Origin of the sequence: Clostridium folliculivorans (genome assembly GCF_024341905.1) — a bacterium.
Taxonomy (GTDB): domain Bacteria; phylum Bacillota; class Clostridia; order Clostridiales; family Clostridiaceae; genus Clostridium_AR; species Clostridium_AR folliculivorans.
The window spans coordinates 288,356-346,026 of record NZ_BQXY01000002.1 but is presented as its reverse complement, the minus strand read 5'-3'; the positions used below and the strand labels follow the sequence as shown (position 1 = coordinate 346,026).

Below are 57,671 nucleotides of genomic sequence, written 5' to 3'. Positions count from 1 at the left end.
AAATATCTGCAGTAGGCCATAGAGTTGTTCATGGCGGTGAAAAATATTCAAGTTCAGTTCTTATAGATGATGAAGTTATGAAGTATTTAGATGAATGTATTAAACTTGCGCCACTTCATAATCCTCCAAACCTAATAGGAATAGAAGCTTGTAAAGATCTAATGCCTAACACTCCAATGGCAGTTGTTTTTGATACAGCTTTCCATCAAACAATGCCAGACAAGGCATTCTTATATGCTTTGCCATATGAGTTATATAAAGAACATAATATAAGAAAATACGGATTCCATGGTACTTCTCATAAATATGTATCTGCTAAGGTTGCAGAAGTTATGGGTAAAGATTTATCCGAATTAAAGATTGTAACTTGTCATTTAGGAAATGGTTCAAGTTTAACTGCCATAAAAAATGGTAAATCAATTGATACATCTATGGGATTCACTCCATTAGAAGGTGTTGCAATGGGTACGAGAACTGGAGATCTTGATCCTGCTGTAGTAACTTTTATAATGGATGAACTTGGCTATACAGTTGAACAAACTAACGAATTATTAAATAAAAAATCTGGAGTCTTGGGTATATCAGGTGTAAGCAGTGATTTTAGAGACATAGAAATAGCTGCTGAAAATGGTAATGCTAGAGCTCAATTAGCTTTAGATATATTCCAATATAGAGTAAGAAAATATATTGGCTCATATGCTGCTGCAATGGGTGGTATTGACGTAGTTGTATTTACTGCTGGTGTAGGAGAAAATGATCCTGTAACAAGACTAAAGGCGTGTGAAGGTTTAGAGTTCATTGGAATAGAAATAGATCCAGTTAAAAACAACGTAAGAGGCAAAATAACTGAAGTAAGCAAAGATGGTTCAAAGGTAAAGGTATTTGTAATACCTACTGATGAAGAAATGATGATTGCTAAAGATACTTTGGAGCTTGTTAGAAAATAAAAAATAAATTTCTTGACTTTTAAAAGTCATGTTTATATAATAAATTGTGTTGTCAGTAAAAATTACTAATTCTGCTATAAGGATGGCTGTGCCATTCTTAGGCATGAAGTGGAGTTGTACATATGATACTACAATTTTCAGATTTAATTAGCAAGAGAGAAAGAGTAAAGGCTTTAGACTTTACATTGGATCTAGGTACCTTTAATTACGAGGGTGAATCGATAAAAGCTGTTGAACCTGTAAAGGTGAAGGGCAAGTTCTCTTTTAATGAAGGGCTGTTAGAGTTAGATGTGGATGTTGAAACAGTTTTAGAACTTTCTTGTTCAAGATGCTTAGAAATCTTCTCATATCCAATACACATTAGTGTTAATGAGAGATTTACAAATAATTTATCAGATGAAGATGATGATCTTATCTTCGTTGATGGTGATACAATAGATATCACAGAAATAATTGTTAACAATATTATATCAGCCTTGCCTATAAAAAGACTTTGCAATGAAAGTTGTAAAGGTCTGTGTCAGCAATGTGGAACGAACCTAAACAAAAAGCAATGTAGCTGTGACAACAACGATATTGACATTAGATTGGCTAAATTGAATGATTTGTTTAGCAAATAAGGAGGTGTAATTATGGGAAATCCTGCTAGAAAAACATACAGAGCAAAGAGAGATTCAAGAAGAGCTCAAACTTTTAAGTTAAGCATACCTGGTATTGTAGAATGTCCTCAATGCCATGAAATGAAATTAGCTCACAGAGTTTGTAAGAGCTGTGGACATTACAAGGGTAAAGAAGTAGTTGCTTCAGAACAATAAAGAAAGTCAATTGACTTTCTTTTCTTTATATGTAATAAAATATTTAGTAAAAGTTTTTAAGCCATATAAAGCTTATTTTTGTTAAAGGCATTTTACTGAGTTTCATCATGAATCAGTTATTTGATTTTAATAAATATGAAACACTTCAATCCGAAATGTATTTTTAAAACTCTCACGGGTTATGGTGAGAGAATTTAAAAATATAAATTTTATTATGAAGTGGTTCATCTATATTATCCTAATGTTGTAAGTGAGATTAAAGTATAAGATTATTATTAATAATGCATGTTAGAGTTAAGAGAATATATATCTTGATTTTGCATTAAATGTGTAAATAATAAAATATTAAGATTCTAAGTTAAATGATAGTTTACAAAGGGGTGATAAAATGAAAATAGCTATTGATGGTATGGGTGGAGATAATTCTCCTTCTGCTATAGTAGAAGGATGTGTAGAGGCTCTAAAAGAGTTTGAAGATATCGAAATCGTAATTACTGGACCTGAAGATAAACTAAAAAGTGAGTTAAGTAAATATCAATATGACAGTTTAAAAGTAAAAATCATAAATGCTACTGAAGTAATTGGTACTAATGAACATCCAGTTATGGCTTTAAGAAAGAAAAAAGATTCTAGTTTGAATAAAGCTTTGAAACTTGTAAAAGATAAAGAATGTGATGCAGTAATTTCAGCTGGGAGTACTGGAGCATTCCTTGCAGGGTGTACTTTAGTAGTAGGCAGAATAAAAGGTATTGAAAGACCTGCATTATCACCTATTATGCCAGGAATGAATGGGCCTTTTGTGGTTGTTGATGCTGGTGCAAATGTTGATTGTAAACCACAATACTTAAAGCAGTTTGCAATTATGGGTAAAGTATATTATGAAAACGTAATTAAGGTATCTAATCCTACAGTTGCATTGGTTAATATCGGTGCAGAAGAAGAGAAGGGTAACGAACTTACAAAGGAAACTTATTCACTTTTGAAAGATTCTAATCTTAATTTTGTAGGAAATATAGAGCCTAGAGATATCTCAAATGGAGATGTAAATGTTGTTGTGTGTGACGGATTTGTAGGAAATACAGTTCTTAAAATGTACGAGGGTGTTGCTTCAAATCTTCTTGGGACTATAAAATCTGAAATCACATCATCAATAATTACTAAAATTGGTGCATTGTTTATACTTCCTGTAATAAAATCCTTAAAAAATAAATTTGATTACAAGGAATATGGAGGAGCTCCATTTTTAGGTGTTGATGGAATCTGCATTAAAGCTCATGGCAGCTCAGATGCAAGAGCTTTTAAGAACGCTATAAAGCAAGCAAGGATGTTTTATGTTAATGATACTCTTGCAAAGCTTAAAGCTGAACTTGAAGTTAATACTAACGATAAAAACTGATATTACTTTTAATATAAAATAATATTTTATTACAAATATGCTTAGAGATATATTGACGATGTTGATTATATATAATATTATCTAAGTAGATTAATTTTGGAGGTGCATTAAATGTTTGAAAGAATAAAAGGAATAATTGCTGATAAGCTTAGTGTGAATGAGGGTGATATTACACTTGAGGCATCATTTATAGAAGATTTAGGTGCAGATTCACTAGATATAGTTGAGCTTATTATGGCTTTAGAAGATGAACTTGAAATGGAAATCCCTGATGATGTAGCAGAAGGCTTTGTTACAGTAGGCGATGTAGTAGAGTATCTTAAAGAACATAGTGAAGAATAATATATCCCGCCTAAAGCGGGATTTTATATTTTAAATTAAGTTTATTCTTGAATGTGTTAATGATGGCATAAGTAATAAATTTAAATTAGGCAGTAAAGGATTAACATACTGAAGAATAAACCTTAAGGAGTTGAAATTTTTTAAATGTACGAGTTTAATATTGAAAAGATTGAAAGCAAACTAAATATTTATTTTGAACATAAACATTTGCTTGAAACTGCATTAACTCATAGTTCATATGCAAATCAGTATAAAGGTGTTGAGTATAACGAAAGACTTGAGTTTTTAGGTGACTCAGTGCTTCAAATCTGCATATCTGAGTACTTGTTCAATTATTGTAAGGATAAATCCGAAGGTGAGCTTACAAAAATGAGAGCTTTAATAGTATGTGAAAATTCTCTTTATGAAGTGGCGAGGATTCTTGAACTTGGTGATCTCATAAGAATGAGTAAAGGTGAAGAATTAACAGGAGGAAGAGAAAGAATATCTATTCAGGCCGACTGCTTAGAGGCTTTGCTAGCTGCTATATATTTAGACAAAGGATTAGAGTATGCTAGGGAGTTTATAATAACAAACTTTAAGGATGTAATCGAAGATGCAATTAACGATAAAATAGTTCTTGATTTTAAAACAAAGCTTCAAGAAAAATTGCAAGAGAATGGTGAAGTTAATATAAATTACGAACTAGTTAAATACGAGGGTCCTCCACATAGAAGGAAATTTTATACTAAAGTAGTTATCGGTGATAGGATAATTGGTGAAGGAGAAGGATTTAGTAAAAAAGAAGCTGAGCAGCAGTCTGCTAAAAAGGCTTTGAATTTTTTGGAGGGCAGCGGTGAGTAAAAGTTATTATATAATTCCAATCTTCGTACCTCATCTAGGATGCCCACATAACTGTGTATTTTGTAATCAAAACAAGATATCTGGTGAAGAAGGAGTAGTGGATAGTCGGTATGTAGAAAATACAGTAGAAGAATATTTGAAAACTATAGATATCACTAATTCAACAGTTGAAATTTCATTTTTTGGTGGCACGTTTACTGCAATTCCTATGCAGAAACAAAAAGAACTTTTGGAAGTTGCATACAAATACAAAAGGTTGAAAAAAATAAATTACATAAGACTATCAACAAGACCAGATTATATAGATAATGATATTTTAAATCATTTAAAAGTATATGATGTTGATATAATAGAGCTCGGAGTTCAATCTCTTGATAAGGAAGTTCTTAGAAAGTCTGCAAGAGGGCATTCAGAAGAAGATGTAAGGAATGCATCAATGCTTATAAAAGAATATGGATTTACTTTAGGTCATCAAATTATGCTTGGGCTTCCTGGCGACACATTTGAAAAAGATTTAGATACTGCAAATAAATCTATTGAAATGAAACCAGATATTTGTAGGATATATCCTGCTTTAGTTATTAAAGATACTCCTATGGAAGAAATGCTTAGAAGAGAAGAATATAAACCTTACACATTAAGCGAAGCAGTAGCAATAGCAAAAAAGATATATAAGCTTTATATAGAAAATCATATCAATGTTATTAGAGTTGGGTTACAACCTACTGAGAACATTAATACAGGTGGAGACATAATCGATGGACCATTCCATCCAGCTTTTAGAGAATTAGTAGAAAGCAGTATCCTAAATGAGCATATTTACAACTTACTTAAAGAAAGTAAAAATGATGTAACTATTAGAATAAATAATAGATATATTTCTAGACTTTATGCTAACAAAAAAGAGTTTTTTAATGAATTAAAAAGTAAGTTGGTTAATGTAAAGATAAATGTATGTATCGATGATTCAGTAAAGGTTGGAGAAATTCAAATTGATTCAAATAAAGAAACTAAAATAGTTTCAATATAAATAACTATTGGTAACGAAGAGACGGTTATAAATAAATTAATATTACTTTGATATATAGAGAATTAAAGGGTTCCTATTTCGAAACTTAATTTATACTTGTTCGAAAATTACGAACATATGAATTTTAGCATGTATAAATTAATAGTTGAGCTAGGAACTCTATACCTTAGAGCAAACTCTAGGGTTTTCTTTTCGTTGCCATTGATATTTTACTTTATTTACTATAAACTAATATAGAATAAGGAGTGAGCAGTATGAAGAAAAGAACAAGAACAACCATTATGAATATAATAATTGCAATAATTATTACATCATTTCTAATAGGATTATTTTATCAATTTGTAGGAAGGTAAGGAGTGGACATATGTTTCTAAAGTCTCTTGAGATTAGGGGATTTAAGTCATTTGCAGATAAAACAGAATTAAAGTTTAAAAGAGGTGTCACAGCTGTAGTTGGACCAAATGGTAGCGGAAAAAGTAATATTTCAGATGCTGTTAGATGGGTTCTAGGTGAACAGAGTATCAAAACTCTAAGAGGTGGTAAAATGGAAGATGTCATTTTTGCCGGTACTCAGTTTAGAAAGCCGGTTGGCTTGGCACAAGTTTCACTTACTTTAGACAATGCAGATGGAGAACTTCCTATTGAATACAATGATGTAACAGTAACTAGAAGAATATATAGATCAGGCGAAGCTGAATATTTAATAAATAATTCTCAATGCCGATTAAAAGATATTACAACTTTGTTTATGGATACAGGTATAGGAAAAGAAGGCTATTCACTTATTGGACAAGGTAAAATAGAAGCTATTTTAAGTGGACGTCCAGAAGAAAGACGAGCTCTATTAGAGGAAGCAGCTGGAATTGTTAAATTTAAAACTAGAAAGCATGAGGCCGAAAGAAAGCTTGATAATACTGAACAAAATTTAATTAGAATAAATGATATCTTATCTACTTATGAAGAAAGAATTGAGCCATTAAGGATAGAAAGTGAAAAGGCTAGGGTTTTCTTAGAACTTTCAAATGAGCTTCGTGAAAAAGAGATTTCTTTGATAGTAAATCATATAGAAAAGATTGATACAAATATTAAAAATCAAGGTGAAAAAGTATCAAATCTCATAAATGAGAATATTAAACTTAAAGAAGAACTTTCTGAAACCAAAAATAAAGCTGTTTCTTTGAGTGATGAGCTTGAAAAACTTGAAAATTTAACAAGAGAAGATAGAGAACTATATTATAAAAACAAAGAGAATTCAAGCGAGCTTCAAAAGCAGATTGATATTCTGAATGAAAGAGTAAAAAATATTGAGTTTAATATTGAAAATAGCAATAAAGAAATAAAGAGTTTATCAGAGAAGATAGTTTCCATTGAAAATGAAAGAAATGAACATGTTAATTATTTAAATAGTAAGATTAATGAACAAGTTTTTATAGATACTGAAAGTAAAAGCTTAGAAAATATTCTTCTTGATTTATCTAACTCATTGAGAATAAAAGAGGATAAGATAAAACTTTTAAGAGAAGATGAATTTGAAAACATACAATTGTCATCTGAACTTAAAAATAATAAGACAATGCTTATGAGTCAAATAAAGGTTTTAGAAGATTCCATTTACAACTTACATAATAACAGTTCAAATCTAGAAAGTTCTTTGAAAATAAATATATCAACCAAACTTATGCTAGAAGAAAAAGTAATATTACTAAAAGATGAAATAGAGAGATTAGAACTTGCAGTAAAAGAAAATAATAAAAATATAGGTGTTCTATTAAGTAGAAATACTAAGAATGATGCAAAGCTTAAAATTTTAAACCAAGAGAAAAGTAAACTTGAAGCTAATAAGACTATGCTTTCAAATCTTGAAAAGCAATACGAAGGTTATAATAGAGCTGTCAAAATATTAATGGAGCATATTGATAAAGGCTACGTAGGAGCTGATGTAAAGAATTGTTCCGTTATAGGGGAGCTCATATCTGTTGAAAAAGAGTTTGAAACTGCAATAGAAATAGCTTTAGGAGGTTCTATATCTAATGTTGTTACTGAAGATGAAAAGAGCGCTCAAAAGCTTATAGAATATCTAAAGGAAAAGAAACTTGGAAGAGCTACTTTTTTGCCATTAACAATAATTAAAGGCACTACGCTTCAGTTAGATAAAAAAATTAAAGAAGTAAACGGATATATTGGAATTGCATCTGAATTATTAGATTTCGACAAAAAGTATGAAAAAGCTATTAATTATGTATTGGGAAGAACAATAGTGAGTAGAGATATGAATAGTGCTTTAAATATAGCGAAAATAAGTGGCTACTCACATAAGATTGTAACTTTGCAAGGGGAAGTAATTAATCCTGGTGGATCTTTAACTGGAGGCAGTGTCTATAATAAACATACAAGCATTATTAGTAGAAAAAGGGAAATAGAAGATATTAGTTCAGAATTAGTTAAAGTTGAAAATTCTATTGAAGAACTTGTTGGTCTAATTTCTGATGGTAGAAATGAAATTAAGATGTTAGATGAAGCAAATTTAAACTTCAAAGATGAAAGCCATTTTAAAAGTATAGAAATAGCTAAACTTGATAGTGAAGTAAAAAATATTGAGAAAGATACATTAAGACTTAGAAACAATATAAAGATTTCGCAAAATGAAAAACTTACAAGTGAGTCAAAGTTAAATGGTTACAAAAGAGAGTTAGAAGAAAGTAATAATAAATCTATACTATTAGAAGAAAATTTAAAGTCTTATAGGGTGCAATTCGATGAACTTTCAAAAGAAATAGAAGACTTAAATGAAAAAACTAACAATCAGAAAGACTTGCTTACTAGCAAAAAAGTTATAAAGGCCAAAGTTGATGAATCAATAAATAATATAAAAAAAGAAGTAGAAAGATTATCAAATCAGGCAACTGAACTTCAAGGCAGAATGAGCTTTTTGGAACAATCAAACAAAGAGAGTTTGACAAGTAAAAGTAAGTGCATCCAAACTATTGATGAAAATAGAAATAATATTCTAGTTTATAATAAGAACATTGAAGAACTTGAGAATAAATTCAAAGAGTATGATATTGAAAAAATAAAAATTAAAGAAACTATAAGAAGTCATGAGAACAAAATTGAAAATCTTTCTTCTGAAATTAATATAAAAGAGGATGAAGTTCATAAATCTGAATTGGTAAAGGCTAAAAATGAAGTTGAAAAAGAAAATCTTTTATTGAAACTCAATGATGAAATGAGTTTAACCTATGCAGAGGCCATAGATTTGGCACTTAAGGATTTTGATGAAGTTTTATACAACAATCAAATAAACAAACTTAAGGCATCAATAAATAGACTTGGAACAGTTAATGTCAGTGCTATAGAAGAATATAAGGACCTTTCAGAAAAATATAAATTTATGTCAACAGAACGAGAAGATTTAGAAAAAGGAAAAACTGAGCTTCTTGCAGTAATTGAAGAAATGACTGCGAAAATGAAGGAAGTTTTCAAGGAGAATTTCGCAATATTAAATGAGAATTTTAATATTACATTTAAGGAACTCTTTAAAGGTGGAAGTGCTGAACTTATATTATCAGATGGTGACGAATTAACTGCTAATATTGATATCAATGTTCAACCTCCAGGTAAAAAACTTCAAAATATAAATCTTATGTCTGGTGGAGAAAAAGTTTTATCAGCAATTGCATTAATGTTTGGAATACTTAAGATGAAACCAACTCCATTCTGTATATTAGATGAGATAGAGGCAGCACTTGATGATGCAAATGTTTATAGATACTCAGAATTCCTTCAAAAGTTTTCTGATAATATACAATTTATAGTTATTACTCATAGAAAAGGAACTATGGAAGCTAGTGATATAATGTATGGAGTAACAATGGAAGAGAGAGGCGTATCAAAGGTTGTATCAGTAGACTTAACAAATTAGGAGGCATTTATGTTTGGTGGATTATTCGAAAAATTAAAATCAGGACTTAGTAAGACTAGGGATAACTTTACAGACAGAATTACTGAGGTTTTAAATTTAGCAGTAACAATTGATGAGGATCTTTATGATGAACTTGAAGAGATACTAATAACATCAGATATTGGTATGGATACAACAGTAGAGATAATAGATAGACTAAAGTCTAGAATTAAAGCTGAGAAAATTAAAGATCCAACAGAAGTTAAGCCCTGCTTAAAAAATGTAATTGCAGATATGCTTAACGAAGGGGTAAAAGAGAAAGAAGCTGACAGTAAACAAAAGGTAATGTTAGTTATTGGAGTAAATGGTGTAGGAAAAACAACATCTATAGGAAAATTAGCGTCTAAATACAAAAATGAAGGAAAAAAAGTGATATTAGCTGCAGCAGACACTTTTAGAGCGGCTGCTAGTGATCAATTAGAAATTTGGAGCGATAGAGCTGGTGTTGATATAGTGAGACACCAAGAAGGGTCTGATCCTGCTGCTGTTGTTTATGATGGGATTCAAGCAACTAAAGCTAGAAATATGGATATTCTTATCTGTGATACTGCTGGAAGACTTCATAATAAGAAAAATTTAATGAACGAATTATCAAAGATTAATAGAATAATTGATAGAGAATTCGAAGAGGCTTCAAAAGAAACTCTTTTGGTTTTAGATGCTACCACAGGTCAAAATGCAGTTATTCAAGCAAAGCAGTTTATGGAAGCGTGCCCTATTGATGGTATAATATTAACAAAATTAGATGGGACTGCAAAGGGTGGAGTGGTTATATCAATAAAGAATTCTTTAAATATACCAGTAAGATATATTGGGGTTGGTGAAGGTGTTGATGACCTTCAGGAATTTGATCCACAAGGGTTCGCGGATGCACTATTTTAAAAAAATATAACTGTTAAGTAAAAATACTTGACAGGTGTATTTTCTTTTGATAATATATTCTTTGTGAGTAAGGTGATTATATGGAAGACAGATTTGAGATTTCTCTGTTATTAGATTATTACATAGAATTATTAACTGAGAAACAAAAAGATATAATGTTCATGTATTATAATGATGATTTTTCATTAGCAGAGATTGCTGAGATAAATAATAGAAGTCGTCAAGCTATTCACGACTTAATTAAAAGATGTGATAAACAACTTATTAATTATGAAGAAAAGCTACAGCTTGTGGAAAAAAGCAAAATAAGAAAATCTAAGAAAAATGACCTAATAAAAAAACTTACTAACGAATATATGTTGTCAAAAGAATTAGTAGAAGATATAGATGAAATGCTAGATGAAATTATTAATTCGTAGGAGGGGTAACATGGCTTTTGAAGGTTTAGCGTCTAAATTACAAGATACGCTTAAAAAGCTTAAGGGTAAAGGTAAACTAACTGAGAAAGATATAAAAGAAGCCATGAGAGAGGTTAAGCTCGCATTACTTGAGGCTGACGTAAATTTTAAAGTTGTTAAAAAATTTATTGCAACTGTAAGTGAAAAATGCGTAGGATCTGAAGTGTTAGAAAGCCTTACACCAGGACAACAAGTTATAAAAATAGTTAATGATGAGCTAACAGCTTTAATGGGAAATACTGAAAGTAAACTGAACTATGCAGACAATGGACCAACAGTTTTTATGATGGCAGGTCTTCAAGGTGCAGGTAAAACAACTATGTGTGGAAAGCTTGCTCTTCACATGAGAAAGAAAAATAAAAAGCCTTTATTAGTTGCTTGTGATATTTATAGACCAGCCGCTATTAAACAATTAGAAGTTGTTGGTAAGCAAATAGATATTCCTGTGTTCTCTATGGGAGATAAGGTACCTGCTGTTGATATAGCTAAGGCAGGAGTAGCTCACGCTAAAGAACATGGATATAATTTAGTTATTATTGATACTGCTGGTAGACTTCATATTGATGAAGAACTTATGCAGGAACTTAAAGATATAAAGACATCAGTAAATCCTAATGAAATCTTACTTGTTGTTGATTCGATGACTGGTCAAGATGCTGTAAATGTTGCTGAAACTTTTAATGCATCATTAGATGTTACTGGAACAATACTTACAAAACTTGATGGTGATACTAGAGGTGGTGCTGCTCTTTCAATCAGAAGCATTACTGAAAAACCTATAAAGTTTGCTGGTATTGGTGAAAAAATGAATGATATTGAAGTATTCCATCCAGATAGAATGGCTTCAAGAATTCTTGGTATGGGTGATGTTTTATCGCTTATAGAAAAAGCTCAGCAAGCAATTGATGAAAAAGAAGCTCAACAACTTAGTGAAAGAATGTTAAGTCAAGAATTTAATTTTGATGATTATCTAAGTGCAATGGAGCAGATGAAAAAGTTAGGACCTATTAATAAACTGCTTGAGATGATGCCAGGAGTAAATACTCAACAACTTGAGGGGTTAGACCTTTCAGACAGCGAAAATCAAATGGGAAGAGTTAAAGCAATCATTCAATCAATGACTGCAAAAGAAAGAAAAAGTCCTAATCTGATTTCAAGTTCTTCTTCAAGAAAGAAGAGAATTGCTGTAGGTTCTGGTACTACAATTCAAGAAATAAATAAGCTTTTAAAAGGCTTTGAAATGATGAAGAAACAAATGAAGCAATTTAAATCAATGCAAAAAAATACTAAAAAAGGTTTGTTTGGTAAAATGCCTTTCTTTAGTTAAAATATATCAATATCCTTAAAAGGAGGTGAAATTAATGGCAGTAAAGATAAGACTAAGAAGAATGGGATCTAAAAAAGCTCCTTTCTACAGAGTAGTAGTAGCTGATTCAAGAAGTCCAAGAGACGGAAGATTCATCGAAGAAATAGGATACTATAACCCAATCGTTCAACCTGAAGCTGAAGTTAAAATTGACGCTGAAAAGGCTGCAAAGTGGTTAAACAACGGTGCTCAACCTACTGATATAGTTAAGAAGCTTTTTGTTAAAGCTGGTATAAACAAGTAAAAGCTTTTAGGAGGTGAATTCTGCTTAGGATTCCCCTAAAGCAGATTGTTTATGAAGACACTAGTAGAAGTTATTGCTAAATCACTTGTTGATAACCCAGACTCAGTTCAGGTTAATGAAGTGGCTGGAGAGCAATCTATAATAATAGAGCTTAAAGTTGCTCCTGAAGATATGGGTAAGGTTATAGGAAAACAGGGTAGAATTGCTAAAGCTATAAGAACAGTTGTTAAAGCTGCGGCAGTAAAAGACAATAAAAGAGTTGTTGTTGAAATTATCTAATAAGAGTTAGGGCTTCCTAGCTCTTTTTCCACATACTCTTAAAATGGTTTGCGAGGTGATTATATGAATGGATTTTTTAACGTAGGTCAAATAGTTAATACTCATGGAGTTAAAGGAGAAGTTAAGGTTTATCCTCTAACTGATGATGTAAATAGATTTGATGATCTAAAAGAAGTTTTAATTGATGATAAAAAGGCTGAAATTGAATGGGTTAAATATCAGAAAGATAGAGTTATAGTGAAAATCAAAGGTATTGATACTATGAATGATGCTGAAAAATTAAAGCAAAAGTATATTAGAGTTACTAGAGAAAATGCCGTTGAACTTCCAGAAGATACATATTTTATATCTGATTTAATTGGGTGTAACGTTTCTGATACAGATGGATTTAATTATGGCGATGTATACGATGTAATACAAACAGGAAGTAATGATGTTTATTGGGTTAAAGGTAATAAAGAGATATTGGTTCCTGTATTAAAAGAAATAGTTCTTGATATAAATATTGGTGATAAGAAGATTATAATAAAACCTTCAGGAGAATGGCAAGATGAAGATTAATATTCTTACCCTATTTCCTGATATGTTTAATGTGTTTGAGCATAGTATAATAGGTAGAGCGAGAAATAGTGGCATTTTAGATATAAACACTACTAATATTAGAGAGTTTTCAGCTAGTAAGCATAAAAAAGTAGATGATTATCCATATGGTGGTGGTGCTGGTATGGTTATGAGTGCTCAGCCTGTAGTAGAATGCATCAAATCTGTAAAGCAGAATAATAATGGGAAAGTAATTTTTTTAGGACCTAGAGGCAAAACCTTCAATCAAGAGGTTGCTAAAGAGATATCTAAGCTAGATGAAGTTATTTTTGTTTGTGGACATTATGAAGGAATAGATGAGAGAGCTTATAAATATTTTGATATGGAATTATCCTTAGGAGACTTTGTGCTTACAGGAGGAGAGATGGCTGCTATACCTATAATAGATAGTATTTGCAGACTAATTCCAGGGGTTTTAAGTAGTGAGGAAAGTTTTGTTGAGGAATCATTTTATAGTGGCTTACTAGAGTATCCTCAGTATACTAGACCAGAAGTTTTTCAAGATGAATCGGTTCCAAGTGTTCTTTTATCAGGTCATCATGAGAACATAAGAAAATGGAGAAGGAAGATGTCGCTTAGGATTACTAAGGAAAGACGTCCTGATTTATTCCAAAATGTAAAACTCACTAAAGAAGATATTAAGCTACTTAAAGAATATGAAAAAAATGTTGATTAAATAAATTACATGTGTTAAAATTACCATTGTGCTAGTACGGGCGGTCCTCTGTCGTATTTACATATGGTAAGAACGTCACATTATTACTAAGGAGGGAATGCACATGAACGAAATATTAAGAGCAATAGAACAAGAACAAATCAGAACTGATTTACCTCAATTTAACGTAGGTGACACTGTTAAGGTTCACGTTAAAGTTAAAGAAGGTACAAGAGAAAGAATCCAAGTTTTCGAAGGTGTTGTAATTAAGAGACAAAATGGTGGATTAAGAGAAACTTTCACTGCTAGAAGAATAGCTTATGGCGTTGGCGTTGAAAGAACTTTCCCACTAAATGCTCCAATCATAGAGAAGATTGAAGTTACAAGAAGAGGTAAAGTAAGAAGAGCTAAGTTATTCTACCTAAGAAATAGAGTAGGTAAGGCAGCTAAGGTTAAGGAATTAATCTAATATTTAATTAAAAGACAGGGGCTATTTTAGCTCCGTTTTTTATTCTTTAAGAAATTATAACATAGATAAATCTTTGAATAATTATATTCTATTATAAGTAAAAGGTATTATGAGTAAAGTTAAAGAATAAAAAAGAAGAATATATTGCCTGCCAGATTTTCCTCACATACCTTCGGAAAGGCAGATGCACAAAAAAATCGCAAATGAAAGTCGCATTAGCGATTTTTTATTATAATTATAAATTCATTTTAACATAGATTGAGCAGTTAATTGTAACATAGTTGATAAATATATAGGTATACTACTTATATGAAACTAAATTGTTATATATATACCTGTAAAATATATATAATTTACATTCATATATTGATATATCTATATACTTATATAAAATTATGAGTATATAAATATATGAATATATGAATGTATAGATAATGCTTTTAAGCATTATCTAAAGATAAAACACTTCAATCCTAAATATATTTTCAAAACTCCTCTAGGTTCTGAGTGAAAAATTTGAAAATATAAATTTAAGTATGAAGTTGTTCATCTATATGATATGTTTTTGAATAAGAAAGGGATGATTTTATGGCGATAAATTGGTTTCCTGGCCATATGGTAAAAACCAAAAGAGAGATTAAAGAAAATTTAAAGTTAGTAGATGCTGTTATTGAAATTAGGGATGCTAGAATTCCTAAATCTAGTGCTAATCCTGACATAGATGAATTATGTAAAGATAAACCTAGATTAATTCTACTTAACAAGAGTGATCTTACTGATAACAAGACTACTAAAGCATGGATTAATGCTTTAAAGAGTGAGTCAATAAGAGCAATCGAAGTTAACTGTCTCAAGGGTGATGGTATAAAAAATATTAAACCTGCATTAATGGAACTACTAAAGGAAAAACATGAGAGGTTAAAAGCTAAAGGATTAGCTAAGATTATAACAAGAGTTATGGTTGTAGGTATTCCTAACGTTGGAAAGTCTACCTTCATCAACAAGATGGCAAGAAACAATATAGCTAAAACCGGAGATAGACCTGGTGTTACTAAAAATAAACAGTGGATTAAAACATCTATTGGTATTGAGCTCCTTGATACTCCTGGAGTACTTTGGCCAAAGTTTGAGGATGAGGAAGTGGCATTAAACTTAGCTTTTACAGGTGCAATTAAAGATGAAATTATGGATACAGAAGAGCTTTCATTAAAATTAGTAGAGAGATTACAGAATACTAATCCTGAATTACTGAAAGCTAGATATAAATTAGAAGCAGTGGCCGAAGAACCAATTGATACTTTAAATATGATTGCGAGAAAAAGAGGATCAATTGTATCTGGTGGCGAGATTAATTACGACAGAATAGCTTCTATTATATTAGATGAATTTAGAGGCGGGAAGATAGGTAATGTATCATTAGAGACTCCTTGGAAAGGCGAAAAAATTGAAGGATAGTATTATTTATTTGAAAGAAAACTTACATAATATTAGTTTTAGTGATGTTAAAGTATTAGCTTCATCAGTACCTATTAAGCTAAGTAATAAAGAAAAGCTATCAGAGATTATTGACATTCTTTCTAGTGATAAAAGAAAGAACGTACTTTCATTAGCTAAAAAAATTGAAACCTCAATTCAAAAGGAAGAAGCAGAGTACATTAGAGTTAGGGCTATGTATATGTTTGATAAACAATTCAGTAATTTTAGATACGTTGCAGGAGTTGATGAGGTTGGCAGAGGACCTCTTGCTGGGCCTATTGTAGGTGCGGCTGTAATTTTAGACTTTAACAACTTAGGAGATATAATCTTAGGTATAAAGGATTCTAAGGTATTAAGCGAGCAAAGACGTGAAGAATTAGATGTCATCATAAGAGAAAAGGCGCTAGCCTATAGTATAACTGTATGTGATAATAAACAAATAGATACATTAGGAATAGCTCATTGTAATAATAAGATTTTCTTGGATGCTTGTAAAACTTTGCCTATAGAGCCCCAATTAGTTCTTTCTGATGGATATCCAGTTAGAAATTTGAACAAACCTAATAAATTTGTAATAAAAGGAGACGCAAAAAGCGCCTCTATTGCATGTGCTTCTATAATTGCTAAAGTTTATAGAGATAGACTGATGAAAGAATATGATTCTATATATCCTGGATATGGTTTTAAGGATAATGTGGGCTACGGGACGCAAAAGCATGTAGACGCAATTCATGCAATAGGAACATGTGAAATTCATAGAATGTCATTTCTCAACAACATACTATCTAAAAAATAATTTTAATATTATATATGATTTATTAATATGATATGATGCATTTTGTAACAGAAGTTCTGTTTACCTAAATGCATCTTTTATTAAATTAGTCTTAATATCTGCATTTCTATGATTTAGATATACTTCTATGACATCAAATCTAGCATTTACATTATATAATCCATATTTGTGAATAAAGTATTTTGCAACTCTTTTTATGCTGAGTACTTTACTGAAAGATACGGCTTCCATTGGACTTCCAAATCCTAAGTCGTATCTTGTTTTTACTTCAATAAAACAGAGTATTTCCTTGTCCCAACCTATTATATCTATTTCTCCATTTCTACAATTGAAATTTTTCTTGATAATATTATATTTTTCACTTAAAAGAAGATTGAAAGCTATATTTTCCCCTGTAGTTCCTATGGATTTATTCAATTTTTTCATATTATTATCCCCTTATTAGCATATTTTTAATATTATTGCCTTTTGAAACAAAAAAATAACTTTTTTGTTATTAAAATTAAAAATGGTCAATAATCATTAAAGAGGTGATTTAGATGGCAACAAAAATAATAAGTGCATCATTTAACGGTATTGATGGTGAAGTTGTATATGTAGAGGTGGATATTAATAAAGGATTACCTTCATTTTCTATAGTTGGACTGCCAGATATGTCAATAAAAGAATCTAAAGAAAGGGTTCGCTCTGCTGTAATCAATAGCGGATATGAATTTCCCCTTGGAAGAGTAGTAGTGAATCTAGCCCCTGCTGATATAAAAAAGATAGGGACTCTTTTAGATTTGCCAATAGCTATTGGCATTCTACTAGAAAGCAATCAAATTACAATAAGTGATCCTAATAAATACATGCTAGTAGGTGAATTATCATTAAATGGTGAAATAAACGCTGTGAATGGATGTTTACCTATTATATTAGAGGGTAAGAATAGAAGAATAGATAATTATATTATACCTCAAGGAAATATTGAAGAAACAACGCTAATAAAGAATGGAAATATATATCCTTTTAAGAATTTAAAGCAGGTTACTGAATTTCTAGTTTACGAGGATCAATTGCCATTAAAACATAATGAAGTGGTTAAGTTTAACAATTCCTATAAAATTGAATATGATTTTAGTGACGTATATGGAAATGAAACGGCAAAAAGAGCTTTAGAAATTTCTGCGGCATCCAATCATAATGTTATGCTATATGGACCAGCTGGTTCTGGAAAAACAATGCTGGCTAAGAGGCTATCATCAATACTCCCGGATTTAAGCTATGAAGAATGCTTAGAGGTTACAAAAATATATAGTGTTTCTGGAAATCTGAAGAATAAAAGTGGTGTTGTTGATATAAGACCATTTAGAAATCCTCATCATACAACACCTAAAAATACCCTTATAGGTGGTGGAAGAGAATTGGCAGTTGGTGAGATTAGTCTTGCACATAAAGGGGTATTATTTTTAGATGAGCTATTAGAATTTGATAGAAGAGTTCTTGAATGTTTAAGAGAGCCCTTAGAAGAAAAACTGATACAGATTTCAAGACTTTCTGGTAAAATAACATACCCAGCCGATTTTATTTTTATCGGAGCAACTAATCAGTGTCCTTGCGCAAAAGGCCTTGATAATAGCGGATTTTCAAGTTGTATTTGTACTGATTTAGAAAAAGTTAAGTATCAAAAAAGATTGTCAAAAGCAATAGCAGATAGGATAGATTTATATGTATCAGTGGTTCAAATTCCATTTAATGAACTAATGAGTAATTCGAGAAGAGAAAGTTCTAAAGATATAAAAGAAAGAGTCATGAAGGCAAGAGGTTTGCAACAAAAAAGATACAAAGGGATAGGGTTAACCTTTAATTCCCAATTAAATCATAGTCAAATAAAAAGATATATAAAATTAGATAACGAATGCTTAGAGTTAATAGAAAAGATTTATGATAAATATAGAATAAGTACAAGAGGTCTGGATAAAATTTTGAAAGTTTCTAGAACTATAGCTGACTTAAATGATGATAAGGATGTAAAAAAATCATCTATAATAGAGGCTTTAAGTTATAGAAAGTTTTTTGATGGACAGATAATATAAAGGAGAAATTAATTTTGGATTTTTATAAAATTTGGTTTTCCATGTTACCTATAAATGATAGTATAAAATTGAATCTACTGGATGAATATATAGATGAAGAAACTATTTATAGAAATATAAACTTTAATCATTATAAAACGGAAAAACTAGTAAATAGCAAGATTAAGAATAATATTTCAGAAGAAGAGATAACTAAACTTACTACATATATAATAAAAAATAATATCGGACTTGTAACCTACACAGAAGATAGATATCCTAGCCCTTTAAGACATATTAAGGATGCTCCCTATTGTTTATTTTATAAAGGGGATATTGACATTTTAAATAAAAAGATTAATATAGCAGTAGTAGGCTCAAGAAAATGTACGTCCTACGGAAGAGAAGCTACAAAGTTTATTTGTAGGGAATTAAGTAGATATGATACGTGTATAATTAGTGGCGGAGCCTATGGAATAGATTCAGAAGCTCATAAAAGTGTCATAGAAAATAAAGGAGTCACTTGTGGAGTATTAGGTTGTGGTATTGATGTAATATATCCGGCGTATAATAAAATTTTATATGAGAATATAGCAGTAAATGGTTGTCTTATATCAGAGTTTCTTCCAGGAACTAAACCTTTACCTTATAATTTTCCTAGACGAAATAGAATAATTAGTGGATTGTCCAAAGCTGTTATAGTAGTAGAGGCTAATGAGAAGAGTGGTTCGCTAATTACGGCAAATTATGCATTAGACCAAGGTAAAGATGTTTTAGCAGTACCAGGAACAATTTATTCACCTCAAAGTAAAGGTACAAATAAACTAATAAGAGATGGTGCTACATCTATATTAGATACAATAACTTTATTAGAAGGTCTTGATATCAATATGAAAAAAAATAAAAATTTCAGTGATACCTTAAAAGCGCAAATAATAAGGTTATTAAATGATAAACCTACTCATATTGATGAAATTATAAGAAACACAGATATTGACACCTCAATGATTTATGAGTTATTATTTGAAATGCAATTTAATAATGAAATTATGTGTATTTTAGGAAATTATTATGTTAAAAATATTTAAAACTAGGGGGTGAACACTCCAAAGTTTTTGAGGAGTAAAAAATGGGTCAAAATCTTGTAATAGTAGAATCGCCTGCAAAGGCAAAAACAATTAGTAAATATTTAGGAAAAAATTATGTTGTAGAAGCATCTATGGGACACATAAGAGATCTTCCTAAAAGTCAGCTAGGGGTTGACGTTGATAATAATTATAATCCCAAGTATATAACCATAAGAGGTAAAGGGGATTTATTAGATAAGCTAAAAAAACTTGCAAAGAAAAGTGATAAGATATTCTTGGCAACTGACCCTGATAGAGAAGGGGAAGCTATATCTTGGCATCTTGCTAATATCTTAAAGATACCTGATATGGATACATGTAGAGTTGAATTTCACGAAATTACAAAAAATGCAGTTAAAAATTCCATAAAAAATCCAAGGACTATCAACCAAAACTTAGTAGATGCTCAGCAAGCAAGAAGAGTATTAGATAGACTAGTTGGTTATGAAATAAGTCCTATTCTCTGGAGAAATGTTAAGTGGGGACTTAGTGCTGGTAGAGTACAATCAGCGGCCTTAAAATTAATATGTGATAGAGAAGATGAGATAAATAAATTTGAATCTAAAGAATATTGGACTGTTGATATAAAATTAGAAAAGAAAAATAAAAAATTCAATGTTAAGATAGCAACACTTAAAGGAAAGAAATTTGAGATAGCTACTGAAGAAGAAGCAAATAAAACAATAGAACAACTAAAGAAAAACGATTTTATAGTTGCAAAAGTTAAAAAGGGAACAAAAAATAAAAATCCGTTACCGCCTTTTACAACAAGTACTCTTCAACAGGATGCTAGTAGAAAACTCAACTTTCAAACTAAGAGAACTATGTCAATAGCCCAACAAATTTATGAAGGTGTTGAAGTTAAAGGATATGGAACAGTGGGACTTATAACATATATGAGAACTGATTCTGTAAGAATATCTAAGGAAGCTCAAGATAGTGCTTTACAATTTATTGGTGACATTTATGGGAAGAGCTATATACCTGAAAGCCCAAGAGTATATAGAGGTAAAAAGAATATACAAGATGCCCATGAAGCAATTAGACCTTCATTAGTTGAAATAACACCTGAAATTGCAAAAGATAATCTGTCAGCAGAACAATATAAGCTATATAAGCTTATTTGGGAAAGATTTATAGCAAGTCAGATGGCATCATGTGTTCTTAACACTAATACTATAGATATAAATAATGGGGACTATAAGTTAAAAGCTACTGGATCGACCATTAAATTTGATGGTTTCATGAAGATATACGAATATACAACTGACGAAGATGATGAAAGTGTATTACTTCCAGAAATAGAAGAAGATGAAGTTCTAAACTATGATAGTATAGTAGGTAAACAACATTTTACACAGCCACCGCCAAGATATACTGAAGCTTCTTTTGTTAAGGTATTAGAAGAAAATGGCATAGGAAGACCAAGTACGTATGTGCCAACGATATCTACTATCTTAAGCAGAAAATATGTACAAAGAGAAAAGAAGAATCTTTTTCCAACTGAGCTTGGTATTATTGTAAATAATATTATGAGTGATTACTTTAAGCAAATTGTTGATGCGGATTTTACAGCAGATATGGAAAATAAGCTTGATTATATAGAAGAAGGAAAAGTAGAATGGGAAAAAATTGTTGATGAATTCTTTGGGCCGCTAAAGGAAGCATTAGACAAGGCGGAAAAAGAAGTATCAAAAGTTGTAATTGAAGATAAAGTAAGTGATGTGCCATGTGATAAATGTGGCAAGATGATGGTTATAAAGCAAGGACGCTTTGGTAACTTCCTAGCATGTCCTGGATATCCTGAGTGTCAAAATACTAAACCAATAGTAGAAGAAATCGATGCTAAGTGTCCACTTTGTAATGGAAATGTAGTTGTTAAAAAGAGCAAAAAGGGAAATAAGTTCTATGGATGCTCTAATTATCCAGAATGTTCTTTTGTTAGTTGGTATGAACCAGCTAAAGAAAGATGTAGCAATTGCAATTCACATATGGTTGTTAGATATAGTAAAAGCAAAGGCAAATATTTAGAATGTACAAATAAAGAATGTGGCAATAAAGTTCCTGTTCAAAATGATGAAAAGTAGAATTATATGTCGAAATAGCGGAAAAGACTGTTGAAATAAGTTTTTTTGTATGCTAAGATAGATTTGGATGTGAAGTTTTTTAAAATTTGAACTATTCAAAAAATTCGAAAAATATTTTCAGGGGTTTAATTTTTTTATAAACTTAAATTGGTACGTGCTATGGCTCTATTACGAAAACTTAATTTATACTTGTTCTAAAATAGTGGATTATTTGGATCTTAGGGCATGTATAAATTAATAGTTTAAGTTGGAACCGTAAATGTGTGTGTAAAATTAAGCCCCTGTATTATAAACATCGGTATTATTGAGGAGGAATTTAATGTCAACTCTACTAAACAAAACAAGAATGTTAAATAAAATTTTGCAAAAATCAGGTACTGAACCTTTAGCATTTGAAGATATTTGTAAATTATTAAGTGAAGTATTAGCATGTAACGTGTACATATCAAGTAGAAAAGGAAAAATACTAGGATATACTTTTTCTGATAGCTTCGAATGTGACATAATGAAAAGAAAGATATTGGATGACAAGAGATTTCCAGAAGAATATAATAATAAACTATTGAACATAGGAGATACATTAGCTAACCTTCCTAACAAAGGACAATGTGTTTTTGAGGGTGAAGGTGAATGCATGATGTCGGACAAGCTTTCTACAATAGTTCCTATAGTTGGAAACAGAGAAAGACTAGGAACACTTCTACTTGCAAGATTTAAGGAACCATTTACTGATGAAGATTTAGTATTAGTAGAATATAGTGCAACAATAGTAGGGTTAGAAATTCTTAGATCTAAACAAGATGAAATTGAAGATGACGCAAGAAAGAAAGCAGTAGTTCAATTAGCTATTGGAACACTTTCCTATTCAGAGCTTGAAGCAGTTGAGCATATTTTTGATGAATTAGATGGAAATGAAGGATTACTAGTTGCATCGAAAATTGCGGACAAGGTTGGAATAACAAGATCTGTTATAGTAAATGCATTAAGAAAGTTTGAAAGTGCAGGAGTTATCGAGTCACGTTCATTAGGAATGAAGGGAACTCACATTAGAATCCTTAATGAAAAATTACTTGATGAATTAAAGAAAATAAAATAGTCAATAATTATAAGGAGGAGATTTCCTCCTTATTTTTTTATTCTTTAGGAATTTATAATTCAATTATATCTGTAGATAAATATGAGTAAAAACTCAAAATATAATGTGATATAAATAATAAAAAATACTAATTTATCGTCTGTAAGATTCTTTACTACGTTTAGAAAAGGTAAATGCGTAAAAAAACACTGAAGAAAGTCGCTTCAGCAATTTTTCCATATTAATTAATAATTTTACAAATTTATATTGCTTGACAGTAAACCTTATGATATACTGTCTAAGGTAAGAAAATACACACATTATCGAATTGTTAGAGTGGTGCCCTGTTAGGGAATCTCTAAAAATATGATGATAGTGGAGGAAACAACCAAAATTTAGGAGGTACTTTTATGTCAGTTATTTCAATGAAACAATTATTAGAAGCTGGTGTTCATTTCGGACATCAAACAAGAAGATGGAACCCTAAGATGGCTCCTTATATATTCACAGAAAGAAATGGAATATATATAATAGATCTTCAAAAGACAGTAAAGAAAGTTGAAGAAGCTTATGATTTCATTAAAGAAGTAGCAACAGAAGGTAAAGATATACTTTTCGTTGGTACTAAGAAACAAGCACAAGAAGCTATTCAAGAAGAAGGCGCTAGATCAAACATGCACTTCGTTAATAATAGATGGCTTGGTGGTATGCTAACTAACTTTAACACTATTAAGACTAGAATAAACAGATTAACTGAAATCGAAAAGATGGAACAAGATGGTATATTCGATGTTCTACCTAAGAAAGAAGTTACTAATCTTAAGAATGAAATGGAAAAGTTAGAAAAAAATCTTGGAGGAATCAGAAACTTAGATGCTACTAACATAGGTGCATTATTCGTTGTTGATCCAAGAAAAGAAAAGAACGCTATATCAGAAGCTAAGATTCTTGGTATACCAGTAGTAGCAATAGTTGATACTAACTGTGATCCAGATGAAGTTGATTATGTTATACCTGGAAATGATGATGCTATAAGAGCTGTAAAACTTATAACTGCAAAAATGGCTGATGCTATTATTGAAGGAAGACAAGGCGAACAATTAGCTGAATAATTATATATAGGTAGATGAAGCAAGGCTTCATTTACCTTTTAAATTAACATTTTAGGGAGGAATTAGCATGATAACTGCTCAAGCTGTTAAAGAATTAAGAGAAAGAACTGGCGCTGGAATGATGGACTGTAAGAAAGCTCTTACAGAAACAAACGGCGATATGGACAAAGCTGTAGAAGTATTAAGAGAAAAAGGATTAGCTGCTGCTGCTAAAAAAGCTGGCAGAGTTGCTGCTGAAGGTATAGTTAAGACTTACATATCAGATGACAAGAAGAGTGCTGGTATAGTTGAAGTTAACTGTGAAACTGACTTCGTTGCTGCTAACGAAGAATTTGTAGCATTTGCTGGTAAGTTAGCTGAAATGGCTTCAACTACTACTGTTGCTACAGTTGAAGAGTTTGTAGCTCAAAAATACAACGAAGAACAAACAGTTCAAGAATTCTTAACTGTTCTAATCGCTAAATTAGGCGAAAACATGACAGTAAGAAGATTCCAAAAGTTCACAGTTGAAAATGGAATAACTCAAAGCTACATCCATGGTGGTGGTAGAATTGGTGTTGTAGTAGAACTAGGATGTGAAACTGCTAGCCCAGTTTTAGAAGAAGTTGCTAAAGAACTTTGTATGCAAGTTGCTGCTGCAAATCCTTTATTCTTAGATAAGACTCAAGTTGATACTGAATCTTTAGAAAAAGAAAAAGAAATATACAGAGCTCAAGCTCTTAATGAAGGAAAGCCTGAAAAGATCGTTGATAAAATGGTTGAAGGAAGAATTCAAAAATACTATAAAGAAGTATGTTTAGTTGAACAACCATGGGTAAAAGATGGTGATAAGACTATAACTAAATACTTACAAGAGAAATCTAAAGAAGTTGGTTCTCCAATCAACATCAATACTTTCGTTAGATATGAAAGAGGAGAAGGTATAGATAAGAAAGAAGAAAACTTTGCAGAAGAAGTTGCAAAGCAAGTTCAAGGAAAATAGTAAAACAAAAGAGAACACACCGTGTTCTCTTTTTTTAAAAAATAAATATATACTACATGGTGGAGGTTGTGTAATGGAAGCTAAATATAGAAGAGTAATACTAAAACTTTCCGGTGAAGCTCTAGCTGGTGATAATGGGTTTGGAATCGATTTTAATGTAGCAACAAGAATAGCTAGTGAAATAAAAGAGCTTGTAGATATGGGCATTGAAGTAGGGGCTGTAGTTGGTGGCGGAAATATATGGAGAGGCAGAAGCGGAGAAGGAATGGATAGAACTACTGCTGACTATATGGGGATGTTAGCAACTTGCATAAATGCACTTGCACTTCAAGATTCATTAGAAGGTTTAGGTGTACTTACTAGAGTTCAAACTGCAATCGAAATGAAAGAAGTAGCAGAACCTTTTATAAGAAGAAGAGCTATGAGACACCTTGAAAAAGGTAGAGTTGTAATATTTGCAGCAGGCACTGGTAACCCATATTTCTCAACTGATACAACTGCAGCTTTAAGAGCAGCTGAAATAGAAGCAGATGTTATACTTTTAGCTAAAAAAGTTGACGGAGTTTATGATAAAGACCCACATAAGTACAATGACGCTAAAAAATATGATACTTTATCATACATTCAAGTGTTAGAACAAGGTCTTCAAGTTATGGATTCTACTGCGACTTCACTATGTATGGATAATAGTATTCCAATACTTGTGTTTGGACTTGATGAGCCAGGAAATATAAAAAAGGCCGCATGCGGAGAAACAATTGGTACTTTAGTTTGTAATAAATAAGGAGGTTTATGATGATTAAGGATATTATAAAAGCATCTGAAGATAAAATGAAAAAAACTTTAACTGTTTTACACTCTGAGTTAGCGACAATGAAAGCTGGAAGAGCTAATCCAACTATGCTTGATAGAATACAAGTTGACTATTATGGAAGTATGTGTCCTTTAAATCAAGTTGCTAATATTTCTGCTCCAGAGCCAAGACTACTTGTGATTACTCCTTGGGAAAAGTCACTTTTAAAGGAAATAGAAAAAGCTATATTGAAGTCAGATTTAGGCATTAATCCAACTAATGATGGTACGATAATCAGACTTTTAGTTCCAGAACTTACTGAAGAAACTAGAAAAAATCTAGTGAAAAATGTTAAGAAAGATGGCGAAGAGGCCAAAGTTGCTTTGAGATCAATCAGAAGAGATTCTAATGATAAAGTTAAATCTTTAAAGAAAGATGGAGAAATTTCTGAGGATCAAATTAAGAAGGCTGAAGAAGATATACAAAAAATAACTGATAGTTATGTAAAAGAAATAGATAAAATGGTAGCAGACAAGGAAAAAGAAATTATGACAGTTTAAAACCTGCTTCTTTAGCAGGTTTTTTTCTCTTTAAATAAAATTTGTTTAAAATATATTGGTATGAAGAAAATATTGATACTATTAATAATGTCATAAATCTTCTTATAGGAGTGTAAAAATATGTTTAACTTCTTAAAAAAGAGAAGCACTATAAGTGATGATGGAAGTATACATTTAAATTATGATAATATACCGAAACATATAGCTATAATTATGGATGGCAATGGGAGATGGGCGAAGCAAAGAAATCTCCCAAGAACTATTGGTCATAAGGCTGGTGTAGAAACTATTCGTAGAATTATAAAAGAATGTGATAAGTTGGGGGTTAAGTATATAACTCTGTATGCTTTCTCAACAGAAAATTGGAAAAGACCAAAGGATGAAGTCAGTGCTTTAATGGATTTATTAGTTGAATACTTAAAAAAAGAATTTGACGAACTTAATAAAAGCAACGTAGTTATCAACCATATAGGTGATATTTCCAAGCTACCTGAAAGGTGTAGTAAGGAACTTATAAGTGCATACGAAAGAACCAAAGATAATACAGGTATAGTTATGAATCTTGCCTTGAATTATGGTGGTAGATCTGAAATAATAGATGGAGTAAAAAAAATAGCACAGGATATAAAAGATGGTAAATTAAAAATTGAAGACATTGATGAAGAGGTAATTTCATCTCATATGTATACCAAAGGTATGCCAGATCCAGATTTAATTATTAGACCAAGTGGAGAACAAAGATTAAGTAACTTTTTACTTTGGCAATGTGCTTATTCTGAGTTTTGGTATTCCAATATAAATTGGCCTGATTTTTCAGAGTCAGATCTTCATAAAGCTATTTACGATTATCAGAATAGAGATAGAAGATTTGGCGGCATAAAATAACTGAGGTGATATTATGAAATCAAATAACAGATACCTAGGTGCATTAATAATTGCTCCAATACTAATTTTTATATTTCTTGGTGGAGTATACTTGAAGTACTTCACAATTTTAATATCAATGATTGGTATGTATGAATTTTACAAAACAATGAAAGTTAAAGACTTTAACCCAATATGGCCAGTTGGATATGCCCTTTTAATTTGCTATTACTTTATAAACGCAGATATAGAAAAACTAGTGTATCTGCTGATAATAGCACTAATTATTCTATTTTGTATACCGGTTATAAATACAAAATATACTTTTATAGATGTTTCGTTAACTATTTTAGGATTTTTATATGTAGGCGTTTTTTTTAGTTTTATTTATCTGATAAATGCTATGCCTAATGGTAAATTTCTAGTATGGTTGATATTCTTAGCATCTTGGCTTTGTGATACTGTAGCTTATTATACAGGAAAATATTTAGGAAAAAGAAAGCTTTGTCCTAAAGTAAGCCCTAAAAAAACTATTGCTGGTTCTGTAGGTGGATTATTTGGTAGCACTTTAGCTTTATCAGTTTATGGATATTTCATAAACTCTTTTATACATAATATCCCTTTTTATCATTATATAATAATAGGAATATTATGCGGGGTGTTCTGCCAATTTGGAGATTTAATAGCATCTTCTATAAAAAGATATGTAGGTATAAAAGATTACAGCAATCTTATACCAGGTCACGGTGGAATACTTGATAGATTTGATAGTATATTATTCGCTTCAACTATAATATATATGTATCTTCACCTAGTATTATCTATATAATTTATAATATGTAAAATTAACTAAAATTTAATATCTACTTGAACTCATAATGCAGAAATGCACTATGAGTTTTTTTTGCTTCATTTATTTTTTTATTAATATACTTATATTCTTATTAATATAATTAACTAAAGTAATTATATATAAATGTCCATATCCTAAGTTAAGACAAATAGATCTATATTAAAATTATAAATTACTGTTTATATAGATTTACCACTTTGTAATAAAACTTATATATTTAAATGCTCTTACCAGAATACGTGGGAGTTTTAAATATATCTTTCTGTTTGAAGTTGTACATCTATATAGAAAGGAGTGAAAATGTTAAAAGAATATGCGAAATTAATTCAATTACTAATTTTATTAATTGTAATTTTACTAATATCTTATATTGTTAAAAATTATTTTAATCCATTTTTATATATTATAGTTTTGTATTTATTAGCAAAACCTTCACAAAAGTTTTTCTCAAAAGTTACAAAATCATTTAAATTATCTGCAGCTTTTAGTATAATTGTATTAAATTTACTTTTATTTATTATCATATTTTATTTGAGTAACAATATGATTGTGCTTTTTCAAAAATATATTGTTTTAAATATAGACAAGCTACGATCTTTTTATGATGATTTTATTAATTTGATTACAGTAAGCGGTAATGGTGATATGCTAAATAATGGAAGTAATTTTATTGACAGTTCAATTATAAGAAAAGGCGCTGCATATACATCTGAAAGCATTGTATCTTATGTTATTGCCAATATTTGTGTTTACTTCTTGCTCGTAGATGAGATGCTATTGAAAAAAGTTTTCTATTCGTTTTTACCAACTTCAGTAATCAATAATATAGGACAGTCTATTTTGAAGTTAAAAAAACTAGCTGCTATTGAAATAATGCTTGCGTTAATTAGCACTTTAGAAACATTAATAGGCTTTATTTTCTTCAAAGTACCAGAGCCGTTTTTGTTAGCTGTTATATGTGGAATGCTTGACATACTTCCTTATGTAGGAACAATTATTGTATTTATTCCACTAATAATATACAATATTGTATTAAAGGAGTATTTCGTAGCTTTTGGATTGGTGATATTATACATTCTAATTCAAATAAATAGAGAGATTCTTGAAACTAAATTTATTGGAGATAAGCTAGATATTCATCCTATACTTGCACTTATCTCAATATATATAGGAATTAAACTATTTGGTATAATAGGCATCATATCAGGTCCGCTATATATACTTCTAGCTAAAAACATAATAATCAGTTCAACTCAGGAGGATTTTACATGAAAAATATAGCTATATTAGGGGCAACTGGTTCTATAGGAACACAAACTTTAGATGTATTAAGATTTCATAAAGATGATTTTAAGTTAATAGGAATAAGTGCAAACAGAAGTACTCAGAGTATTATGAATATAATAGACGAATTTTTGCCTAAGATTGTGGCTATGACGGATTTCGAAGCTTACAACATAATTTTGGATTATTGTACTAAAAAAGGGTATGATATAGAAGTGAACTTTGGCATTGAGGGATTGAATAAAATTGCAACCCATAGAGAAGTGGATGTTGTTGTTACTTCTGTTGTTGGTATGATAGGATTAGAACCAACATTGAACGCCATTTGGGCTGGAAAAACAATTGCATTGGCAAACAAAGAAACTTTAGTGGTTGCCGGTGAATTAGTTATGTCAGAAGCAAAAAAGAACAATGTTAATATACTTCCGGTTGATTCAGAGCATAGTGCAATATTTCAAAGTCTTCAAGGGAATAAAATGAACAAAATAGATAAAATATTACTTACTGCTTCAGGCGGACCTTTCAGGGGAAAAAAGACAGAAGATTTAAGTACTGTTACCCTTAAAGATGCATTAAAACATCCTAATTGGTCAATGGGGCCGAAGATAACAATTGATTCTTCTACTCTTATGAATAAGGGCTTAGAAGTAATAGAAGCACATTGGCTTTTTGATTGTGACTATGACAAGATAGAGGTGGTTGTACATCCTCAATCGGTTATCCACTCTATGATTCAATATGAAGATGGAGCCGTAATAGCGCAACTTGGAACTCCTGACATGAGATTACCTATTCAATATGCATTAAATTACCCAAATAGGAAAAGCAATATTGGAGGGACTTTAGACTTTAAAACTTTACGCACTTTGACATTTGAAACTCCAGATTTGCAAACCTTTAAATGTCTAGGTCTTGCATTTAAAGCTGGAAAGCTTGGAAAACTTATGCCTTGCATACTTAATGCCGCAAATGAAGCGTGTGTAAGTTTGTTTTTGAACAATAGAATTGAATTTTTACAAATAGAAGAAGTTGTTGAAGAATGTATGAATAAGTTCGATTACAACAAAGAAGTAACTTTAGAAAATGTAAAGGCTATGGATAAAGAAGTAAGAGATTATGTATTTAAAAAGTATGAATAGGAGGAACTACTGTGTATATAGTTTTTGCAGTTATTGCATTTAGTTTATTAATATTAATTCATGAACTTGGACATTTTACTTTAGCAAAGCTCAATGGGGTAAAGGTAGATGAATTTTCTATAGGAATGGGTCCTAAACTTTTTAGTATTAAAGGTAAAGAGACAGAATATATGATTAAGGCACTCCCAATCGGCGGATATGTTAAGATGTACGGCGAAGAAGAGACTACTAGTGATACTAGAGGATTTTTATCTAAATCACCTCTTCAAAGAATATCAATAATATTTGCTGGAGCTTTTATGAATTATGTGCTGGCAATAGTTTTATTTAGCATCTTTACATTTCATAATGGATATGCGATTCCAATCGTAAAGGATGTTGTTAAAGATTCTCCAGCAGCTAAAGCAGGATTAATGCAAGGTGATCAAATCACTAAAGTCAATAATTCCACAGTGCTTACTAAAGATGATTTAACATACGAGATAGCCATGTCAAAGGGAAATGCTGTAGACGTGCAATTAAAAAGAGGAAGCGAAACTAAAAGTTTTAGTATAGTACCAACTAAAAATAGTGATGGGATTTTAATGATAGGTATAACTAATGATTTTGTTGAGAGCCCTTCTATTGTTCAAAGTGTTAAGTATAGCTTTAAGGGAACAGCTTCATGGGTTAAGCAAACATTTTCTGCTTTAAAAACAATTTTCACAGGAAAAGCTAACTTAAAAACCGATGTTGGTGGGCCGGTAACTATTGTTAAAATGACAGGAACTGCGGCTAAAAGTGGCATAATAACTTTAGTATGGTTTACAGCTTACTTAAGTGTTCAGCTTGCAGTATTTAACTTACTACCATTTCCAGCACTTGATGGAGGATGGATTATTATGTTATTATTTGAACTGATAACAAGAAAGAAAGTTCCTGATAAAGTTGTAGGTGCACTAAACTTTGTGGGATTTTCACTACTTATGCTGTTGATGCTTTTAGTAACAGTTAAGGATATATTGTTCCCAGTTAATTTGTAGGAGATGGTTTTATGGACAGAAGGCAAACAAAAAAGGTTAGAGTTGGAAATGTATTTTTAGGTGGAGATTCACCCGTATCAGTACAATCTATGACTAATACAGATACGAGAGATGTTAAAAGTACTATTGAACAGATAAAAAGGCTTGAAGAGGCTGGTTGTGATATAGTTAGGTGCGCAGTACCAGATATGGAAGCAGCAGCAGCTATTAAAGATATAGTTAAAGGTATCAATATTTCATTAGTCGCTGATATCCATTTTGATTATAGATTAGCATTAGAATCTATAAAAAATGGAGTTTCGGCACTTAGAATAAATCCTGGAAATATAGGAAGTGCTGATAGAGTTAGACTTGTGGCTGAAGCTGCAAAGTCAAGAGAAATTCCTATAAGAATTGGAGTTAACTCAGGATCGCTTGAAAAAGAGTTATTGAAAAAATACGGAAGTCCAACTCCTGAGGCTTTAGTAGAAAGTGCTCTAGGGCACGTAAAAATACTAGAAGAGATGAATTTTAATGATATAGTAATATCAATAAAATCAGCAGATGTATTAAAGATGATTGATAGCTATAGACTTATGGCAGATAGGGTTAATTATCCTCTTCATCTAGGTGTTACAGAAGCCGGAACATTATGGAGAGGCACTATTAAGTCAAGTATAGGTATCGGTACTTTGCTTTCTGAAGGAATTGGTGATACTATCAGAGTATCATTAACAGGAGACCCTGTTGAAGAAATTAAAGTTGGACGTGAAATACTTAAGACTTTCGGATATGTTAAATCAGGAATACAGTTCATATCTTGTCCAACGTGTGGAAGAACAAAAATTGATTTAATTAATATAGCGGAGCAAGTAGAGAGTAAGCTCGCATCTTGCAAGAAAAATATAAAAGTGGCTATAATGGGTTGTGTTGTTAATGGTCCTGGTGAAGCTAGAGAAGCTGATATTGGAATAGCTGGAGGAAATGGTGAAGGACTAATATTCAAAAAAGGTGAAATAGTTAGAAAAGTTGATGAAAAAGACCTAGTTAATGAATTGATTAAAGAGATTGAGCAATTTTAAAAGCGACTTAGTCGCTTTTTTTACTGTAAATGAAAATATAAAGTTTTTATAGACGTTAAATCTAGATAATTTAATGTTTTCAGAAGCTTTTTATAGCTGTACAGTAAAAGTGAAACTTATTAGTTGTAATTTTACTTATATGCATCCGAAAAGGCAAATGCAGTAAAAAAGGTCGCTTCAGCGACTTTTTTATTAATATAATTACAAATTTCTAATACGGTACTAAGTAATAGTTCAATACAAACACTTAAAGAAGCTTATTAATAAGTTAATCATTAGCTAAAAATGAATGTTTTTGATGAATAAAGTAACAAATCAGAGCATCCATTTATACTTATATAAATTAGTACTTGTAATCCAATAATTACTATGTTATGATTAGACTAGTAGATTATTTACAATAGAGCAAGATAAGAGTGGGCATAAAAGTCCGCTCTTTCTATTTGTAAACGCAACTTGTTGAAAGTTGCGTTTTTGCATAATAATCAATATAGATTTATTATCTGGGAATACTAATAAAAATTGCTAGGTGTTTAAAGGAGGATAGATATGAATAAAGATGCACTTTTAGAAAATTTAAATAACCTTTGCAAGCCTGTTGTAGATGAACTTGGGTATGAGCTTTATTACGTTGAGTTTGTAAAGGAAAACAACGAATACTACTTAAGGATATATATCGATAAGTCAGAAGGTATATCTCTAGCTGACTGTGAAAAAGTAAGTAGGAGAATAAGTGATATACTAGATGATAAGGATCCTATAACAGATCCATATTATTTAGAAGTTTCTTCACCTGGACTTAATAGACAGTTATTTACTGAAGAGCACTATAAAAGATTTGTAGGCTCAGAGGTTTTTGTAAAATTCACTAAAAATGTAGATGGCAAAAAAAACATAAAAGGTATACTTGAAGAAGTAACAGATGAGACATTAGTTATCGCAGAAAACAGTGAAAAGTTTACTGTTCCTAAAGATAAAATAAAGTCTGTAAACATCGAAGGGGAGATTTAGTAAGGAGGGGTAAAAAATGAATGAAGAATTTATAGGTGCATTGAAAGAGATTGTAAAAGAAAAGGGTATAAGCGAAGATCTTATATTTACAACCTTAGAAGATGCTCTTGTAGCTGCATATAAGAAGAATTATGCAAATTCAACTACTGCAGCCCAGAATGTAAGAGTAAGTATGAACAGGGAAACTGGTGAAATCCATGTTTATGCGCAAAAATCAATTGTGGATTTTGTTTATGACGAAGTGTCAGAAATATCAATTGATGAGGCAAAAGAGATTGATCCTAGATATGAAATAGATGATGTTGTTGAAATAGAAGTAACTCCAAGAAACTTTGGTAGAGTAGCAGCACAGCTTGCAAAACAAGTAGTAATCCAAAGAATTAAGGAAGCAGAAAGAAATATTATCTATAATGAATTCATTCAAAAAGAATTTGATATAATCACTGGAACGATAATTAGAAAAGATAAAGGCAATGTTTTTGTTGATTTAGGAAGAATAGAAGCAATTCTAGGACCTAACGAACAAATGGCTGGTGAGGAATATAATTTCAATGAAAAGTTAAAACTTTACATTGTAGAAGTAAAAAATACTTCAAAAGGTGCTCAAGTTTTAGTTTCAAGAACTCATCCAGGACTTGTTAAAAGACTTTTTGAGTTAGAAGTTCCTGAAATTTTTGAAGGTGTAGTAGAAATTAAGAGTATTGCAAGAGAAGCAGGTTCAAGAACTAAGATTGCAGTAAATACAACTGATGAATCTGTTGATCCTATGGGAGCTTGTGTTGGACCAAAGGGTTCAAGAGTTCAAAATATAGTCAATGAGTTAAAGAATGAAAAAATTGATATCATCAAATGGAGTAAATTACCTGAAGAATATATAGCTAACGCTTTAAGCCCAGCTAAAGTTTTAGATGTTGCAATTGATGAAGATAGTAAGTCTGCTAAGGTAGTTGTAGATGATAACCAATTATCGCTTGCTATAGGTAAGGAAGGCCAGAATGTAAGATTAGCTGCTAAGCTTACTGGATGGAAGATTGATATTAAAAGCAAGTCTCAGACTGAATAGTTCTGAAGCTTGGAGGTGCTACAATGAAACCAAAAAAAATTCCAATGAGAATGTGCACAGGTTGCATGGAAATGAAACCGAAAAAAGAACTCATAAGGATTGTAAAAAGTCCAGAGGGTGTTGTATCAGTTGATTTGACAGGTAAAAAGTCCGGTAGAGGAGCTTATATCTGTAAAAGTGTTGAATGCTTAGATAAGGCATTCAAAGCAAAAAGACTTAATAAAAATCTTGAAACAACAATCGATGAGAATATTTATAATAACTTAAAGGATGAAATTGTAAATGGTTAATAAGTTTCTTCAGTTTTTAGGACTAGTAAAAAAATCCGGGAACTTAATTGAAGGTTACAATAAATGCGAAGAAATATTAAAGAAGAAAAAGATTTATTTGTTTATATTCTCAACTGAGCTTTCGCCTAAAAGTAAGGATATGTTTATGCGATACTGCATAGAAAAAAATATCCCTACAATTGATGTTTTCTCTAAAGAAGACTTAGGATTGAGCTTAGGAAGAAGTGAGATTAATGTATTAGCTGTTATTGAACAAAATATGGCTAAGAAATTAATTCAAATTCAAGAGAATATTTGATAAATCCAACGAATTTTGTCGGGGGTGAATCTATGTCAAAAATTAGAGTATATGAATTAGCAAAAGAATTAAATGTAGCAAGTAAGGATCTTATCACTTTGCTTATGGATGAATTTAGCATAGAAGTTAAGAATCACATGAGCGTTATAGAGGATGAAGATGCAGAACTTATTAAAGAATTATTAGCAGGTAGTGATCACACTATAATTCCAGCAGGTTCGGATGACGATGATGAGGAAGTTTCTAAAACTATCGTAGATGAATATGAGGAAATGGTTGCTGAAGAAGTTAATAATGTTGCTAAAAAGAGAAAGAAAAAGAAATCAGATGATGAAGATATCACGGATGAAGATGGTAATGCTACTGAATTAGATGGCGGTACTATTGAAATCAGCGATACAATAACAGTTAAGGAATTAGCTGAAAAGTTAAATAAGCCTGGTGCTGATGTAATAAAAACTCTAATCTTCACTGGTGTTATGGCTGCTATTAACCAAGAAATAGACTTCGCTACAGCTCAAAAAGCTGCAGAAAAGTATGGTGTTTCAGTTATAAAGAAAACAGAAGAAGCTACTTTAGAAATATTTGAAGAGGAAACTGAAGATGGCGAAAACCTTGAAAACAGACCTCCGATTATAACAGTAATGGGTCACGTTGACCATGGTAAGACTTCTTTACTTGATGCTATAAGAAAAGCAAAAGTAACTGAATCAGAAGCTGGAGGTATAACTCAGCACATAGGTGCTTATACTGTTAATGTTAACAATCAAAAGATAACATTTTTAGATACTCCAGGACATGAGGCATTTACAGCAATGAGAGCTCGTGGTGCTCAAATTACTGATATAGTTATTCTTGTAGTAGCTGCAGATGATGGTATAATGCCACAAACAGTTGAAGCTATAAATCACTGTAAGGCTGCAAATGTACCAATGGTTGTAGCTATAAATAAGATGGATAGACCAGGAGCTAATATCGAAAGAGTTAAACAAGAACTTACAGAGTACGGTCTTGTATCAGAAGATTGGGGCGGAGATGTTATATGCGTTCCTGTTTCTGCAAAAACTCATGAAGGTATAGACACTCTTCTAGAAATGGTAGTTTTAACAGCTGAAATGCTTGAACTTCAAGCTAACCCATCAAGAAGAGCTAAGGGAACTGTTGTTGAAGCTAAGCTTGACAAAGGAAGAGGAGCTGTTGCATCATTACTTATCGGTAATGGAACACTTCATTCTGGAGATTCAATCGTAGTTGGTTCAACTTATGGAAGAATCAGAGCTATGTTTGATGATAAGGGTAAAAAGATTAAGTTAGCAGGACCTTCCATACCAGTAGAAGTTCTTGGACTATCTGATGTTCCTTCAGCAGGTGATAGATTTATAGTAGTAAAAGATGAAAAGACTGCTAGACAAATGGCGGAATCTAGAAGAGAAAAGAATCGTGAAGAAAGCTTTAATAATTCAAATAGAGTTTCTCTTGAAGATTTATACAGCCAAATAAGAGAAGGAAAAGTAAAGGAACTTGCTATAATAGTAAAAGCTGACGTTCAAGGTTCAGTTGAAGCTATAAGATCATCATTAGAAAAATTATCTACTGAGGATGTTAGAGTAAGAGTAATCCATGGTGCAGTTGGAGCAATAACTGAAACAGATATAACTCTTGCAACAGCTTCTAATGCTATTGTTATAGGCTTTAATGTAAGACCTGACAACAATGCAGTAAGCATAGCAGAAAAAGAGAATGTTGATATTAAAACATACAGAATTATCTATGATGCTATCGAAGATATAAAATCAGCTATGATAGGTATGCTTGAACCTGAATATAAAGAAGTTATACTTGGTAGAGCTGAGATAAGACAGACATATAAAATTTCTAATGTTGGAACTATTGCTGGATCTTACGTATTAGATGGTAAGATGGTAAGAAATTCTGAGGTTAGAATAATTAGAGACGGCATAGTTATACTAGAAGGTAAGCTTTCATCATTAAAGAGATTTAAGGATGATGTTAAGGAAGTTAATACAGGATATGAATGTGGATTAAGTTTCGAAAAGTTTAATGATATCAAAGAAGGCGATATTGTTGAAGCCTTTACTATGCAAGCAATTGAAAGAAAAGAACTTTAAAAGAGGTGATTTTCATGCCTAACTATAGAGGCGGAAGAATAAATGAAGAAGTAAAAAAAGAAGTAAGCGATATAATAAGAAACAGTATAAAAGATCCTAGGCTAACTGCTATGATAAGTGTAACTGATGCGGTAGTAACAAAGGACTTAAGGTATGCTAATATCTATATTAGTATATTCAGTTTAAGTGAAGAGGAAAAGGCTAGTACTTTTAGCGCTTTAAAGAGTTCTAGTAGTTTTGTTCGTAAAGAATTAGGCCATAGAATTAATCTAAGACATACACCTGAGGTGTTATTTCAATTAGATGAGTCTATTGAAAAAGGAATGCATATAGATTCTCTTTTAGAGAAGATAAAGGAGAAATAGAATGACACTACATGAAATTGCTAATAAGATTTTACCGATGAATAAAATAGGTATTACATTTCATGTTTCTCCTGATGGTGATGCTGCTGGTAGCGTGTTGTCATTATATCAAGCCTTAAAAAAAATTGGTAAGGAAGCTTATATGATATCGAAAGATACGATATCGTATAATTTAAGCTTCCTTCCTTTTTCAAATGAGCTTAATGGAGAATGTGTAAGTCCTAAAGAAGATAGTGATTGTGTAATAATACTTGATTGTGGAAATAAAGAGAGAATTTCAGCAGATTTAGAAGGATTTCAAGGTACTATTATAAATATAGATCATCATCTATCAAATGATCTTTATGGTGATTTAAATTTTATAGATGTTACTGCGTCTGCAACAGCAGAAATAGTATATAGTCTTATAAAGTTATTAAATGCTGAAATCGATAGTGATATAGCAAAATGTCTTTACACTGCCCTAGTTACAGATACAGGGTCTTTTAGACATTCAAACGCCACTCCAACTACTCATGCTATTGCATCTGAACTTCTAAAATTTAATATAAATCATTCAGATATTCATAGTAATATATTTGATAATAAGCCTTTTGAAAAGCTAAAACTTATAGGGGATGTATTAGGAAATACAGAGCTTATATATGAAGGAAAGCTTGCTGTTATGGAAATAACTAGGGATACAATTAATAGATTAAATATAGTTTTAGATGATTCTTCAGATATAATCTCTCAAGGCCTTCAAATTAGAGGTGTTGAGGGAGCGGTATTATTCAGGGAAGTTGAAGATGGAGTTAAAGTAAGCTTAAGATCTAAAAAATACTTGAATGTTAACAAAGTTGCTTCAGTTTTTGGCGGAGGCGGTCATGTGAGAGCTTCTGGAATTACTATGAAAAACATATCCTTAAACGAAGCTAAAAACTTAGTTTTAAATCAAATAAAAGAAGAGATATAGATATGAATGGTATAATTAATATAAATAAAAGCACAGGTATGACTTCTTTTGATGTAGTTAGAAAAGTTAGGTTTTTAACTAAGGAAAAAAAAGTTGGACATACAGGAACCCTTGATCCTGAAGCCTCAGGGGTCCTTCCTGTTTGTATGGGAAAAGCAACTAAAATAATTGATTATATAATGGAAAATCAAAAATCATACAAGGTTAGTTTTCAGTTAGGAATAGTAACTGATACATATGACTTAGAAGGATCTGTTATTAAGACTTCAAAAACAGACCATATAAAAAATGAGGATGTTTTAAAAGTAATATCTAAATTTATTGGTTTAATAGATCAAGTTCCTCCTATGTATTCTGCACTTAAGGTTAATGGAAAAAGATTATATGAGCTTGCGAGGCAAGGAAAAGAGATTGAAAGAGAAGCAAGAAAGATTAACATATATTCTATAGATAATATAGATATTGCTCTTCCTTATGTCACTATGGATGTTACTTGCTCGAAAGGAACATATATCAGAAGCTTATGCTTCGATATAGGAAACGAATTAAATGTAGGTGCAACTATGACTGCCTTGTGTAGAACTAGAAATGGATTTTTCACATTAGGAAACAGCGTTAAATTAGAAGATTTAAATGAATCTAATATAAATGATTTTATTATATCAATTGAAGATGCATTAAAGTTTTATGACAGTATTAACGTAAATGAAAAATTCTCTAAGTTATTAATTAATGGAGTAAGAGTGAGTGATAGAACAATGATTAGAGATGAACTTGATTTTCAAAAGCTTTATAAAGTGTATGATAATAAAGGATCTTTAATTGGACTTGGTAAGATGAATAGGGATGGCTTTAAATTGGAAAAATTATTATTAGATTAGAGGTACAAAGATGATAATTATTGATGAAAATAGCAAAATCTCTTTACAAAAAAGTTCTTTTATAGCTCTAGGTAGTTTCGATGGTTTGCATTTAGGACATTTGAGTTTGATAAATAAAACTTTGGAACTAGCTAAGGAAAATAGCTGTTCTAGTATGGTTTTTACTTTTAAAAATCATCCACTAACTGTAGTAAATAAAGATAGAGCTCCTAAACTGCTACTTGATAACGCAACAAAACTTGAGATTCTTGAAGAACTAGGCATTGATATCGCTTGTCTTGTAAATTTTAATGAAGACTTTATGAAGATTGAGCCTGAAGCATTTATAGAAATGCTTTTAAGAAAATATAATGCTAAAGGGATAATTGTTGGATTTAATTATAGATTTGGCTATAAAAATAAAGGTGATATAAATCTTCTAAAAGCTCTAAGTGAAAAGTATGGATTTGAACTGCATATTATGGGTGCTTTGATGAATGAAGAAAATATAATAAGCAGCACAAAGATAAGAAATCTTCTAATTGATGGAGATTTAGATGATGCTAATGCATTATTGACTAGACCATATATTCTAAGAGGCACAGTTGTGCGAGGAAAGCAACTTGGAAGAACACTCGGATTTCCTACTGCAAATACTGAGGTTGACTCTAGCTCAGTTCTTCCTAAGATAGGCGTTTATTATACAAATACGGTTTATAAGAGTAAGTTATATAAAAGTATAACATCTATTGGTTATAATCCTACTGTAAATGGTAAGAATATAACTATAGAAACGTATATATTAAATTTTAATAAAAATATTTATGGCGATGAATTAAAAGTTTATTTTCTTGAAAGAATAAGAAATGAAGAAAAGTTTAATAGCCTAAAGGAGTTACAGCAGCAACTAATTAGCGATAAAGCTTTTGCTGAATCAAGAAAAAACCTAATTGGATTGTAAAAAAATTCATTTACAATAAAAATTAGTTCTGCTATAATACCTTTGAGAACCTAATCCTAAGATAAAAGGTTTGCCATCTTTTTTCATGGAACTAGGGGATAATTTTGGAGGTGTTTACACATGGATAAGGCAAGAAAACAAGAAATTATAGTTAAGTACGCAAGACATGAAGGAGATACTGGTTCACCAGAAGTGCAAATAGCACTACTTACTGAAAGAATCAACTATCTTACTGAACATTTAAAGGTTCATAAGAAAGATCACCATTCAAGAAGAGGTCTTCTAATGATGGTTGGACAAAGAAGAGGTCTTTTAAACTACCTATCTTCTCAAGATATCGAAAGATACAGAGCAATAATAGGACAATTAGGTATAAGAGGTTAATCTGAAAAGAGCGGTTATACCGCTCTATTATTTTATCAACTAAAGTAAAGTTTTACATAAGTAACCGAAAGGAGGTAATAACACATGAATCATTTTCATGAAACCACTGTAGCTGGTAGAAAAATGAAAGTAGAATTTGGAAAGTTAGGAATGCTTTCAGATACTGCTATCTTAATGAGCTATGGTGACACAGTAATATTAACAAACGCAAATGCTTCAGAATCACCAAGAGAGGGGATTGATTTCTTTCCTTTAAGTGTTGAATATGAAGAAAGATTATATGCAGTAGGAAAAATACCTGGAGGATTTATCAAGAGAGAGGGTAGACCTTCAGAAAAAGCAATTCTAAATGGAAGAGCTGTTGACAGACCGCTTAGACCACTTTTCCCTAAAGGATATAGAAATGACGTACAAGTAGTTTGTACAGTAGTTTCTGTAGAAAACGATAACCTTCCAGAAATTCTTGCGATAAATGCAGCATCCACTGCTCTTTGTCTATCAAGTATCCCATTCACCACTCCAGTAGCCGCAGTACAAGTAGGTTTAATCGGTGATGAATTTATATTAAATCCAACATCAAAGCAAAGAGAAGAAATGATACTTGCTTTAACAGTATGTGCTACAAAAGATAGAGTTATGATGATTGAAGCTGGTGGTCACGAGATACCAGAAGAAACTATGATAAATGCTATTACTTTTGGATTTGAAGCATGTAAAGATATAGTAGCTTTCCAAGAAGAAGCGATGAAAACTTTTGGAAAAGAGAAAAAGGTACCTTTAATATACAAGGTTGATGCAGAACTAGAAAAAACTGTTCGCGAATATTCCTTTGAAACTATAAAAAAAGCTATGTATATTATCGACAAGAATGAAAGAAATGAAGAGATGGATGAAGTTAAGAAGAGTGTAGTACAACACTTTGCTGATATATATCCAGACAACATGTCTGACGTTAATGACGTTGTATACAGAATTCAAAAAGAGATTGTAAGAGATATGCTTTTACATGAAAGAAGACGTCCTGATGGTAGAGCTTTTGATGAAGTTAGACCAATAAACTGTGAAGTAGGAGTTTTACCAAGAACTCACGGAACAGGTATATTTACAAGAGGACTTACACAAGTTATGACTGTAGCAACTTTAGGTGCTATAGGAGATGTTCAAATTCTAGATGGAATTGGTGAAGAAGTATCTAAGAGATATATGCATCACTACAACTTCCCATCATACAGTGTTGGTGAAGTTAGACCTTTAAGAGGACCAGGTAGAAGAGAAATTGGTCATGGTGCATTAGCTGAAAGAGCTTTAGAACCACTTATACCATCAGAAGAAGAATTCCCATACACTATAAGACTTGTATCTGAAGTATTAAGCTCAAATGGTTCTACATCACAAGCATCAGTTTGCGGATCAACTTTAGCATTATTAGATGCAGGAGTTCCAATTAAAAGACCAGCTGCTGGTATAGCAATGGGCTTAATAACTTCTGAAGATTTATCAGAAGAAGAAATTCTTACTGATATACAAGGAATAGAAGACTTCTTTGGAGATATGGACTTTAAGGTAGCAGGTACAGAAAAAGGAATAACTTCTATACAAGTTGATACAAAAATAGCTGGATTGTCAGAATATTGTATAAGAACTGCTATATATGATGCAAGAAAAGCAAGACTTGGCATACTTGATAAGATTAAAGAATGCATACCAGATGCTAGAAAAGAAGTTTCATTATATGCTCCTAAGACTTCAACAATACAAATTGATCCTGATAAGATAAGAGATGTAATCGGTGCTGGTGGAAAGATAATCAATAAGATTATAGCTGATACTGGGGTTAAGATTGACATTAAGGATGATGGAAAGATATTTGTTTCCTCTTCAGATCACTCAGGAGTTAATGAAGCGTTAAAGATAATAGATGGACTTACTCGTGAAGTAAAAGCAGGAGAAATATACTTAGGTAAAGTAGTTAAGATTGCTCAATTTGGTGCATTTGTTGAAATACTACCAAACAAAGAAGGTTTAGTTCATATATCTAAACTTGATGTAGCTAGAGTAAATAAGGTTGAAGATATTGTATCTGTAGGGGATGAAATACTTGTTAAGGTTACTGAAATAGATAACCAAGGCAGAATCAACCTATCTAGAAAAGATGCGATCGCTGAAACACAAGAAGACAAATCAAAAGAAGATAAATCAAAAGAATAACGATGAAAGGGCAACTTAAAAATTGCCTTTTTATTTTTTAAGGAGGTATTTTTATGTATAACTTATACACATTACCAAATGGTTTAAGAGTTGTCACAGAATATATAGATCATGTTGACTCTATAAGCATAGGATTACATGTAGAAAATGGATCAAGGAATGAAGATTTACATAATAATGGTATCTCACACTTTATAGAACACATGATGTTTAAAGGTACAAAAAGCAGAAATGCCAAACAAATAGCTGAAGATATAGAAAATGTAGGTGGACAAATAAATGCTTATACAAGTAAAGAGTCTACCTGTTATTATTTCAAAGCTCTTTCAACTCATGCTGGATTATGCTTAGAAGTATTGTCTGATATGATGTTTAATTCTAATTTCGCTGAAGAAGATATACAAAAGGAACAAGGTGTAGTTGTAGAAGAAATAAATATGGGTGAAGATACTCCAGAGGATGTATTGTCGGATATACATGCAAAGGCAGCTTTTGAGGATGACTCTTTAGCTTATCCAATCCTCGGAACTCCTGAAACTGTAAGATCGTTCAATAAAGCAACTATAACTAACTATGTTAAATCTCATTATACACCTAAAAATTCAGTTCTATCTATTTGTGGTAAGTTTGAATATCAAGAGCTTATAAAACTTGTAGAGAATTACTTTGGTGGTTGGAAATCTGAAAGAGAGATAATAACAGATTATTCGACTCCAGAGCTTAAAAGTAATTTCGTAAGCTCTGATAAGGATATTGAACAACTTCATATAAATTTAGGACTTAAAGGAGTTCCAATCGGAGACGATAACGGATATAATTTAATAGTTCTAAATAATATTTTAGGTGGAGGTGCATCTTCACTGCTATTCCAAAAGATTCGTGAAGAAATGGGTGTGTGCTATTCAGTTTATTCATATCCTCTTTCTTATAAGAATACTGGAATGTTAAATATTTATGTAGGACTTAATCCTGTGTATGCAGAAGAAACACTGCTTGCTATAAATGAGGAATTAAAGCTTTTTATTTCTAAAGGAATCACTAAAGAACAACTAAATATAAATAAAGAAAAAATTAAAGCAGGTTATGTTTTAGGATTAGAAAGTACTAGTAGTAGAATGTTTAGTAATGGTAAATCTGTTCTATTCTTAAATAAGATAAATAAACCAGAAGATATAATAAGTAAAATAGACAGAATTAATTTCGATACAGTTCACACTATGCTTGAACAATGCTTTAAACCAGGAATAATTAATGGTGCATTTGTTGGAAAAGAAATTAATTTAGATACTTTGTCCACGCTAGCACAAAAAGATGCAGTTGCATACACTAACAGTGAAGGAAATATATAAGCATAAAATCCTCCTTGGTATCATACTTTGATGTTAAGGAGGTGTATTACAATGAGTGACAATGTAAAATATTTATCTGAAATGGAACGTTATGAAATCATAAACGTAAATGATGGCGAAAAGTATAATTCTTTATCAAGCAATGATATAGTTATAGATGATGAGGGGAAGCTTAAGTTTCTCATCATAAATGTCAATATGTCAAAGTTTAGCTTATTTGGAGGAGACGAATTCCTAGAGATTTCTTGGGATTACGTAAAAAAAATAGGTGCAAAAACGATAATACTTGACGTCGAAGAGGAAATGATTAAAAGAACAAAGCTTTAACAAAGGAGTGATATTTTGAAAATCATCATACAAAAGTTTGGTGGAACTTCAGTATCTACATCTGAGAGAAGAGAACAGGTAATTGAAAAGGTTAAAGAAGCAATAAATAATGGTTATTCACCAGTAGTTGTAGTTTCTGCTATGGGAAGAAGAGGAGAACCGTATGCAACAGATACACTTCTTTCACTTCTAAATAGTGATTTTAAAAAATCAAACAAGCATGCAACTGATCTTTTAATGTGTTGTGGTGAAATAATTAGTTCTACAGTTCTTTGCCAAGAACTATATATGAATAATATTAAAGCCATGCCTTTGACTGGCGGACAAGCTGGTATAATAACTAATAGTGATTTTTCCAATGCGCGATTATTAGACGTAGATACAAAGAGAATAATACACCTATTGAACGAAGGAATAGTACCAGTAGTATGTGGATTCCAAGGTACTGATGCAGAAGGTAATTTTACAACTCTCGGAAGAGGTGGAAGTGATACTACAGCATCAATACTCGGTGTAGCTTTAAAAAGTGAGCAAATCGAAATATTTACTGATGTAGATGGGATAATGACAGCAGATCCAAGAATAGTAGAAGATGCAAATCTGATAGATAAAATAAGCTATAATGAAGTGTTTCAGTTTGCTGATCAAGGTGCTAAAGTTATTCACCCTAGAGCTGTAGAGATTGCTATGAGAGGAAATATACCTCTTGTAATAAAAAATACAATGTCTAAAAGTAAAGGGACTGTCATAGACAATGTTGGTGATAGCAGTGATCCACGTATTTTAACTGGCATAACTCATATGTCAGGAAGAATTCAAGTAACTGTAACTGATTTAGAAAATAAAGATAAAATTGAATATAGAAAAGTATTAGATACTTTAGCTGAAAATAAAATAAGCTTAGATTTAATTAATATATTTCCAAAAGAAAAAATATTTACGATTGATTCGGAAGACTTGTTAAAATTAGAATCAGTGCTAAAAGGTGAAAATATTATATACAGCTTAGTTAAAGACTGCAGTAAAGTTTCTTTAATTGGTTCAAGAATGAAAGGTATTCCTGGAGTAATGGCCAAAATAATAAGAACTTTGGATGACAATAATATCGAGGTTCTCCAGACAGCTGATTCTCATACTACAATATGGTGCTTAATACATTCCTTCGATGTAGAAAAAGCAATTAATGTACTTCATAAAGCTTTTATGTAATAGCTTGAATAATAGAGAGTTCTCTTGTACAAAATAGTAAAGTACAGGAGGAATGATTATGAACGATGAACTAAAAAAAGATGAAACAAAACAAGATGATAAAATTGAAGCAATAAAAGAACTTGGAAATTTAAATTCTGCTCAAGAAACACAACAAAGAATTCATATATTATCTATAATTGGTCAGATTGAAGGTCATGGTGTTTTGCCACCACAAACTAAAACTACAAAGTATGAGCATGTAATACCTCAACTGATAGAAATGGAACAAAATGAAAAGGTAGAAGGTATATTAACTATTTTAAACACTGTTGGTGGTGACGTAGAAGCAGGACTCGCCATTTCAGAGATGATAAGAAGTCTAAGTAAGCCTACAGTATCATTAGTAATAGGTGGAGGACACTCTATAGGAGTTCCTTTAGCTACTGCATCTGATTATTCGTTTATATCCCCTTCTGCTACTATGATATTACATCCAATAAGAATGAATGGATTAGTACTGGGGGTTCCTCAAACTTTTAAATATTTTAATAAAATGCAGGAACGTATAAATGAATTTATAATTAGAACTTCTAAAATAAATAAGGAAACCCTAAAAACATTAATGCTTCAAACTGATGAGCTTTTAAATGATATGGGAACTATTTTAGTAGGAAAAGAAGCTGTAGATTATGGACTCATAGATGAAGTTGGTGGAATTAAGGAAGCACTTGCTAAACTGAATTCAATGATAGATAGTGTAAATAAACCATAGGGAAATCCTATGGTTTATTTACTCTCTACTAATCCACAATTTATGTAAATCATTTATAATTATATCTGTGATAGAGTGAAAATTGTTGAGATAAAGAGTAAATAAGAATATGTCGCCTTCCAAGTTTTCCTCATATACATTCGAAAAGGCAGATGCGTAAAAAATTGCAAATGAGAGACACATTCGCTATTTTTTAGGGTTCTTAGAGGAAATTAAATCTATTTGTAGAAGTAGTAAAGAGAGGTGAAAAGAATGGCTAAGAAAAAATCTACAAGCAAAAAAAATCAAAAGAAAAAAAATACTGATATAACTGGAATAATATTACTAGCAGTGAGTCTAGTTTTAGCTATAAGCATATATACAAATGCAGCTGGATATCTTTCATTTTTTTCAAAACGTTTCTTTATATCATCAATAGGAGTGGGAACATATATATTACCAATATATATGGTGTATTTATCAATAATATATATTAGCTCAAAAGGAGTTATAAAATTATCTAAAAGTTTCATAGCTTTAACAATAGCAATAATAAACTCTTTAGTATTTATACAAGTCATGTCTATAGAGAGCTATTATGACAAGACTAGTTTTTTTAATTCATTAAAAGCAATTATATACTCTCAAGGTTATTTTCATAGCGGAATTATTGGATTTACTATAACTTTGCCTATATATAAATTAATTGGTACTATAGGTACTTTCATTGTGAATATTGCTATCTATATTATAGTATTTATAATTGGATTTGATTTCTCATTAGATTCTATAAACCTAGATTTAGGTTTTCTACAGAAAAAGAGTGCAAAGAATAGTGAGAAGCCTAAACAAATAGAGAAAAAAGATGATTTTCTAGTTATAGAGGAAAAGAATCCAAGCCAAAATGAATTTATAAATGGAATAAATAATAAAATTAAAATATTGGATTTTATGAAGAATGCTTCAGTTCATGAAGAAGTAATGTCTGAGAGCGCTCCAACAAAGGTAGAAATAACTGATAATTCTACGTCTACACCAAGTACTACTAGTGCCTCTGATAAGAAAAAAGGATTAGACAACGAAGTTAAGGAAGTTGTGAATAAGGAATTAACAGAAAGATTACTTTCAGCAGATGATAAAGAGTATAAAATTCCTTCCACTGAACTTCTAAATGTAAATTCAGCTTTAAAGCTCAAAAAGGAAGATAAGAAGGATTTACTTTTAAATGCGACTAAGCTTGAAGAAACACTCAATAGTTTTGGTGTTGATGCTAAAATTGTACAAGTAACTAAAGGTCCGTCTGTTACTAGATTTGAGCTTCAACCAAGTGCAGGAGTAAAAGTAAGTAAAATAGTTAATTTATCAGATGATATAGCTTTAGGACTAGCCGCTAACGGTGTAAGAATAGAAGCACCAATTCCAGGTAAAGCAGCAGTAGGAATAGAGGTTCCTAATAAAGAATTGACTCCAGTTATGCTTAGAGAAGTATTAGACTCTGATGAGTTTATTAATACTAAAACTAATCTTGCTTTTGCTTTAGGTAAAGATATAGCAGGAAAAGCTATTGTTGCAGATTTAAGTAAGATGCCTCATCTGTTAATAGCTGGTGCCACTGGATCAGGAAAGAGTGTATGCATAAATACTTTAATTATTAGTATATTATATAAATATTCTCCTTCAGAGGTTAAGCTTTTGATGGTAGATCCTAAGGTAGTTGAGCTTAATGTATATAACGGAATACCTCAGCTTCTAATTCCAGTAGTGACTGATCCTAAAAAGGCAGCAGCAGCTCTTAATTGGGCTGTTAATGAAATGACAAGAAGATATAAATTGTTTGCGGATAGTGGTGTTAGAAATATAGAATCATATAATAATCTTTTTGATAAGGGTATTATCACTGAAAAATTGCCTTGGATTGTTATAATTGTAGATGAGCTTGCTGATTTAATGATGGCTTGTCCTAATGATGTAGAAGATTATATAGCTAGATTAGCCCAGATGGCTAGAGCAGCGGGGATGCATCTTGTTATTGCAACTCAAAGACCTTCAGTTGATGTTATAACCGGTGTTATAAAAGCTAACATACCATCTAGAATATCCTTTGCAGTTTCTAGCCAGATAGATTCAAGAACTATACTAGATTCATCAGGTGCAGAAAAACTTCTAGGTAAGGGGGATATGTTGTTCTATCCTGTTGGAGCATCAAAACCAGTAAGAATTCAGGGAGCGTTTATATCAGAAGAGGAAGTTGAGCAAGTAATTAACTTCATAAAAGGTTCGTCAGAAGAGACTTCTTATGAAACAGAAATAATAGAACATATTAATAGTGAGGTTACTTCATCAAGTACATCAAATTCTGATGATGGAGATGAACTTTTAGATGAGGCTATAAGAATAGTAGTTGAAACTGGTCAGGCATCTACTTCTTTTCTTCAAAGGAAGCTTAGAGTTGGTTTTAATAGAGCCGCTAGAATAATGGAACAGTTAGAGGAAAACAATATTATCTCACCAAAAGATGGCAGCAAGCCTAGACAAGTTCTTATATCAAAGGAAGAACTTGAGAATATGTAGAAAAAATACTTGTTTTAATGTTGAAACAGTTTTAAAATTAATTTGTATTATATATTGTATTGAACACAGGAGGAATTAAGTTGACGAAATATAAGGTGGGCTTGATAAGCCTAGGATGCGACAAAAATAGGGTTGATTCTGAAATTATGCTGGGTAAGCTAAAGTCTGGCTACGAATTAACTAATGACCCTAAATCTGCAGATATAATTATTGTTAATACTTGTGGCTTTATAGAGAAAGCTAAACAAGAATCGATAGATACAATATTAGAGATGGCAGAATATAAAAACAAGTATAACTGTAGGTTGCTTATCGCCACAGGATGTTTAACTCAAAGATACGGAAGTGAACTCACAGAGCTAATGCCTGAAATTGATATAATGCTTGGAGTTAATGATTATAATAAAATCGATGAGTTTATAAGATCTTTTATAGAAGAAGAAGAAGGAAGAATAACTAAGCTTGAATACAGTAATACAAATATAAATGAAGGTGAAAGAGTTATTACAACTGATAAAGCAACAGCTTATATAAGAATATCAGAAGGATGTGATAATTTCTGCACATACTGTATCATACCAAAGATAAGAGGTAAATACAGAAGTAGAGCTTTAGAAAGTGTACTTGAAGAGGCAAAGAAATTAGCGTCAGCTGGAGTTAAAGAACTTATACTAATAGGTCAAGATACTACAAGATATGGAATAGATTTATATGAAGAGAACAGACTTCATGTATTATTGAATGAGTTAGGCAAGATAGAAGGTATTGAGTGGATTAGACTCTTATACTGCTATCCTGAAGAAATATATGATGAATTAATAGATGAAATTGCTTCAAATCCTAAGGTTTGTAAATATATAGATTTGCCTATACAACATATAAGTGATAATATTTTAAAAGCTATGGGAAGAAAGACAACTAAAGAAGATATCATTAACAAGATAGAGCTTTTAAGGGAAAAAGTTAAAGGTATAACTTTAAGAACTTCATTGATTGTAGGTTTCCCTGGAGAGACTGATGAAGATTTCAGCGAGCTTAAAAACTTTTTGAAAGATTATAAACTAGAGAAGGTTGGTGTGTTTAAATACTCAAAAGAAGAAGGAACACCAGCATTTTTAATGCCAAACCATGTTGAAGAAGAAGTTAAAGAAAAAAGAGAAGAGTTATTAATGTTAACTCAAATGGATGTTTCAGAAACCACTAATAAAGCTAAGATTGGCAATATCTATGATGTTCTAATAGAAGAATATGATGGAGAAAATTATATTGGAAGATCTTATGAGATGGCTCCTGAAATAGATGGTACTATTATTGTAAATCATACTAAAGATAAATTAACTATTGGTGATATAATAAAAGTTAAAATTACTGATTCCGCTGAATATGACTTGTTGGGAGTTGTTTGTAATGAATCTTGCTAATAAACTAACTTTGATCAGAATATTTTTAGTACCGTTCTTTTTGATATTTATAGCATTTAGAGACTTAACATATAGTACTTTTATAGCTACTTTTATTTTTATATTAGCTTCATTAACTGATAAACTCGATGGATACATAGCTAGGAGTAGAAATCAAATAACTCGTTTTGGAAAGCTTATGGATCCGTTAGCAGATAAGTTATTAGTTACATCTGCACTTATTTCATTAGTTGAGCTTCATGTAATACCAAGCTGGGCTGCTGTTATAATTATTGCTAGAGAGTTTGCTGTATCTGGACTTAGAACTATAGCAGCTTCTGACGGTACAGTTATTGCAGCTAGTTGGTGGGGAAAAATAAAGACTGTAATTCAAATTGTTGCTATAATTTTATTATTATTAAAGGTTAATATAGGTTCTTCTAAGTACTTAACAGATTTAATATATAAACACAGTTGGATGAACAATTTCTTTGATATAGTTCCAACTATTGCGTTATATATAGCTGTAATAGTGACAATTTTATCTGGAGTAGATTATTTTGTAAAAAATAAAGATGCAATAAATACAGATAAATAAGTTTAATAATCATAAAAATAGTCGATAATTTTAAAGACTGTATGATTGATAGTATTGTATTTAAATTAACTAATGTTGACTTTAGTCAATTTATAATTGTTTTAATGAATGTACCACTTCATAACTATAGGGTTCCTCTACGGAAATTTAATTTATACTTGTTTGAAAATCGTGCACCTATAAATTTTAGCATGTATAAATTAATAATTGAAGTTGGAACCCTATAAATGCATATCTTCAAATTATCTAGTCAAAAGGTGATGTGAAGATATTTATAGCTTGAAGTGGTACATCTATTATGTGGTTAATTTAAATTTATTTTTCTATTCTGATGATTATAATCTTACTATTTTCTTAAGTAAGAATTAATAAAGATGTACAACTTAACTCCGAAAATTATTTTCAAAATGTCATTCTTCTGAGATGCAGATTTAAAAATATAAATTTTATAATGAAATGGTACATCCATATAGTAGAATCATATAAAAGAAGATATCACCAAACATTTTAAAAGAAAAAATTACTAGGTATTACTTTAATTTTAAGCGTACATTAGTGTTGACTTATATATTAAAGTACCTTATAATATAAATAGAACAGACGTTCGATAGAGAGAGGATGTGTTTATCAATGGGTATTGATATGGAAAAGCTTAAAGCTATAGAATCTGCTATGGGCCAAATAGAAAAACAATTTGGAAAAGGCTCAATAATGAAATTAGGTGAACATAGTACACTAAATTTTGATGTTATATCAACAGGTTGTTTAGACTTAGATATAGCTTTAGGTATTGGTGGAGTTCCTAGAGGAAGAATAATAGAAATATATGGACCAGAAAGCTCTGGTAAGACTACTGTTGCTTTAAATATAGCGGCTGAATCTCAAAGAGTTGGTGGTGCAGTTGCATACATAGATGCTGAACATGCTTTAGATCCTAGCTATGCTAAAGTTCTAGGTGTAGATATAGATAATCTTGTTGTTTCTCAACCAGATACAGGTGAGCAAGCATTAGAAATTACAGAAGCCTTAGTTAGATCAGGTGCTATTGATGTTATAGTTATTGACTCTGTTGCAGCACTTGTTCCTAGAGCTGAAATTGAAGGTGAAATGGGAGATTCTCACGTTGGTCTACAAGCTAGACTTATGTCTCAAGCTTTAAGAAAATTAGCTGGTACTATAAATAAGTCAAAGTGTGTAGTTGTATTTATTAATCAGTTAAGAGAGAAAGTTGGAGTTATGTTTGGTAGTCCAGAAACAACAACTGGTGGTAGAGCTTTAAAGTTCTATGCTTCAATTAGAATGGACATAAGAAGAATTGATTCAATAAAACAAGGTGAAAGTATTGTTGGAAATAGGACCAGAATCAAGATAGTTAAGAATAAGGTTGCGCCTCCTTTCAAACAAGCTGAATTTGATATTATGTATGCAGAAGGAATATCAAAGACAGGTAACTTAGTTGACGTTGGTGTAAAAGATGAAATTATACAAAAAAGTGGTGCTTGGTTCTCATATGGCGATGTGAGATTAGGACAAGGAAGAGAAAATGCAAAACAATTCCTTAAAGAAAATCCTGAAATAGCATTCGAAATAGAAAATAAAATAAGATCAAAATATAATTTGCCACTTACTGTAGCAAAAGAATCTGCTAAAGCAGAAGTAGCTACTACTAAGGCAGAAGGAAAACAAAACAAATCAACTGGAGACCAAAAATAAATCGCATTTGCGATTTATTTTTTTGTTATAAATTACAAACAATTGATAATAATAATATATATAAAGATATTAAATTGTTTTTAACAAGCTTTTACCTATCAACTTGACATAATTTTAAAATTAATATAAAATAATAACAAATACTGGTTTATCATATTCATTTAATTACAGTGAGAATTTAATATGCACCTTACTACGCCTTCATATTTACTTATAATATATATTGCTAAAATAGTGCGAAGGAGGTGTTAATAATGACAAGATACATTATTGAAATTATAGTTTGTATAATAGTTTTAATAGTGCTAGGAATTATCGAGTATTCAGTAATTCAAAATACTTTTAAACGTAGAATGTCCAGCTTAGAACAGGAAGCTGAAACTAATTTGGATAACGCAAAAAGAGAAGCAGAAGCACTGAAAAAAGAATCAATTTTGGAAGCTAAGGAAGAAGTTCATAAGTTAAGAAGTGATGTTGAAAGAGAATCCCGTGAAAGAAGAAATGAAATTCAACGTTTAGAGAGAAGATTAATACAAAGAGAAGAATCTCTAGACAAAAAAAGTGATGCTTTAGAGAAAAAGGATGAGGGCCTCAACAAAAAGATACAAGAGGTTCAACAATTAGAGGATAGTGTACAGAATTTATACACAAAGCAGCGCGAAGAGCTAGAAAGAATATCAAGCCTATCTAGCGAAGAAGCAAGGCAAATTCTTCTTGACGAAATAAGTAAGGAAATAAAACATGATGCTGCTATAATGATTAAAGAAGTTGAAACAAAAGCAAAAGAAGAAGCGGATAAGAAAGCAAGAGAAATAATCACTACTGCTATTCAAAGATGTGCCGCTGATCATGTTTCAGAATCTACTGTACACGTTGTGGCTTTACCTAACGACGAAATGAAGGGCAGAATTATAGGTAGAGAAGGTAGAAATATTAGGACTTTAGAAACATTAACAGGAGTTGATTTAATTATTGATGATACTCCAGAAGCAGTAATACTATCAAGTTTTGATCCAATTCGTAGAGAAGTAGCGCGTATCGCTCTAGAAAAATTAATTGTAGATGGTAGAATTCACCCAGCTAGAATAGAAGAAATGGTAGAACGAGCAACTAAGGATGTAGAAAATGATATTAAGGAAGAAGGAGAACAAGCTACCTTCGAAACCGGAGTACACGGACTACACCCTGAATTAATTAGACTTCTAGGTAGATTAAAGTATAGAACTAGTTATGGTCAAAATGTTCTAAAACATTCTATCGAGGTTTCATACTTAGCAGGACTTATGGCATCTGAACTAGGTTTAGATGTTACACTCGCAAGAAGAGCTGGTTTGTTACATGATATTGGTAAAGCTGTAGATCAAGAGTATGAAGGACCTCATGCCTTAATAGGTGGAGATTTAGCTAAAAGATATCATGAATCACCAATAGTAGTAAATGCTATAGCAGCTCATCATGGTGATGTAGAAATGCTATCTCTTGAAGCAGTACTAGTTCAAGCAGCTGATGCAATTTCGGCAGCAAGACCAGGCGCAAGAAGAGAAACCTTAGAAGCTTATATTAAGAGATTAGAAAAGCTCGAAGAAATTGCAAATTCATACGAAGGTGTAGAAAAGTCATATGCCATTCAAGCTGGAAGAGAGATTAGAATTATGGTTAAACCAGATCAAGTTGATGATGCAGGGGCCATTGAAATGGCAAGGAATATTGTAAAGAACATAGAAGAACAATTAGAATATCCAGGACAAATTAAAATAAATGTTATTAGAGAAACCCGTGCAGTTGACTATGCCAAGTAATTATAAAATACATTTTGTGAAAGCAAAATGTATTTTTTTATTCTTTAAATAAATATGATGATAATTATATCTTTATAGATAAGAAATAATCACAACTATTCTAAAGAATAATATACTGCCTTGCAAACTCGCCTCATCTACATTGGAAAAATTAGGCCACAAAAAAACACAAATGAAGAATGTGGAAATAATTTTGTGATTTTTTTAAAAATAAATTTTAAAAAAAGAGGTTTTTCAGAGTTTATATAGAATATAGATAAAGTAGGTAATTATTATACTTTATGTAAACGATATCGATAATTTCTAGGAGGTCATATAATAATGGAAGTATTAAAAGTATCAACAAAATCTAATCCTAACTCTGTGGCAGGAGCTTTAGCTGCTATAATAAAAGAAAAAAATATCGTAGAAATACAAGCTGTAGGTGCGGGAGCTATAAATCAAGCTGTTAAGGCTATCGCAATTGCTAGAGGCTTCGTTGCTCCTAGTGGAAAAGATATAGTCTGTGTACCAGCTTTCACAGATATAATAATTGATGGGGAAGAAAGAACAGCAATAAAATTAATAGTACAACCAAGATAATAATATTAAGAGGAGCTTTTACACAAAGGGCAGTAGTTCAGGTGTACGAGCTCCTTTTTGTATACGATTAAATCATTGATTTTATTTACCTACAGGTTAAAACATAAGATGATTAACCAATCAATTTTGGAGATATTCTTAAACATAGCTATATATAAATATCCAGAAACTATTGACAATTATCAGTTTAAACTATAAAATTTATCTGTAATGCTAGGGGGGCCATTAAGGCTGAGATGAAGTTTTTCAGACCCTTTGAACCTGCACTGGGTAATGCCAGCGAAGGGAAGTTTTAAGACAATATGACAGGTAAATCTAAAAATATATAGATTTACGATTATTAGATTATTAACTCTTTTCGATGGTATGCAGATACTGATTGAAAGGAGTTTTTTGCAGTTTTCAGAAAATTGTTCTCAAAATGTTATTCTATTTGAAAAACATGTTTAGTTCAAGTTTTCGTAATATCATTAATACATATATTAGTACATATTTTGATATAAAGGCTATGAAAAAGGTTGGATAATTTATATGAAAGCATTGGAAATTAATAATTTATCGTTTAAGTATAAGGATTCAGAGAAGTTAATAATTGATGATTTATCCATTACTATAGATAAAAATGAATTTGTTACAATTATTGCGCCAAGTGGCACAGGGAAAAGCACTCTTTTTAGACTGATTTTAGGCTTGATTAAGCCTCAGAAAGGTAGCATAGAGATAGCTAAGGAAGCCAATAAAAACATAATAGGCTACATGCCACAAAAGGATTCACTAATGCCCTGGAGGAATATTCTAGACAATACAGCGGTTGGCCTTGAATTAAATGGACACAGTAAAAAAGAAGCAAGGAAAACAGCTGCTGCTTATTTTAAAGACTTTGGACTTGAAGGCACTGAAAAGTACTACCCTTATGAATTATCCGGTGGTATGAGGCAGAGAGCTTCCTTTTTAAGAGCTATAGTAAATAAGCCTTCAATGCTTTTGTTGGACGAGCCGTTTTCTTCTTTAGATGCGTTAACTAGAAGAAAAATGCAGGCGTGGCTTTTAGATCTTTGTCAAAAGGAAAAAAATACGGTATTTATGATAACCCATGATATAGATGAGGCTTTACTCTTATCAGACAGAATACTGATTTGTACTGAAATACCTTATAAAAATTTAAAATCTATAGAAGTTAATATAGGAAGGCCAAGAAGTTATGAAACCACACTATCTAGTGAGTTTATAGAATTGAAGAGAAGTATTCTAAATATTCTTGATGGGCTAGAAGAGAATGAGAGGGGGAATTCATAATGAAAAAGATTAAGGATTATATATTCCCTTTAGTATTCTTGATACTTCTACTTCTAGCATGGGAGTTTTTGATACCATATTTTAAAGTGCCGAAATATATTATACCTAGATTATCTGTGGTGCTTAAGGCGTTATGGACTCAAAGAGAGCTATTATATGGGCATTCGATTATAACCTTAGGTGAAGCCGTACTTGGGCTTATGATATCTGTAATTATCGGTATCTCTTGTGCTCTTTCAATTTATCTTTGGAGAAATGTTGGGAAAACCTTGTATCCAGTTATAATATTTTCTCAAACAATTCCTACAATAGCTTTATCTCCAATTATGGTTATGTGGTTTGGATACAGCATATGGTCAAAGGTAGCTGTAGTGGTACTGTTTTGCTTCTTTCCTATAGTTATAAGCACCTTAGATGGATTAAATGGCGTAGATAAGGATTTAGAGGATGTCTTGAAAGCTCTAGGTGGAAGCAGGCTTCAAATATTTTTTAAACTTCATATGAACACTGTGCTTCCTAATTTCTTAAGCAGCTTTAAGATAGCAGCAACCTATAGTGTTGCAGGGGCTACCATAGGCGAGTGGTTAGGAGCAGAAAAGGGACTTGGTATATATGTAAAGAGAACAGCAGGGATGCTACAATCAGATTCAGTGTTTGCAGGTGTGTTAGTTCTATCTTTTCTAGGATTACTACTATTTTCAACAGGTTTTTTACTAGAAAAAGTTTTATTAAAATACAGAAGAGTAATAAAGGAGGATAATCATGAAATTAAAAAAACTTAGTATTTCATTAGTTATTGTAGTAATGTTTAGTTTCTTATTAAGTGCATGTTCTACAAAGTCAGATAATAAGGAAGAAAAAGGTGCATCTAAAGACTTAAAAGAAATTAGTGTACTATTAGACTGGTATCCAAATGCAGTGCATACTTTCTTATATGCTGCAGAGGAACAAGGTTATTTTAAAGAGGCAGGATTAAAGGTTAAATTAATTACACCTGC

At 31.2% G+C, this 57,671-nt stretch carries 57 protein-coding genes and 1 riboswitch (2 of these 58 running past the window's edge); of the genes, 56 read left to right on the top strand and 1 reads right to left on the bottom strand.

The genetic code is table 11. The features are described from left to right. From OCU55_RS07965 to OCU55_RS07880, 18 genes are all read left to right on the top strand, one after another. Positions 1–947 carry the 3' portion of an acetate/propionate family kinase gene (locus tag OCU55_RS07965; RefSeq protein ID WP_261851779.1) on the top strand. Its footprint begins 250 nt before the window's first position, so 947 of the gene's 1,197 nt are visible here — the last part of the coding sequence; its start codon lies beyond the left edge, outside the window; its stop codon occupies positions 945–947. Positions 948–1,069: 122 nt separating this feature from the next. Next, positions 1,070–1,567 (top strand): YceD family protein, encoded by a 498-nt coding sequence (locus OCU55_RS07960; RefSeq protein ID WP_261851778.1) that lies wholly within the window; start codon positions 1,070–1,072, stop codon positions 1,565–1,567. Positions 1,568–1,579: 12 nt separating this feature from the next. Further along, positions 1,580–1,762 (top strand): 50S ribosomal protein L32, encoded by a 183-nt coding sequence (gene rpmF / locus OCU55_RS07955; RefSeq protein WP_200268037.1) that lies wholly within the window; start codon positions 1,580–1,582, stop codon positions 1,760–1,762. 388 nt (positions 1,763–2,150) lie between these two features. Then, positions 2,151–3,158: a phosphate acyltransferase PlsX gene (plsX, locus tag OCU55_RS07950; RefSeq protein WP_261851777.1), complete on the top strand. Its 1,008-nt coding sequence runs from the start codon at positions 2,151–2,153 to the stop codon at positions 3,156–3,158. 111 nt (positions 3,159–3,269) lie between these two features. Further along, positions 3,270–3,500: an acyl carrier protein gene (gene acpP, locus OCU55_RS07945; protein WP_200268041.1), complete on the top strand. Its 231-nt coding sequence runs from the start codon at positions 3,270–3,272 to the stop codon at positions 3,498–3,500. Positions 3,501–3,644: 144 nt separating this feature from the next. After that, complete coding sequence (gene rnc, locus OCU55_RS07940) at positions 3,645–4,343, top strand: ribonuclease III (protein WP_261851776.1); 699 nt, start codon at positions 3,645–3,647, stop codon at positions 4,341–4,343. Continuing rightward, entirely contained in the window at positions 4,336–5,373 is a 1,038-nt protein-coding gene (locus OCU55_RS07935) for an elongator complex protein 3 (protein ID WP_261851775.1), read from the top strand. Before rnc ends, OCU55_RS07935 begins: the two co-directional genes overlap by 8 nt. 364 nt (positions 5,374–5,737) lie before the next feature. Further along, positions 5,738–9,295 carry a chromosome segregation protein SMC gene (gene smc, locus OCU55_RS07930; protein ID WP_261851774.1) on the top strand — a complete coding sequence of 1,186 codons (3,558 nt, stop codon included), beginning with the start codon at positions 5,738–5,740 and terminating at the stop codon, positions 9,293–9,295. A gap of 9 nt (positions 9,296–9,304) precedes the next feature. Then, on the top strand, positions 9,305–10,216 hold the full coding sequence (gene ftsY, locus OCU55_RS07925) for a signal recognition particle-docking protein FtsY (RefSeq protein ID WP_261851773.1): 912 nt from the start codon (positions 9,305–9,307) through the stop codon (positions 10,214–10,216). Positions 10,217–10,296: 80 nt separating this feature from the next. Next, entirely contained in the window at positions 10,297–10,635 is a 339-nt protein-coding gene (locus OCU55_RS07920) for a putative DNA-binding protein (protein ID WP_261851772.1), read from the top strand. Between the two features lie 10 nt (positions 10,636–10,645). Next, the gene (gene ffh, locus OCU55_RS07915; RefSeq protein WP_261851771.1) at positions 10,646–12,001 is read left to right on the top strand and encodes a signal recognition particle protein; all 1,356 of its coding nucleotides are present in this window, start codon (positions 10,646–10,648) and stop codon (positions 11,999–12,001) included. 34 nt (positions 12,002–12,035) lie between these two features. Continuing rightward, positions 12,036–12,284 (top strand): 30S ribosomal protein S16, encoded by a 249-nt coding sequence (rpsP, locus tag OCU55_RS07910; RefSeq protein ID WP_183277421.1) that lies wholly within the window; start codon positions 12,036–12,038, stop codon positions 12,282–12,284. Positions 12,285–12,335: 51 nt separating this feature from the next. After that, positions 12,336–12,563: a KH domain-containing protein gene (locus tag OCU55_RS07905; RefSeq protein WP_200268054.1), complete on the top strand. Its 228-nt coding sequence runs from the start codon at positions 12,336–12,338 to the stop codon at positions 12,561–12,563. A 63-nt stretch (positions 12,564–12,626) separates the two neighbouring features. Then, the gene (gene rimM / locus OCU55_RS07900) at positions 12,627–13,124 is read left to right on the top strand and encodes a ribosome maturation factor RimM (RefSeq protein ID WP_261851770.1); all 498 of its coding nucleotides are present in this window, start codon (positions 12,627–12,629) and stop codon (positions 13,122–13,124) included. Further along, positions 13,114–13,839, top strand: coding sequence for a tRNA (guanosine(37)-N1)-methyltransferase TrmD (gene trmD, locus OCU55_RS07895; RefSeq protein ID WP_261851769.1), 726 nt, complete (start codon positions 13,114–13,116; stop codon positions 13,837–13,839). Before rimM ends, trmD begins: the two co-directional genes overlap by 11 nt. Positions 13,840–13,942: 103 nt before the next feature. Further along, positions 13,943–14,287 carry a 50S ribosomal protein L19 gene (rplS, locus tag OCU55_RS07890; protein ID WP_183277417.1) on the top strand — a complete coding sequence of 115 codons (345 nt, stop codon included), beginning with the start codon at positions 13,943–13,945 and terminating at the stop codon, positions 14,285–14,287. A 588-nt stretch (positions 14,288–14,875) separates the two neighbouring features. Then, positions 14,876–15,742: a ribosome biogenesis GTPase YlqF gene (gene ylqF, locus OCU55_RS07885; protein WP_261851768.1), complete on the top strand. Its 867-nt coding sequence runs from the start codon at positions 14,876–14,878 to the stop codon at positions 15,740–15,742. Beyond that, the gene (locus OCU55_RS07880; RefSeq protein WP_261851767.1) at positions 15,732–16,559 is read left to right on the top strand and encodes a ribonuclease HII; all 828 of its coding nucleotides are present in this window, start codon (positions 15,732–15,734) and stop codon (positions 16,557–16,559) included. Before ylqF ends, OCU55_RS07880 begins: the two co-directional genes overlap by 11 nt. A 60-nt stretch (positions 16,560–16,619) precedes the next feature. Here the strand turns inward: OCU55_RS07880 and OCU55_RS07875 are convergent, their stop codons facing one another. After that, positions 16,620–16,985, bottom strand: a complete 366-nt coding sequence (locus OCU55_RS07875; RefSeq protein ID WP_261851766.1) for a YraN family protein — start codon at positions 16,983–16,985, stop codon at positions 16,620–16,622. 113 nt (positions 16,986–17,098) lie between these two features. Between OCU55_RS07875 and OCU55_RS07870 the strand changes: the two genes are divergently transcribed. The 38 genes from OCU55_RS07870 to OCU55_RS07685 form a co-directional block, all read left to right on the top strand. After that, positions 17,099–18,634 carry a YifB family Mg chelatase-like AAA ATPase gene (locus OCU55_RS07870; RefSeq protein ID WP_261851765.1) on the top strand — a complete coding sequence of 512 codons (1,536 nt, stop codon included), beginning with the start codon at positions 17,099–17,101 and terminating at the stop codon, positions 18,632–18,634. 14 nt (positions 18,635–18,648) lie between these two features. Beyond that, a complete protein-coding gene (gene dprA, locus OCU55_RS07865; RefSeq protein WP_261851764.1) occupies positions 18,649–19,701 on the top strand; it encodes a DNA-processing protein DprA in 1,053 nt (350 codons plus the stop codon). 41 nt (positions 19,702–19,742) lie between these two features. Then, positions 19,743–21,827: a type I DNA topoisomerase gene (topA, locus tag OCU55_RS07860; RefSeq protein ID WP_261851763.1), complete on the top strand. Its 2,085-nt coding sequence runs from the start codon at positions 19,743–19,745 to the stop codon at positions 21,825–21,827. 319 nt (positions 21,828–22,146) lie between these two features. Further along, positions 22,147–22,923 (top strand): GTP-sensing pleiotropic transcriptional regulator CodY, encoded by a 777-nt coding sequence (gene codY / locus OCU55_RS07855; RefSeq protein ID WP_261851762.1) that lies wholly within the window; start codon positions 22,147–22,149, stop codon positions 22,921–22,923. Between the two features lie 389 nt (positions 22,924–23,312). Beyond that, positions 23,313–24,014: a 30S ribosomal protein S2 gene (rpsB, locus tag OCU55_RS07850; protein WP_261851761.1), complete on the top strand. Its 702-nt coding sequence runs from the start codon at positions 23,313–23,315 to the stop codon at positions 24,012–24,014. A 67-nt stretch (positions 24,015–24,081) separates the two neighbouring features. Beyond that, entirely contained in the window at positions 24,082–24,996 is a 915-nt protein-coding gene (gene tsf / locus OCU55_RS07845; RefSeq protein ID WP_261851760.1) for a translation elongation factor Ts, read from the top strand. 73 nt (positions 24,997–25,069) lie between these two features. Beyond that, entirely contained in the window at positions 25,070–25,780 is a 711-nt protein-coding gene (gene pyrH, locus OCU55_RS07840) for a UMP kinase (RefSeq protein ID WP_183277408.1), read from the top strand. 11 nt (positions 25,781–25,791) lie between these two features. After that, the gene (gene frr / locus OCU55_RS07835; RefSeq protein WP_261851759.1) at positions 25,792–26,349 is read left to right on the top strand and encodes a ribosome recycling factor; all 558 of its coding nucleotides are present in this window, start codon (positions 25,792–25,794) and stop codon (positions 26,347–26,349) included. A 120-nt stretch (positions 26,350–26,469) separates the two neighbouring features. Continuing rightward, positions 26,470–27,234 (top strand): undecaprenyl pyrophosphate synthase, encoded by a 765-nt coding sequence (gene uppS, locus OCU55_RS07830; RefSeq protein ID WP_261851758.1) that lies wholly within the window; start codon positions 26,470–26,472, stop codon positions 27,232–27,234. 13 nt (positions 27,235–27,247) lie between these two features. Further along, the gene (locus OCU55_RS07825; RefSeq protein WP_261851757.1) at positions 27,248–28,042 is read left to right on the top strand and encodes a phosphatidate cytidylyltransferase; all 795 of its coding nucleotides are present in this window, start codon (positions 27,248–27,250) and stop codon (positions 28,040–28,042) included. Positions 28,043–28,366: 324 nt separating this feature from the next. Next, positions 28,367–29,338 carry an AI-2E family transporter gene (locus OCU55_RS07820; protein WP_261851756.1) on the top strand — a complete coding sequence of 324 codons (972 nt, stop codon included), beginning with the start codon at positions 28,367–28,369 and terminating at the stop codon, positions 29,336–29,338. Further along, positions 29,335–30,489: a 1-deoxy-D-xylulose-5-phosphate reductoisomerase gene (gene dxr / locus OCU55_RS07815; RefSeq protein ID WP_261851755.1), complete on the top strand. Its 1,155-nt coding sequence runs from the start codon at positions 29,335–29,337 to the stop codon at positions 30,487–30,489. The genes OCU55_RS07820 and dxr overlap by 4 nt, the downstream gene beginning before the upstream one ends. Before the next feature lie 11 nt (positions 30,490–30,500). Continuing rightward, positions 30,501–31,511: an RIP metalloprotease RseP gene (gene rseP / locus OCU55_RS07810; RefSeq protein WP_261851754.1), complete on the top strand. Its 1,011-nt coding sequence runs from the start codon at positions 30,501–30,503 to the stop codon at positions 31,509–31,511. An 11-nt stretch (positions 31,512–31,522) separates the two neighbouring features. Further along, complete coding sequence (gene ispG / locus OCU55_RS07805; RefSeq protein ID WP_261851753.1) at positions 31,523–32,572, top strand: flavodoxin-dependent (E)-4-hydroxy-3-methylbut-2-enyl-diphosphate synthase; 1,050 nt, start codon at positions 31,523–31,525, stop codon at positions 32,570–32,572. A gap of 549 nt (positions 32,573–33,121) precedes the next feature. Next, positions 33,122–33,583 carry a ribosome maturation factor RimP gene (rimP, locus tag OCU55_RS07800; protein ID WP_261851752.1) on the top strand — a complete coding sequence of 154 codons (462 nt, stop codon included), beginning with the start codon at positions 33,122–33,124 and terminating at the stop codon, positions 33,581–33,583. A 16-nt stretch (positions 33,584–33,599) separates the two neighbouring features. Continuing rightward, positions 33,600–34,646: a transcription termination factor NusA gene (gene nusA / locus OCU55_RS07795; RefSeq protein ID WP_261851751.1), complete on the top strand. Its 1,047-nt coding sequence runs from the start codon at positions 33,600–33,602 to the stop codon at positions 34,644–34,646. Between the two features lie 23 nt (positions 34,647–34,669). After that, on the top strand, positions 34,670–34,936 hold the full coding sequence (rnpM, locus tag OCU55_RS07790) for an RNase P modulator RnpM (RefSeq protein ID WP_183277398.1): 267 nt from the start codon (positions 34,670–34,672) through the stop codon (positions 34,934–34,936). Further along, on the top strand, positions 34,929–35,234 hold the full coding sequence (locus OCU55_RS07785; protein WP_200268100.1) for a ribosomal L7Ae/L30e/S12e/Gadd45 family protein: 306 nt from the start codon (positions 34,929–34,931) through the stop codon (positions 35,232–35,234). The genes rnpM and OCU55_RS07785 overlap by 8 nt, the downstream gene beginning before the upstream one ends. Positions 35,235–35,266: 32 nt before the next feature. After that, entirely contained in the window at positions 35,267–37,363 is a 2,097-nt protein-coding gene (gene infB / locus OCU55_RS07780) for a translation initiation factor IF-2 (protein WP_261851750.1), read from the top strand. Positions 37,364–37,377: 14 nt separating this feature from the next. Further along, positions 37,378–37,728 (top strand): 30S ribosome-binding factor RbfA, encoded by a 351-nt coding sequence (gene rbfA / locus OCU55_RS07775; protein WP_200268105.1) that lies wholly within the window; start codon positions 37,378–37,380, stop codon positions 37,726–37,728. Position 37,729: 1 nt separating this feature from the next. Then, complete coding sequence (locus OCU55_RS07770; protein ID WP_261851749.1) at positions 37,730–38,683, top strand: DHH family phosphoesterase; 954 nt, start codon at positions 37,730–37,732, stop codon at positions 38,681–38,683. Between the two features lie 2 nt (positions 38,684–38,685). Further along, positions 38,686–39,564 carry a tRNA pseudouridine(55) synthase TruB gene (gene truB, locus OCU55_RS07765; protein ID WP_261851748.1) on the top strand — a complete coding sequence of 293 codons (879 nt, stop codon included), beginning with the start codon at positions 38,686–38,688 and terminating at the stop codon, positions 39,562–39,564. 10 nt (positions 39,565–39,574) lie between these two features. Next, on the top strand, positions 39,575–40,504 hold the full coding sequence (locus tag OCU55_RS07760) for a bifunctional riboflavin kinase/FAD synthetase (RefSeq protein ID WP_261851747.1): 930 nt from the start codon (positions 39,575–39,577) through the stop codon (positions 40,502–40,504). A 120-nt stretch (positions 40,505–40,624) separates the two neighbouring features. Beyond that, entirely contained in the window at positions 40,625–40,888 is a 264-nt protein-coding gene (rpsO, locus tag OCU55_RS07755; protein ID WP_183277391.1) for a 30S ribosomal protein S15, read from the top strand. An 84-nt stretch (positions 40,889–40,972) separates the two neighbouring features. Beyond that, entirely contained in the window at positions 40,973–43,096 is a 2,124-nt protein-coding gene (locus OCU55_RS07750) for a polyribonucleotide nucleotidyltransferase (RefSeq protein WP_261851746.1), read from the top strand. Positions 43,097–43,149: 53 nt separating this feature from the next. After that, positions 43,150–44,445 carry a M16 family metallopeptidase gene (locus OCU55_RS07745; protein ID WP_261851745.1) on the top strand — a complete coding sequence of 432 codons (1,296 nt, stop codon included), beginning with the start codon at positions 43,150–43,152 and terminating at the stop codon, positions 44,443–44,445. A 51-nt stretch (positions 44,446–44,496) separates the two neighbouring features. Further along, positions 44,497–44,772 carry a YlmC/YmxH family sporulation protein gene (locus tag OCU55_RS07740; protein WP_183277388.1) on the top strand — a complete coding sequence of 92 codons (276 nt, stop codon included), beginning with the start codon at positions 44,497–44,499 and terminating at the stop codon, positions 44,770–44,772. A 15-nt stretch (positions 44,773–44,787) separates the two neighbouring features. Then, positions 44,788–45,981 carry an aspartate kinase gene (dapG, locus tag OCU55_RS07735; protein ID WP_261851744.1) on the top strand — a complete coding sequence of 398 codons (1,194 nt, stop codon included), beginning with the start codon at positions 44,788–44,790 and terminating at the stop codon, positions 45,979–45,981. Positions 45,982–46,039: 58 nt separating this feature from the next. Continuing rightward, positions 46,040–46,735, top strand: a complete 696-nt coding sequence (locus OCU55_RS07730; RefSeq protein ID WP_261851743.1) for a ClpP family protease — start codon at positions 46,040–46,042, stop codon at positions 46,733–46,735. Between the two features lie 252 nt (positions 46,736–46,987). Beyond that, complete coding sequence (locus tag OCU55_RS07725; protein ID WP_261851742.1) at positions 46,988–49,285, top strand: FtsK/SpoIIIE family DNA translocase; 2,298 nt, start codon at positions 46,988–46,990, stop codon at positions 49,283–49,285. Between the two features lie 80 nt (positions 49,286–49,365). Next, a complete protein-coding gene (gene rimO / locus OCU55_RS07720) occupies positions 49,366–50,706 on the top strand; it encodes a 30S ribosomal protein S12 methylthiotransferase RimO (protein WP_261851741.1) in 1,341 nt (446 codons plus the stop codon). Beyond that, complete coding sequence (gene pgsA / locus OCU55_RS07715; RefSeq protein ID WP_261851740.1) at positions 50,693–51,283, top strand: CDP-diacylglycerol--glycerol-3-phosphate 3-phosphatidyltransferase; 591 nt, start codon at positions 50,693–50,695, stop codon at positions 51,281–51,283. The genes rimO and pgsA overlap by 14 nt, the downstream gene beginning before the upstream one ends. 630 nt (positions 51,284–51,913) lie before the next feature. Beyond that, the gene (gene recA / locus OCU55_RS07710; protein ID WP_261851739.1) at positions 51,914–52,996 is read left to right on the top strand and encodes a recombinase RecA; all 1,083 of its coding nucleotides are present in this window, start codon (positions 51,914–51,916) and stop codon (positions 52,994–52,996) included. Between the two features lie 254 nt (positions 52,997–53,250). After that, entirely contained in the window at positions 53,251–54,795 is a 1,545-nt protein-coding gene (gene rny / locus OCU55_RS07705; RefSeq protein WP_261851738.1) for a ribonuclease Y, read from the top strand. A gap of 321 nt (positions 54,796–55,116) precedes the next feature. Continuing rightward, positions 55,117–55,377, top strand: a complete 261-nt coding sequence (locus OCU55_RS07700; protein ID WP_073016013.1) for a stage V sporulation protein S — start codon at positions 55,117–55,119, stop codon at positions 55,375–55,377. A 205-nt stretch (positions 55,378–55,582) separates the two neighbouring features. Then, positions 55,583–55,682: riboswitch (TPP riboswitch) on the top strand. A 226-nt stretch (positions 55,683–55,908) separates the two neighbouring features. Further along, positions 55,909–56,673 carry an ABC transporter ATP-binding protein gene (locus OCU55_RS07695; RefSeq protein WP_261851737.1) on the top strand — a complete coding sequence of 255 codons (765 nt, stop codon included), beginning with the start codon at positions 55,909–55,911 and terminating at the stop codon, positions 56,671–56,673. Beyond that, positions 56,673–57,455: an ABC transporter permease gene (locus tag OCU55_RS07690; RefSeq protein ID WP_261851736.1), complete on the top strand. Its 783-nt coding sequence runs from the start codon at positions 56,673–56,675 to the stop codon at positions 57,453–57,455. Before OCU55_RS07695 ends, OCU55_RS07690 begins: the two co-directional genes overlap by 1 nt. After that, on the top strand, positions 57,436–57,671 hold the start of the coding sequence (locus tag OCU55_RS07685) for an ABC transporter substrate-binding protein (protein WP_261851735.1). 769 nt of this gene lie beyond the right edge of the window; only the first 236 of its 1,005 coding nucleotides appear in the window; the start codon lies at positions 57,436–57,438; its stop codon lies beyond the right edge, outside the window. Before OCU55_RS07690 ends, OCU55_RS07685 begins: the two co-directional genes overlap by 20 nt.

Excerpts from the sequence above, each read along its gene's own strand:
- rnc (WP_261851776.1), top strand. The coding sequence starts at position 3,645 with ATGTACGAGTTTAATATTGAAAAGATTGAAAGCAAACTAAATATTTAT.
- OCU55_RS07905 (WP_200268054.1), top strand. The coding sequence starts at position 12,336 with ATGAAGACACTAGTAGAAGTTATTGCTAAATCACTTGTTGATAACCCA.
- OCU55_RS07730 (WP_261851743.1), top strand. The coding sequence starts at position 46,040 with ATGAACGATGAACTAAAAAAAGATGAAACAAAACAAGATGATAAAATT.
- OCU55_RS07770 (WP_261851749.1), top strand. The coding sequence starts at position 37,730 with ATGACACTACATGAAATTGCTAATAAGATTTTACCGATGAATAAAATA.
- OCU55_RS07690 (WP_261851736.1), top strand. The coding sequence starts at position 56,673 with ATGAAAAAGATTAAGGATTATATATTCCCTTTAGTATTCTTGATACTT.
- OCU55_RS07960 (WP_261851778.1), top strand. The coding sequence starts at position 1,070 with ATGATACTACAATTTTCAGATTTAATTAGCAAGAGAGAAAGAGTAAAG.
- plsX (WP_261851777.1), top strand. The coding sequence starts at position 2,151 with ATGAAAATAGCTATTGATGGTATGGGTGGAGATAATTCTCCTTCTGCT.
- rimP (WP_261851752.1), top strand. The coding sequence starts at position 33,122 with ATGAATAAAGATGCACTTTTAGAAAATTTAAATAACCTTTGCAAGCCT.
- rpsB (WP_261851761.1), top strand. The coding sequence starts at position 23,313 with ATGTCAGTTATTTCAATGAAACAATTATTAGAAGCTGGTGTTCATTTC.
- tsf (WP_261851760.1), top strand. The coding sequence starts at position 24,082 with ATGATAACTGCTCAAGCTGTTAAAGAATTAAGAGAAAGAACTGGCGCT.
- OCU55_RS07760 (WP_261851747.1), top strand. The coding sequence starts at position 39,575 with ATGATAATTATTGATGAAAATAGCAAAATCTCTTTACAAAAAAGTTCT.
- OCU55_RS07785 (WP_200268100.1), top strand. The coding sequence starts at position 34,929 with ATGGTTAATAAGTTTCTTCAGTTTTTAGGACTAGTAAAAAAATCCGGG.
- pyrH (WP_183277408.1), top strand. The coding sequence starts at position 25,070 with ATGGAAGCTAAATATAGAAGAGTAATACTAAAACTTTCCGGTGAAGCT.
- ispG (WP_261851753.1), top strand. The coding sequence starts at position 31,523 with ATGGACAGAAGGCAAACAAAAAAGGTTAGAGTTGGAAATGTATTTTTA.
- rpsO (WP_183277391.1), top strand. The coding sequence starts at position 40,625 with ATGGATAAGGCAAGAAAACAAGAAATTATAGTTAAGTACGCAAGACAT.
- OCU55_RS07825 (WP_261851757.1), top strand. The coding sequence starts at position 27,248 with ATGAAATCAAATAACAGATACCTAGGTGCATTAATAATTGCTCCAATA.
- uppS (WP_261851758.1), top strand. The coding sequence starts at position 26,470 with ATGTTTAACTTCTTAAAAAAGAGAAGCACTATAAGTGATGATGGAAGT.
- acpP (WP_200268041.1), top strand. The coding sequence starts at position 3,270 with ATGTTTGAAAGAATAAAAGGAATAATTGCTGATAAGCTTAGTGTGAAT.
- OCU55_RS07700 (WP_073016013.1), top strand. The coding sequence starts at position 55,117 with ATGGAAGTATTAAAAGTATCAACAAAATCTAATCCTAACTCTGTGGCA.
- trmD (WP_261851769.1), top strand. The coding sequence starts at position 13,114 with ATGAAGATTAATATTCTTACCCTATTTCCTGATATGTTTAATGTGTTT.
- recA (WP_261851739.1), top strand. The coding sequence starts at position 51,914 with ATGGGTATTGATATGGAAAAGCTTAAAGCTATAGAATCTGCTATGGGC.
- rny (WP_261851738.1), top strand. The coding sequence starts at position 53,251 with ATGACAAGATACATTATTGAAATTATAGTTTGTATAATAGTTTTAATA.
- OCU55_RS07745 (WP_261851745.1), top strand. The coding sequence starts at position 43,150 with ATGTATAACTTATACACATTACCAAATGGTTTAAGAGTTGTCACAGAA.
- pgsA (WP_261851740.1), top strand. The coding sequence starts at position 50,693 with ATGAATCTTGCTAATAAACTAACTTTGATCAGAATATTTTTAGTACCG.
- OCU55_RS07820 (WP_261851756.1), top strand. The coding sequence starts at position 28,367 with ATGTTAAAAGAATATGCGAAATTAATTCAATTACTAATTTTATTAATT.
- dxr (WP_261851755.1), top strand. The coding sequence starts at position 29,335 with ATGAAAAATATAGCTATATTAGGGGCAACTGGTTCTATAGGAACACAA.
- rbfA (WP_200268105.1), top strand. The coding sequence starts at position 37,378 with ATGCCTAACTATAGAGGCGGAAGAATAAATGAAGAAGTAAAAAAAGAA.
- OCU55_RS07740 (WP_183277388.1), top strand. The coding sequence starts at position 44,497 with ATGAGTGACAATGTAAAATATTTATCTGAAATGGAACGTTATGAAATC.
- OCU55_RS07695 (WP_261851737.1), top strand. The coding sequence starts at position 55,909 with ATGAAAGCATTGGAAATTAATAATTTATCGTTTAAGTATAAGGATTCA.
- ffh (WP_261851771.1), top strand. The coding sequence starts at position 10,646 with ATGGCTTTTGAAGGTTTAGCGTCTAAATTACAAGATACGCTTAAAAAG.
- topA (WP_261851763.1), top strand. The coding sequence starts at position 19,743 with ATGGGTCAAAATCTTGTAATAGTAGAATCGCCTGCAAAGGCAAAAACA.
- rpsP (WP_183277421.1), top strand. The coding sequence starts at position 12,036 with ATGGCAGTAAAGATAAGACTAAGAAGAATGGGATCTAAAAAAGCTCCT.
- rplS (WP_183277417.1), top strand. The coding sequence starts at position 13,943 with ATGAACGAAATATTAAGAGCAATAGAACAAGAACAAATCAGAACTGAT.
- OCU55_RS07870 (WP_261851765.1), top strand. The coding sequence starts at position 17,099 with ATGGCAACAAAAATAATAAGTGCATCATTTAACGGTATTGATGGTGAA.
- ftsY (WP_261851773.1), top strand. The coding sequence starts at position 9,305 with ATGTTTGGTGGATTATTCGAAAAATTAAAATCAGGACTTAGTAAGACT.
- OCU55_RS07750 (WP_261851746.1), top strand. The coding sequence starts at position 40,973 with ATGAATCATTTTCATGAAACCACTGTAGCTGGTAGAAAAATGAAAGTA.
- frr (WP_261851759.1), top strand. The coding sequence starts at position 25,792 with ATGATTAAGGATATTATAAAAGCATCTGAAGATAAAATGAAAAAAACT.
- rpmF (WP_200268037.1), top strand. The coding sequence starts at position 1,580 with ATGGGAAATCCTGCTAGAAAAACATACAGAGCAAAGAGAGATTCAAGA.
- nusA (WP_261851751.1), top strand. The coding sequence starts at position 33,600 with ATGAATGAAGAATTTATAGGTGCATTGAAAGAGATTGTAAAAGAAAAG.
- OCU55_RS07920 (WP_261851772.1), top strand. The coding sequence starts at position 10,297 with ATGGAAGACAGATTTGAGATTTCTCTGTTATTAGATTATTACATAGAA.
- truB (WP_261851748.1), top strand. The coding sequence starts at position 38,686 with ATGAATGGTATAATTAATATAAATAAAAGCACAGGTATGACTTCTTTT.
- ylqF (WP_261851768.1), top strand. The coding sequence starts at position 14,876 with ATGGCGATAAATTGGTTTCCTGGCCATATGGTAAAAACCAAAAGAGAG.
- rnpM (WP_183277398.1), top strand. The coding sequence starts at position 34,670 with ATGAAACCAAAAAAAATTCCAATGAGAATGTGCACAGGTTGCATGGAA.
- infB (WP_261851750.1), top strand. The coding sequence starts at position 35,267 with ATGTCAAAAATTAGAGTATATGAATTAGCAAAAGAATTAAATGTAGCA.
- rimM (WP_261851770.1), top strand. The coding sequence starts at position 12,627 with ATGAATGGATTTTTTAACGTAGGTCAAATAGTTAATACTCATGGAGTT.
- OCU55_RS07725 (WP_261851742.1), top strand. The coding sequence starts at position 46,988 with ATGGCTAAGAAAAAATCTACAAGCAAAAAAAATCAAAAGAAAAAAAAT.
- codY (WP_261851762.1), top strand. The coding sequence starts at position 22,147 with ATGTCAACTCTACTAAACAAAACAAGAATGTTAAATAAAATTTTGCAA.
- OCU55_RS07875 (WP_261851766.1), bottom strand. The coding sequence starts at position 16,985 with ATGAAAAAATTGAATAAATCCATAGGAACTACAGGGGAAAATATAGCT.
- smc (WP_261851774.1), top strand. The coding sequence starts at position 5,738 with ATGTTTCTAAAGTCTCTTGAGATTAGGGGATTTAAGTCATTTGCAGAT.